39 protein-coding genes, 1 tRNA gene and 4 pseudogenes are annotated in these 47,620 nt (G+C 53.6%); 11 read left to right on the top strand and 33 right to left on the bottom strand.

The features are described from left to right. Positions 1 to 155: 155 nt before the first annotated feature. The 19 genes from tilS to rpsB form a co-directional block, all read right to left on the bottom strand. Entirely contained in the window at positions 156 to 1,484 is a 1,329-nt protein-coding gene (tilS, locus tag ACTBDZ_RS00685; RefSeq protein ID WP_438813831.1) for a tRNA lysidine(34) synthetase TilS, read from the bottom strand. After that, the gene (locus ACTBDZ_RS00680; protein WP_438813830.1) at positions 1,474 to 1,863 is read right to left on the bottom strand and encodes a VOC family protein; all 390 of its coding nucleotides are present in this window, start codon (positions 1,861 to 1,863) and stop codon (positions 1,474 to 1,476) included. Before ACTBDZ_RS00680 ends, tilS begins: the two co-directional genes overlap by 11 nt. A gap of 104 nt (positions 1,864 to 1,967) precedes the next feature. After that, complete coding sequence (gene accA, locus ACTBDZ_RS00675; protein WP_438813829.1) at positions 1,968 to 2,927, bottom strand: acetyl-CoA carboxylase carboxyl transferase subunit alpha; 960 nt, start codon at positions 2,925 to 2,927, stop codon at positions 1,968 to 1,970. Between the two features lie 12 nt (positions 2,928 to 2,939). After that, positions 2,940 to 6,422, bottom strand: a complete 3,483-nt coding sequence (gene dnaE, locus ACTBDZ_RS00670; RefSeq protein WP_438813828.1) for a DNA polymerase III subunit alpha — start codon at positions 6,420 to 6,422, stop codon at positions 2,940 to 2,942. An 82-nt stretch (positions 6,423 to 6,504) separates the two neighbouring features. Continuing rightward, positions 6,505 to 7,101 carry a ribonuclease HII gene (rnhB, locus tag ACTBDZ_RS00665; RefSeq protein ID WP_438813827.1) on the bottom strand — a complete coding sequence of 199 codons (597 nt, stop codon included), beginning with the start codon at positions 7,099 to 7,101 and terminating at the stop codon, positions 6,505 to 6,507. Further along, entirely contained in the window at positions 7,094 to 8,257 is a 1,164-nt protein-coding gene (gene lpxB / locus ACTBDZ_RS00660) for a lipid-A-disaccharide synthase (RefSeq protein WP_438813826.1), read from the bottom strand. Before lpxB ends, rnhB begins: the two co-directional genes overlap by 8 nt. Before the next feature lie 3 nt (positions 8,258 to 8,260). After that, positions 8,261 to 9,049 (bottom strand): acyl-ACP--UDP-N-acetylglucosamine O-acyltransferase, encoded by a 789-nt coding sequence (gene lpxA / locus ACTBDZ_RS00655; RefSeq protein WP_438813825.1) that lies wholly within the window; start codon positions 9,047 to 9,049, stop codon positions 8,261 to 8,263. Between the two features lie 4 nt (positions 9,050 to 9,053). After that, positions 9,054 to 9,509 (bottom strand): 3-hydroxyacyl-ACP dehydratase FabZ, encoded by a 456-nt coding sequence (fabZ, locus tag ACTBDZ_RS00650; RefSeq protein ID WP_195315614.1) that lies wholly within the window; start codon positions 9,507 to 9,509, stop codon positions 9,054 to 9,056. Between the two features lie 190 nt (positions 9,510 to 9,699). Continuing rightward, positions 9,700 to 10,722: a UDP-3-O-(3-hydroxymyristoyl)glucosamine N-acyltransferase gene (lpxD, locus tag ACTBDZ_RS00645; RefSeq protein WP_438813824.1), complete on the bottom strand. Its 1,023-nt coding sequence runs from the start codon at positions 10,720 to 10,722 to the stop codon at positions 9,700 to 9,702. 3 nt (positions 10,723 to 10,725) lie between these two features. Then, a complete protein-coding gene (gene skp, locus ACTBDZ_RS00640) occupies positions 10,726 to 11,223 on the bottom strand; it encodes a molecular chaperone Skp (RefSeq protein ID WP_438813823.1) in 498 nt (165 codons plus the stop codon). Between the two features lie 123 nt (positions 11,224 to 11,346). Further along, positions 11,347 to 13,773, bottom strand: a complete 2,427-nt coding sequence (bamA, locus tag ACTBDZ_RS00635; RefSeq protein ID WP_438813822.1) for an outer membrane protein assembly factor BamA — start codon at positions 13,771 to 13,773, stop codon at positions 11,347 to 11,349. 35 nt (positions 13,774 to 13,808) lie between these two features. Continuing rightward, positions 13,809 to 15,161 (bottom strand): sigma E protease regulator RseP, encoded by a 1,353-nt coding sequence (rseP, locus tag ACTBDZ_RS00630; RefSeq protein ID WP_438813821.1) that lies wholly within the window; start codon positions 15,159 to 15,161, stop codon positions 13,809 to 13,811. 13 nt (positions 15,162 to 15,174) lie between these two features. Continuing rightward, positions 15,175 to 16,032, bottom strand: a complete 858-nt coding sequence (cdsA, locus tag ACTBDZ_RS00625; RefSeq protein WP_438813820.1) for a phosphatidate cytidylyltransferase — start codon at positions 16,030 to 16,032, stop codon at positions 15,175 to 15,177. 9 nt (positions 16,033 to 16,041) lie between these two features. After that, on the bottom strand, positions 16,042 to 16,803 hold the full coding sequence (gene ispU, locus ACTBDZ_RS00620) for a (2E,6E)-farnesyl-diphosphate-specific ditrans,polycis-undecaprenyl-diphosphate synthase (RefSeq protein ID WP_438813819.1): 762 nt from the start codon (positions 16,801 to 16,803) through the stop codon (positions 16,042 to 16,044). A 204-nt stretch (positions 16,804 to 17,007) separates the two neighbouring features. Beyond that, positions 17,008 to 18,201, bottom strand: a complete 1,194-nt coding sequence (gene ispC, locus ACTBDZ_RS00615; RefSeq protein WP_438813818.1) for a 1-deoxy-D-xylulose-5-phosphate reductoisomerase — start codon at positions 18,199 to 18,201, stop codon at positions 17,008 to 17,010. Between the two features lie 69 nt (positions 18,202 to 18,270). Beyond that, positions 18,271 to 18,828, bottom strand: a complete 558-nt coding sequence (gene frr, locus ACTBDZ_RS00610) for a ribosome recycling factor (protein ID WP_438813817.1) — start codon at positions 18,826 to 18,828, stop codon at positions 18,271 to 18,273. A 223-nt stretch (positions 18,829 to 19,051) separates the two neighbouring features. After that, entirely contained in the window at positions 19,052 to 19,777 is a 726-nt protein-coding gene (gene pyrH, locus ACTBDZ_RS00605; RefSeq protein ID WP_438813816.1) for a UMP kinase, read from the bottom strand. Positions 19,778 to 20,087: 310 nt separating this feature from the next. Next, positions 20,088 to 20,945 (bottom strand): translation elongation factor Ts, encoded by an 858-nt coding sequence (gene tsf, locus ACTBDZ_RS00600; protein WP_438813815.1) that lies wholly within the window; start codon positions 20,943 to 20,945, stop codon positions 20,088 to 20,090. A gap of 109 nt (positions 20,946 to 21,054) precedes the next feature. Then, positions 21,055 to 21,780: a 30S ribosomal protein S2 gene (gene rpsB / locus ACTBDZ_RS00595; protein WP_438813814.1), complete on the bottom strand. Its 726-nt coding sequence runs from the start codon at positions 21,778 to 21,780 to the stop codon at positions 21,055 to 21,057. Between the two features lie 373 nt (positions 21,781 to 22,153). On the opposite strand from rpsB, the gene map reads away from it, so the two are divergent. The 4 genes and pseudogenes from map (at position 22,154) to ACTBDZ_RS00575 (ending at position 27,040) form a co-directional block, all read left to right on the top strand. Then, the gene (gene map / locus ACTBDZ_RS00590; protein WP_430361106.1) at positions 22,154 to 22,948 is read left to right on the top strand and encodes a type I methionyl aminopeptidase; all 795 of its coding nucleotides are present in this window, start codon (positions 22,154 to 22,156) and stop codon (positions 22,946 to 22,948) included. Between the two features lie 109 nt (positions 22,949 to 23,057). Further along, positions 23,058 to 25,748: pseudogene (glnD, locus tag ACTBDZ_RS00585) on the top strand (bifunctional uridylyltransferase/uridylyl-removing protein GlnD). A 21-nt stretch (positions 25,749 to 25,769) separates the two neighbouring features. Further along, positions 25,770 to 26,594, top strand: a complete 825-nt coding sequence (gene dapD, locus ACTBDZ_RS00580) for a 2,3,4,5-tetrahydropyridine-2,6-dicarboxylate N-succinyltransferase (RefSeq protein ID WP_438813813.1) — start codon at positions 25,770 to 25,772, stop codon at positions 26,592 to 26,594. A 56-nt stretch (positions 26,595 to 26,650) separates the two neighbouring features. Beyond that, positions 26,651 to 27,040, top strand: a complete 390-nt coding sequence (locus ACTBDZ_RS00575) for a DUF3461 family protein (protein ID WP_438813812.1) — start codon at positions 26,651 to 26,653, stop codon at positions 27,038 to 27,040. A gap of 101 nt (positions 27,041 to 27,141) precedes the next feature. Here the strand turns inward: ACTBDZ_RS00575 and ACTBDZ_RS00570 are convergent, their stop codons facing one another. From ACTBDZ_RS00570 to syd, 6 genes and pseudogenes are all read right to left on the bottom strand, one after another. Further along, on the bottom strand, positions 27,142 to 27,558 hold the full coding sequence (locus ACTBDZ_RS00570; protein ID WP_438813811.1) for a type II toxin-antitoxin system VapC family toxin: 417 nt from the start codon (positions 27,556 to 27,558) through the stop codon (positions 27,142 to 27,144). Continuing rightward, positions 27,555 to 27,785, bottom strand: a complete 231-nt coding sequence (vapB, locus tag ACTBDZ_RS00565; protein WP_438813810.1) for a type II toxin-antitoxin system VapB family antitoxin — start codon at positions 27,783 to 27,785, stop codon at positions 27,555 to 27,557. Before vapB ends, ACTBDZ_RS00570 begins: the two co-directional genes overlap by 4 nt. Positions 27,786 to 27,880: 95 nt before the next feature. Further along, a complete protein-coding gene (locus tag ACTBDZ_RS00560) occupies positions 27,881 to 28,336 on the bottom strand; it encodes a flavodoxin (protein ID WP_438813809.1) in 456 nt (151 codons plus the stop codon). 55 nt (positions 28,337 to 28,391) lie between these two features. Further along, positions 28,392 to 29,184 (bottom strand): annotated as a pseudogene (truC, locus tag ACTBDZ_RS00555) (tRNA pseudouridine(65) synthase TruC). Next, a complete protein-coding gene (locus tag ACTBDZ_RS00550) occupies positions 29,177 to 29,524 on the bottom strand; it encodes a YqcC family protein (RefSeq protein ID WP_438813808.1) in 348 nt (115 codons plus the stop codon). Before ACTBDZ_RS00550 ends, truC begins: the two are co-directional and overlap by 8 nt. A 649-nt stretch (positions 29,525 to 30,173) precedes the next feature. Further along, positions 30,174 to 30,722, bottom strand: a complete 549-nt coding sequence (syd, locus tag ACTBDZ_RS00545; protein ID WP_438813807.1) for a SecY-interacting protein — start codon at positions 30,720 to 30,722, stop codon at positions 30,174 to 30,176. Positions 30,723 to 30,791: 69 nt separating this feature from the next. On the opposite strand from syd, the gene queF reads away from it, so the two are divergent. The 3 genes from queF (at position 30,792) to xni (ending at position 34,010) form a co-directional block, all read left to right on the top strand. Beyond that, entirely contained in the window at positions 30,792 to 31,643 is an 852-nt protein-coding gene (queF, locus tag ACTBDZ_RS00540; RefSeq protein ID WP_438813806.1) for an NADPH-dependent 7-cyano-7-deazaguanine reductase QueF, read from the top strand. A 174-nt stretch (positions 31,644 to 31,817) separates the two neighbouring features. Next, complete coding sequence (gene ppnN / locus ACTBDZ_RS00535) at positions 31,818 to 33,182, top strand: nucleotide 5'-monophosphate nucleosidase PpnN (RefSeq protein ID WP_438813805.1); 1,365 nt, start codon at positions 31,818 to 31,820, stop codon at positions 33,180 to 33,182. Positions 33,183 to 33,248: 66 nt separating this feature from the next. Beyond that, positions 33,249 to 34,010 carry a flap endonuclease Xni gene (xni, locus tag ACTBDZ_RS00530; protein WP_438813804.1) on the top strand — a complete coding sequence of 254 codons (762 nt, stop codon included), beginning with the start codon at positions 33,249 to 33,251 and terminating at the stop codon, positions 34,008 to 34,010. 157 nt (positions 34,011 to 34,167) lie between these two features. Here the strand turns inward: xni and rlmM are convergent, their stop codons facing one another. The 4 genes from rlmM to ACTBDZ_RS00510 all read right to left on the bottom strand — a co-directional run bounded on the left by rlmM (position 34,168) and on the right by ACTBDZ_RS00510 (position 37,306). Then, positions 34,168 to 35,268 carry a 23S rRNA (cytidine(2498)-2'-O)-methyltransferase RlmM gene (gene rlmM, locus ACTBDZ_RS00525; RefSeq protein WP_438813803.1) on the bottom strand — a complete coding sequence of 367 codons (1,101 nt, stop codon included), beginning with the start codon at positions 35,266 to 35,268 and terminating at the stop codon, positions 34,168 to 34,170. Next, the gene (locus ACTBDZ_RS00520) at positions 35,261 to 35,656 is read right to left on the bottom strand and encodes a DUF423 domain-containing protein (RefSeq protein WP_222158406.1); all 396 of its coding nucleotides are present in this window, start codon (positions 35,654 to 35,656) and stop codon (positions 35,261 to 35,263) included. The genes rlmM and ACTBDZ_RS00520 overlap by 8 nt, the downstream gene beginning before the upstream one ends. Positions 35,657 to 35,703: 47 nt before the next feature. Further along, entirely contained in the window at positions 35,704 to 36,627 is a 924-nt protein-coding gene (locus ACTBDZ_RS00515; protein WP_438813802.1) for a transcriptional regulator GcvA, read from the bottom strand. Between the two features lie 457 nt (positions 36,628 to 37,084). Beyond that, the gene (locus tag ACTBDZ_RS00510) at positions 37,085 to 37,306 is read right to left on the bottom strand and encodes a YgdI/YgdR family lipoprotein (RefSeq protein ID WP_438813801.1); all 222 of its coding nucleotides are present in this window, start codon (positions 37,304 to 37,306) and stop codon (positions 37,085 to 37,087) included. A gap of 173 nt (positions 37,307 to 37,479) precedes the next feature. Between ACTBDZ_RS00510 and csdA the strand changes: the two genes are divergently transcribed. Both csdA and csdE read left to right on the top strand, forming a co-directional pair. Then, entirely contained in the window at positions 37,480 to 38,685 is a 1,206-nt protein-coding gene (csdA, locus tag ACTBDZ_RS00505; RefSeq protein WP_438813800.1) for a cysteine desulfurase CsdA, read from the top strand. A 28-nt stretch (positions 38,686 to 38,713) separates the two neighbouring features. Beyond that, the gene (csdE, locus tag ACTBDZ_RS00500) at positions 38,714 to 39,151 is read left to right on the top strand and encodes a cysteine desulfurase sulfur acceptor subunit CsdE (protein ID WP_438813799.1); all 438 of its coding nucleotides are present in this window, start codon (positions 38,714 to 38,716) and stop codon (positions 39,149 to 39,151) included. A 445-nt stretch (positions 39,152 to 39,596) separates the two neighbouring features. Here csdE and tcdA read toward each other — a convergent pair whose 3' ends face one another. The 3 genes and pseudogenes from tcdA to mltA all read right to left on the bottom strand — a co-directional run bounded on the left by tcdA (position 39,597) and on the right by mltA (position 44,089). Then, the gene (gene tcdA / locus ACTBDZ_RS00495; protein ID WP_438813798.1) at positions 39,597 to 40,418 is read right to left on the bottom strand and encodes a tRNA cyclic N6-threonylcarbamoyladenosine(37) synthase TcdA; all 822 of its coding nucleotides are present in this window, start codon (positions 40,416 to 40,418) and stop codon (positions 39,597 to 39,599) included. A 91-nt stretch (positions 40,419 to 40,509) separates the two neighbouring features. Continuing rightward, positions 40,510 to 42,738, bottom strand: a pseudogene (locus ACTBDZ_RS00490) (molybdopterin-dependent oxidoreductase). A 220-nt stretch (positions 42,739 to 42,958) separates the two neighbouring features. After that, positions 42,959 to 44,089, bottom strand: coding sequence for a murein transglycosylase A (gene mltA, locus ACTBDZ_RS00485; RefSeq protein ID WP_438813797.1), 1,131 nt, complete (start codon positions 44,087 to 44,089; stop codon positions 42,959 to 42,961). Between the two features lie 215 nt (positions 44,090 to 44,304). On the opposite strand from mltA, the gene ACTBDZ_RS00480 reads away from it, so the two are divergent. Next, a tRNA-Met gene (locus ACTBDZ_RS00480) sits at positions 44,305 to 44,381 on the top strand. Between the two features lie 83 nt (positions 44,382 to 44,464). On the opposite strand, the gene amiC is transcribed toward ACTBDZ_RS00480, so the two are convergent. Then, positions 44,465 to 45,709, bottom strand: coding sequence for an N-acetylmuramoyl-L-alanine amidase AmiC (amiC, locus tag ACTBDZ_RS00475; protein ID WP_438813796.1), 1,245 nt, complete (start codon positions 45,707 to 45,709; stop codon positions 44,465 to 44,467). Between the two features lie 400 nt (positions 45,710 to 46,109). Here amiC and argA point away from each other — a divergent pair. Next, positions 46,110 to 47,428 (top strand): annotated as a pseudogene (gene argA, locus ACTBDZ_RS00470) (amino-acid N-acetyltransferase). Positions 47,429 to 47,620: the final 192 nt, after the last annotated feature.

The raw sequence follows: 47,620 nt of genomic DNA, 5'->3' as shown, positions 1-47,620 counted from the left end.
CTTGTTATAGGAGGGCCAGTTAGTGATTTTAAAATTTTGTTTTGCCATGGAGACCTGATTTTGAAACAACTATGGTGATCTGATCCGATGATTACCCAAACTTTCTATTTATTCAACAAAGCCCCTGAATAGCGCTGATAGATTCTGTATCGACGCTACGCCATCCGCCACACTATCTGCCATGCGGTATCATCTGCTGGCGTTTCTCCTTCCTGCATCACAAAGACGCCAACGGCTGCGATAGGGTATTCGTTGTAATACAGAATAGGAATTTGTTCACGCATCCAGGGAGGAATCGCATATTCCTGCCACAGTTTTTTCGCAGATCGTCCGCCACTGCGCCCAACAATATGCAGTTTCCCTTTCAGGCCAAAACGCACGCTCACTTGCTCATCAGGATGCGGGCGTCGGATACTCATACCTTGTTCGTCCAAGGACAGATAACCTAACCGGTGCGGAAGCATTAGTTTGCCCTGCTCAGGTTGCCAGGGTAACACCAGGTCGACGACGTTTACGCACTCGGCAATACAGTATAAACGCTGACGAAAGCGTCGAATCTGTACGGTGCCCAATTGTAACAACGGTTCTGCATCCTGGCGGCTGAGAGCAACATCCTGCCACAAATGCAGTAATTGTTCGCGTGAAGGCATCGCCACCTCGTGCACTCTCAGCCAACGCCGCAACAGCGCAAAACGGTGCGGTTCGCTCAGGGGGAGCAAAGCATCAATCGCCAACGCGCCTTTCGCGTCACAGGCCGACTGAAGCGATGGCGCCAACAATTCATCCAACAGTTGTTCCTGCTCGGCACACAGTCGCGCGCTGCGCGCCACTGCTTCTGGAAATGACGGCCAGCGCTGTTTTAGTTGCGGTAATACCTGCAAACGGAGAAAGTTGCGATCGTAACGCGCGTCGCAATTGCTCTCGTCTTCCACCCACGTGAGTCGATAATGATGGGCATAATCTTCAAGTTGCGCTCGCGCTACGCCCAGCAATGGGCGTAGCAAGCGATTCGCGCCCAGCTGCCCCGTAGCCCCCATCGCTGAAAGCCCGGCAGGCCCGCTGCCACGCTTGAGCGCCAACAGGAACGTTTCGCTCTGATCGTCGAGATGCTGTGCGGTAAGCAACACTTCTTCAGGTAACAGATGTTGGCGCAGTGCCTGGTAACGCGCTTCGCGCGCTGCCGCTTCAACACCACGCTCACGCGCATCCACAGTGACAGGCAGCACCGTGCAGGGAATATCCCATTGCTGGCAGGTCAGCATGCAGTGCTGCGCCCAACGCTCCGCGTGTGCACTTAGCCCATGATGCACATAGGCGGCACGCACAACAATATCCGAACGCTGCGGCATCAATTGATACAGCATATGCAGCAGCACGCTGGAATCCAGCCCGCCACTATAAGCCACCAGAACACGCTGACAGCCAGAGAGCTGCACCGCTACGTTTTCCAGTAGCGCAGCCACGTCGGTCCGCTCACTGCTCATAAAGCTCCAACGGTAATCCATCCGGATCGCGTAAGAAGGTGAAACGACGCTGGGTAAATTCATCCACCCGCACCGGTTCACAGGCGACGCCTGCGCGTTGCAGTGTATCGCACGCCTCGTCAATGTCGACTACTGCAAAAGCAAGATGGCGCAGGCCACAGGATTCAGGCTGAGTGGGCCGTGGCGGTGGAGAGGGAAACGAGAACAATTCGATAACGTAACGCCCCTTTAACGCCAGATCGCCTTTCCATGAGTCGCGCTCTGCCCGATAGGTTTCCGCCAACAGATCAAACCCAAGGACATCGCAATAAAATGCCTTACTGCGCCGGTAGTCAGAGGCAATAATGGCAATATGGTGAATGGCCGTTAACGCCAGCATGCGTACTCCTTGTTGTGGCAAGGTGATGATAGAATAGCCGCATAATAGCAAAAAGTCCGCCTCCTTGCGGAAAGCGGACTTTATTCAGCGCGATAGGTCTGGGATCAGCAGTAACCGTAGTTCATCAAACGGTGGTAACGGCGATCGAGCAGCGCCTCTTTATCCAATTCATCCAGCTCACGCAAGTCTGACAGCAGTTGTGCTTTCAGCGACGCCGCCATGGTTTCCACATCACGGTGCGCAGAACCGAGCGGTTCAGGAATGATAGCATCAATCAGATTCAGCTCTTTGAGACGCGGGGCGATGATTCCCATCGCTTCCGCCGCCAGTGGCGCTTTATCGGCGCTTTTCCACAGGATAGAGGCACAGCCTTCTGGTGAAATCACAGAATAGGTGCTGTATTGCAGCATGTTGACCTTGTCACCCACACCAATCGCCAATGCACCACCGGAACCCCCCTCTCCAATCACCGTACAGATAATCGGTACGCTCAGGCCGGACATCTCACGCAGGTTGCGCGCAATGGCTTCCGACTGGCCGCGCTCTTCAGCACCAACGCCTGGGTACGCGCCCGGCGTGTCGATAAAGGTGATAATCGGCAGGTTAAAACGCTCTGCCATCTCCATCAGGCGCAGCGCTTTACGGTAGCCTTCAGGTGCAGGCATACCGAAATTGCGGCGAATTTTCTCTTTGGTTTCGCGCCCTTTCTGATGACCAATGATCATCACCGGACGCCCATCCAAACGCGCAATGCCGCCTACAATCGCTTTGTCATCGGCATAGGCGCGATCGCCCGCCAACTCATCAAAGTCGGTGAAAATATGGCTGACATAGTCCAGCGTGTAGGGACGCTGCGGATGACGAGCCAATTGCGCAATCTGCCAGGCACCCAGATCGGCAAAAATCTTGCACGTCAGTTCAACGCTTTTTTCCCGCAGCCGCTGGATCTCTTCGTCCAGATTAATATCCAATTTTTCATCTTGACGGCTGACTGAGGTCAGCGAGTCAATTTTCGCTTCCAACTCTGCAATCGGCTGCTCAAAATCAAGAAAATTCAGACTCATAGTATTCCTATTTTAGTCAAATTCCAGTTCCACCTGGGTGTTCCCCAGCAGTGTGCGCAGGTCATTAAGCAGCACATCGGTTGGCGTCACACGCCATGCCGCGCCAAAACGTAACCGGGCGCAGGCATCCTCTCGCTGGTAGTAAAGGTGTACCGGGATCGTCCCCGATCGATGAGGTTCCAACGATTGGCGGAGACGGTTTAATAGCTGGTCATCAATTTGCCTGTCAGTCAGCGAGATAGCAAGCCCGCGCGCATATTTTTCACGCGCTTCACTGATATCCATGACCTCTCGGGCCATCATTTTAAGGCCCCCGCTAAAGTCATCAAAGCTGACCTGTCCACTGACGATCAGAATTCGGTCTTTTTCAAGCAGATGCTGATACTTATCTAACGCTTCAGTAAACAACATCACTTCCAAACGGCCGGAACGATCGTCCAGTGTACACACGCCAATGCGATTACCTCGCTTGGTGACCATTACGCGGGCAGCCAGCACCAGGCCGACCGCCGTTGTTACTTTGCCCCGATCCGTCGGGTGCATGTCCTTCAAACGCAAGCCGGCAGCATAGCGTTCAATTTCCTTGAGATACTGCGTGATCGGATGGCCCGTCAGATAAAGCCCTAAGGTTTCCCGCTCACCGTCCAACACCACCTGCTCCGGCCAGGGAGCTACCGTGCTGTAGGACTGTTCTACCTGCTCCGGCGCTTCCGCCAGAACACCAAACATATCTGCCTGACCAATAGCTTCGGCCTTGGCATGCTGATCGGCAGCCTTCAACGCATCGTTGAGCGAATTCATCAACGCCGCGCGATGCGGCCCCAGCCGGTCAAACGCACCGGACATGATCAGCTTTTCCAGCACGCGGCGATTCAGTTTCTTGATATCAGTACGGGCACAGAGATCGAACAGCTCGCGGAAATATCCGCCCTGATTTCGCGCGTCGATGATAGCTTCTATCGGCCCTTCACCGACGCCCTTGATCGCGCCGATGCCATAAACAATTTCCCCGTCATTATTAACGTGAAAATGGTACAGCCCGCTGTTGATATCCGGCGGCAGGATTTTTAGCCCCATACGCCAGCACTCATCCACCAGCCCCACCACTTTATCCGTGTTATCCATATCCGCCGTCATCACAGCGGCCATGAATTCGGCAGGATAATGCGCCTTGAGCCACAGCGTTTGATACGACACCAGTGCGTAAGCAGCTGAGTGCGATTTGTTAAACCCATACCCGGCAAATTTTTCCACCAGGTCAAAGATCTTCATCGACAATTCGCCGTCGACGCCCATCTTCTTCGCGCCGTCCTCAAACACGGAGCGCTGCTTGGCCATTTCTTCGGGTTTTTTCTTACCCATAGCACGGCGCAACATGTCCGCGCCGCCCAGCGTATAGCCGGAAAGCACCTGGGCTATCTGCATCACCTGTTCCTGATACAGGATGATACCATAGGTCGGCTCCAGCACCGGCTTCAGCGATTCGTGCTGCCACTGTATATCAGGATAGGAGATTTCTTCACGTCCGTGCTTACGGTCGATAAAGTTATCCACCATCCCTGACTGCAAAGGCCCCGGACGGAACAACGCCACCAGAGCGATCATGTCTTCAAAGCAGTCCGGCTTCAAACGTTTGATCAAGTCTTTCATGCCGCGCGATTCAAGCTGGAACACCGCCGTGGTTTCCGAACGTTGCAGCATGTCGAAACTTTTTTTATCGTCGAGCGGGATGGCCGCGATATCAATCGGCTCCAACCCCTGCCTGGCACGACGGGCGTTAATAATCTCCAGCGCCCAGTCGATGATAGTCAACGTGCGCAACCCCAGGAAGTCAAACTTCACCAACCCGGCATATTCCACGTCGTTCTTGTCAAACTGGGTAACCGGATGATTCCCTTCCGAATCGCAATAGAGCGGTGCGAAATCGGTGATTTTGGTCGGCGATATTACCACCCCACCGGCGTGTTTACCCGCGTTGCGCGTCACCCCTTCCAGTTTGCGCGCCATATCGATAAGCGCTTTGACTTCTTCGTCGGCGTCGTAAATTTCCTGTAGCTGCGGTTCAGCAGCAAAGGCTTTTTCCAGCGTCATGCCCGGATCGGGTGGCACCAGCTTGGAGATGCGGTCGACAAACCCGTAAGGGTGTCCGAGCACGCGACCTACGTCGCGAATAACCGCTTTGGCCGCCATGGTACCAAAGGTAATGATCTGCGATACCGCATCGCGCCCGTACATTTCAGCAACGTGATCGATAACCCGGTCACGCTTTTCCATACAGAAGTCGACGTCGAAGTCAGGCATCGATACACGTTCCGGGTTAAGGAAACGTTCGAACAGCAGGTCAAATTCAAGCGGATCGAGATCGGTGATTTTCAGTGAGTAGGCCACCAGCGAGCCGGCACCCGAACCGCGCCCCGGACCTACCGGAACATCGTTGTCTTTTGACCACTGGATAAACTCCATCACGATCAGGAAGTAGCTAGGGAACCCCATCTGGTTGATAACGTTGAGTTCGATTTCCAAACGCTCGTCGTATTCCGGGCGACGCTGCTTACGCACCTCTTCGTCAGGGAACAGGAACGCGAGACGCTCTTCCAGCCCTTCACGGGCCTGTTTAACCAGAAAATCTTCGGTGGACATATCACCGGTCGGAAATTGGGGCAGGAAATACTCCCCCAGACGGATGGTGACATTACAGCGTTTGGCTATCTCGACGCTGTTCACCAGCGCTTCCGGGATGTCGGCAAACAGCTCACACATCTCGTTTTCGCTGCGCATATATTGCTGCGCGCTGTAGTTACGCGGACGCTTTGCGTCATCGAGCGTATAGCCATCGTGGATAGCAACGCGAATCTCATGGGCATCGAACTCATCGGCGTTGATGAATCGAACATCGTTGGTCGCCACCACCGGCAGATGGTGCTTCATGGCTAATTCAATTGCCGCGTGAAGATAGCTCTCTTCATCCGGGCGACCGGTGCGAATCAGTTCCAGATAATAGCGGCCCGGAAAGTGCTCTTGATAAAAGGCCAGGCTTTGCTCGACCAACGCCTGATTGCCGCGCAGGATAAATTTGCCGACGTCGCCCTGCCGGGCACCCGAAATCAGCAGTAAACCTTTACCGTATTCGATCAACCAGTCGCGTTCGATGGTGGGGCCTTCGGCACCGTAGCCGCGCTGATAAGCGTGGGAGATCAGCAGGGTGAGGTTTTGATACCCCTCGTTGTCCATGGCGAGCAGAGTGAGCTGTGCAAGTTCATCGCCCAGCACATCGCTGCTTACCAGAACATCCGCGCCGACAATGGGTTTAACGCCCGCACCGTGTGCGCCACCGTAAAATTTCACTAACCCGCACAGGTTGGTGAAATCCGTGATCGCCAGGGCTGGCACGCCCAGCGCGGCCGCCTTTTTTACCAGCGGCCCGACTTTTGCCAACCCATCGATCATGGAATAGTCACTGTGCACACGCAAATGGACAAAACGTGGTTCGGCCATATCCAGATCCTAGACGTTGTCGAAAACAGCCCCGCATTACGAGCAGGGCACCGATATTACCTGATTGCACGTGGTTGACGGGCTATGCCAACCCCAATACGCGTTTTACGGGGGCGAAACTGCGCCGATGGTACTCAGTAGCACCTAACAGAGCGAGTTTTTCAAGGTGATAAGCCGTCGGGTAACCCTTGTGCTGCGCAAAGCCATATTCAGGGAAACGGGCATCCAACTCGACCATTTCCCGGTCTCGCGTCACTTTGGCGAGAATCGATGCGGCACTGATCTCGGCAACACGGCTGTCGCCCTTCACCACCGCCAATGCAGGCATGGGCAATAGCGGGCAGCGATTGCCGTCTATCAGCACATAATCGGGTGCCAGATGCAACCCTGCAACGGCACGCTGCATCGCCAGCATCGTGGCATGCAGGATATTCAATTGGTCAATCTCTTCGGGCTCGGCGCGCCCCAAACTCCATGACAGCGCTTTGTCTTTGATTTCATCATAAAGCGCCAGACGGCGTTTTTCACTGAGCTGTTTTGAATCAGCCAATCCAGCGATTGGACGCTGCGGATCGAGAATCACCGCAGCGGTGACAACCGCCCCCACCAACGGGCCGCGCCCCACTTCATCTACACCAGCTATGCGCGTTGCATCCGGATAGACAAAAACATCATACATGGTTCACTTCACCTCGGGCCAATTCCATTACAGCCTGTGCCGCCTGCGTATCCGCATCACAACGAATCTGTTGGTGCAGCGCCAAAAAGGTCTCGTGCAGTTGTTTCACGTCTTCCCCGCCTTCCAGCCAGGGAAGCAACGCCGCCGCCAGCTTGTCTGGAGTGCACTCCTCTTGCAGCAACTCTTTTACCAATTCGCGCCCTGCCAACAAATTCGGTAACGACACCCAGGGGGTTTTTACCAAGCGCTTTGCCAGCCAGAACGTAAAAGGCTTCATGCGGTAGCCTACGACCATCGGGCATTTTGCCAGCATGCACTCCAACGCTGCCGTGCCGGACGCCAGCAGCGCCGCATCGCTGGCGATCATCGCTTCACGCGCCTGACCATCCAACAAACGCACGTCCAGCTCGGGGGCCGTTTCTTGCTTGATGCGTTCAAATTGTTCACGCCGCTTGGCATTCACCAACGGCACCAACACGGCTAAATCAGGATAGCGTTGGCGTAATAACTGTGCGCTGCGTAAAAAATCGGCGCTCAGCATCTCCACCTCAGCCCCGCGACTGCCCGGCAGCAGCGCCAGACAATGCCGCTCAGGCGCGATGCCTAAATGTGCGCGCGCCGCCAGTTTGTCCGGCTGTAACGGCATGGCATCGGCCATGGTGTGGCCGATAAAGCGGCAAGGCACGTTGAATTTGTCGTAAAACGCTTTTTCAAAGGGAAGAAACGCCAACACCAGATCGGTGGCACGCCCAATTTTGAAAACGCGTTTCTGGCGCCAGGCCCACACGGAGGGGCTGACGTAATGAATGGTGCGGATACCGCGCGCTTTGAGGCGGCCTTCGAGCGTGATATTAAAATCGGGCGCATCAATGCCAACAAAAACGTCGGGCGCAAGCTCGGTGAAACGCTGCGTAAGGTCACTGCGGATCGACAGCAGGCGCGGCAAACGCCCTAACACCTCGACAATCCCCATCACTGCGAGCTCTTCCATCTCATACCAGGTTTCACACCCGGCTTCCTGCATGCGTGGCCCGGCTACGCCGACAAAGCGAGCGTCAGGCATCTGGCTTTTCAGCGCTCGGATCAGGCCCGCACCAAGAATGTCGCCGGAGGTTTCTCCGGCGACGATACCAATCACAAGGGGACGCGTTGACATGAATTACCGGATAATGCCGCGGGTAGAACGTGCAAAGAAATCGATAAACGCTTGAACCGCAGGATGATCTTTCGCCAGCGCTTCGATTTCCGGTTTCACCTCTTCCAACGTTCTCCCACTGCGATACAGCAGCTTGTAGGCGTTACGAATCGCCTGCTGGGTCTCTTTTTCGAACCCGCGGCGTTTCAGCCCTTCAATGTTGAGGCCAAACGGCGTCGCATGGTTACCTTGAGCAATGACGTATGGCGGCACATCTTGCGCCACGCCGGAACAGCCGCCGACCATAACGTGTGCACCGATGACACAGAACTGGTGCACCGCTGTCATGCCGCCGATGATAGCAAAATCATCGACTTCTACGTGTCCACCCAGCGTGGCATTGTTCGCCAGAATGCAGCAGTTACCAATGACGCAGTCATGGGCGATATGCGTGTTGATCATCAGCAGATTATCGCTACCGACTTTAGTCAATCCACCACCTTGTTCCGTACCACGATGAATCGTGACACTTTCACGAATACGGTTACGATCGCCGATCTCTACGCGAGTAGGTTCACCCGCGTATTTCAGATCCTGATTTACCTCACCAATGGAGGAAAATTGGTAGATCTCATTATCACGGCCAATTTTAGTGATCCCATTTACCACAACATGGGATTTTAATACCGTGCCTTCGCCGATCTCAACGTGAGAACCGACATAGCAGAACGGGCCAATGTGTACACGTGCACCAATAATGGCACCGTCTTCAACAATAGCGCTGGGATGAATAAAGGCGGTTTGATCAATCACGTTATCAGGCCTCCCGACGACGAGCACACATCATGGACGCTTCACAAGCCACTTCGCCATCCACTTTGGCGACGCCTTTGAAACGTGCAACACCACGGCGCTCTTTAATGAATTCAACTTCAAGAATCATCTGATCCCCTGGCTGCACCGGACGTTTGAAACGCGCTTCGTCCACAGCCGCGAAGTAGTAAAGTTCACCCGGTTCCAGTTTACCCACGCTTTTAAATGCCAGAATGCCCGTGGCCTGGGCCATGGCTTCCAGAATCAGCACGCCGGGGAAAATGGGCTTACCGGGGAAATGTCCCTGAAAGAAGGGTTCGTTGAAAGAGACGTTTTTCACCGCACGCAGGAATTTCCCTTCTTCAAAATCCAATACGCGGTCCACCAGCAAAAAGGGGAAGCGGTGCGGTAGTAGTTCTAAAATCTCTTCAATATGCAGAGTATGAGTGTTAGTAGTCAAAATACTCTTCCTGTCCGTAAAACTGATGCCATCAACAACACGGCCTGCGAGATCCCAAAAGGAGGATCATCTGGCAGGCCGCAAATAAGGATTTTTACGTCGGCCTAAGCAGGTAATCCACAACAACCAACGCGTATAAACCCGTCTCCATCAAGCCGCCGCCACTGCTTTGGCGAGGCTGGCACAGAGATCAATCCTGGTTGACTTTACGCTCAACGGCTTTCAGCCGTTTGCTCATATCATCAATACTCATCACCAGCGCTGTGGTTTTACGCCACGTTTTGTTTGGCTGTAACGGAATTCCCGATGAGTATACGCCGGGTTCGGTGATAGGTCTCATGACCATCCCCATGCCCGTAACCGTGACCTTATCGCAAATTTCCATATGACCATTGATCACACTGGCACCGCCAATCATGCAGTAACGGCCAATTTTCAGGCTGCCAGCCATGATAACGCCACCAGCGACTGCTGTATTGTCGCCAATCACGACGTTGTGTGCAATCTGGCATTGGTTATCAATGATAACGCCGTCACCAATAATGGTGTCGTCCAATGCACCGCGGTCAATGGTGGTGTTAGCACCAATTTCAACGCGATCGCCGATGCGTACCGTTCCTAACTGCGGGATCTTGACCCAATTGCCACGCTCGTTGGCATAGCCAAAACCATCGGAACCAATCACAGCACCAGATTGAATCAGACATTGCGCCCCTAACTCAACCCGATGATAAACCGTCACATTGGCCCACAGACGAGAACCTGCGCCAATCCTGGCGTGTTTCCCGACAAAACAACCGGCACCGATCACCACACCATCGCCTAACTCTACGCCTGACTCGATAACCGCATTCGCACCGATGGCAACATTGCGCCCCAGCACGACATCATCAGCAATCACCGCACTGGGTGCGATATCCTGCGCAGGTTGCGGCGTAGTATCCATCAATTGCGCCATACGCGCATAAGTCAGATACGGGTTTTTCACCACCAACGCGGCTGCCTTGCTGTAGGGCAGATCAGCTTCTGTCACCACCACGGCTGATGCCTGTGTCGTGCTCAGTTGCTCACGGTAGCGGCTGTCTGAAAGAAAGGTGATTTGTCCAGAGCGTGCCGAATGCATAGAAGCAACACCGGTGATGACGATATCGCCATCACCGTGTAATTGCGCATCCAACTGTGCTGCCAAGGCGTCCAGTCGAATTGAAACCATGAGTTATTTGACCTGTTTCAGCACATGAGCCGTGATGTCTTTCGCGTTACCGACATAGGCAACCGCGTTGGCATCAATCACGATATCGTAGCCATCTTTGCTGGCAACGCTTTTGATGGCATCCTGAATACGACTCAGGATCTTGTTACGTTCTTCCATCTGGCGACGGCAATTGTCTTGTTCAAACGCCTGAGCCTTGTTAGAGAACTGCTCACGCTGCGCCATCAGATCGTTTTCAGATTTGCTGCGGTCGCTGGCTTTCATGGTAGAACCATCACGCTGCAATTTTTGCATTTTGGTTTGCAGATCGCTTTCCATTTTCTGCAATTCAGATGCACGACCTTTAAACTCGTTTTCCAACTGCTTGGCAACGGTTTCACGCTGCGGCAACTGCTGGAAAATGCTGGCAACGTTGACAACGGCAATTTTGTCGGCCGCTTGAACGCTGGCAGACGCTGCCAGAACTAAACCGAGACCTGCGGCACACAACCACTTTTTCACGTTATTACTCCTCAACCTGATCTTTTTTATCACACATTAACGTGCACAAAGCTCTGGGTCAGCGCACGTGGCGCGTTACCAGAGCCCTATACTTCATTTAGAGACGACGTGTTTGTCGTGACACTACCACGTTTTACCAATGTTAAACTGGAACTGTTCCGACTTGTCTCCGTCAATTTTCTTGACCGGCTGGGCATAGGAGAACACCAATGGCCCAAGCGGTGACATCCACTGCACGGCAAGACCTGTGGACACACGGATATTGCCCGGTTCGCTGTAGTCAGGCACACCCGCCGCCAGGGTTTTGTCCGTGTTCTTCCAGTTGGTATCCCAAACCGTACCTGCATCCACAAACAACGAGGTGCGCAGCGAACTGGCATACTTATCGCTAGCAAACGGTGTCGGCAGAATCAGTTCCGCACTGGCAACCGCCATAGCGTTACCGCCCACAGCATCATCCGAATTATCCACACGGCAAGCCGAGTAACTGTTTGGCAACGGCTTTTCACACCGGTAGTAAGCCGCTTTAGGACCAATGGTATTCGACTGGAAGCCGCGTACCGTGCTCGAACCACCGGCATAGAAGTTGTCGTAGAACGGCACATCTTTGCTGCCAATACCATCCGCATAACCGGCACGCGCACGGCCCATCAACACCCAGTGGTGGTTTTCACTCAACGGATAGTAGGTCGCTGAATCAAAGGTCAGCTTATAGTATTCGTTGTCGAAACCCGGCACCGTCACTTTAGCGTTGAAGCTGGCACGGCTCCCTTCCGTCGGGAAGAAGCCACGGTCCAGACTATTGTAGACCCATCCGGCGTTGAGGAAGAAATCGTTGGCGTTAAAATCGGCGCTGGAGTGGTTACCCGATTCTACAACCGGCGGGTTAACACCCACCGAATTAAGATAACGCCACATCGCCACCTGCGGTGACATATCTGACACATCGTTATGTACGTAGTCCAGACCCAGACGCAATGAGTTGTTCTCGTTGATCGGGAAACCTAACGTTGTGCCTACGCCATAGCTGCGGTTGGTATAGTCAGAAAGTTCAGCATAGTAGGCTTTAAAGTCGTTATAGAAAATACGACCGCCGAGGCTGACGCCGTCTACCGTAAAGTAGGGGTTGGTCATCGACAGCTCGACATAGGTCTGGTAGCTGTTTTTGGTCCCGCTGATGCCCACAGAGTTACCGGTGCCCAGCCAGTTGTCTTGCTGAACCCCAGCCTGGAAGCTGACACCACTCTCCGTACCGAAGCCGACGCCGAAGTTCAACGTACCGGTGTTACGCTCTTTCACCTTGTAGGTGACGTCAACCTGATCGGCGGTGCCCGGCACGCGCTGAGTTTCGACGTCAACGCTTTCAAAGTAGCCGAGACGGTTGAGGCGCTCTTTACCCTGCTCAACAAGATCGTTACCCAACCATGCCCCTTCCATCTGGCGCATTTCGCGACGCAGCACGGAATCTTTGGAGGTATCGTTACCCTCGAAGCGCACACGGCGCACCGAGAAGCGGTTACCGGCATCAACGTTGATGTTGAGCTTGACGGTTTTGTCCCCGTCGCTGATTTCAGGCTGTGTCACCACGCGCGGATAAGCGTAGCCATAACGGCCCAGCAGCTTTTTGATATCCTCTTCCATGCGTGTCACTTTGGCGCCGTTATACAGCTCGCCCGGATTCACTTTCGTCAGCCCTTCAATCTCAGCAGAGTGACCCGCCAGATTACCGCGCACCGTCACCCCGGACAGCTTGTACTGATCGCCTTCCGTGATGTTGATGGTGATGTAGATACCCTTTTTGTCAGGCGTCAGGCTCACCTGAGTGGAGTCAATCGTGAAACGTGCGTAGCCGCGATCGAGATAGAAGCTGCGCAGCGTCTCCAGGTCGCCAGAGAGTTTCTGTTTCTGGTATTTACGATCGCCCATGACGTTCCACCACGGCACGTCATCGCGCAGTTGGAATTGGGCAATCAATTCATCAGAGGTGAAGGCTTTGTTGCCAACGATATTGATCTGCTGGATTTGCGCGGAAACCCCTTCGGTAAACACCAGTTTGAGGTCAACACGGTTGCGCGGCAACGGTGTCACCACCGCCTTCACGGAGGCGCTGTATTTACCGACGCTGTAGTAGAAATCCTCCAGCCCCTTCTCGATAGAAGAGAGGGTCGTGCGGTCTAACGCTTCGCCGACACGCACACTGGACGCTTCCATGTTTTCTTTCAGCATCTCATCCTTGACCGCTTTATTGCCGGAGAATGTGATGCTGGCGATGGTAGGCCGTTCTTTCACCTGCACAATCAAGGTTTCACCGTCACGCAGTACCCGGACATCCTCGAAGTTTCCGGTCGCGAACAGAGCACGAATGGTATTCCCGATATCGTCATCACTGACGGTATCACCCACACGGACAGGCATGCTGAGTAGTGCCGCACCGACAGCAACACGCTGCAAGCCCTCGAAATGAATATCCTTCACTACGAATCCGTCTGCACCGTATACGGTGGCGCTGCTGAACAGCAGCGACGCTATGAGCAACTTTTTCATCGCCATCGTTGTTATGCGTTTTTCCTAACCTACTCCCCCGCCTAAAGGCGAGAGAAATCATTAAAAAGTGCGAGCCCCATTAACAGCATCAACACCACCGTGCCGATACGATAACAAAAGTCTTGCACACGCTCAGAAACCGGCCTGCCTTTCAGTTTTTCAACCAGCAGAAAGAGCAGGTGTCCACCATCCAAAACCGGTAGCGGGAACAAATTGATAATGCCCAGATTTACACTGATCAATGCCAAAAACATCAGGTAGTAAATCAGCCCATAGTCGGCCGACATGCCGGCCCCCTGAGCGATAGAGATTGGCCCGCTCAGGTTATTGAGCTTAACATCGCCTGTTATCAGTTTTCCCAGCATACTGACGGTTAACCGCATCAGCTGCCAGGTTTTATCCGCAGCTTGATAAATCGCACTGAACGGCCCGTATTGCCGCACCGTCCTGTACTCCTCGGGCAGCGGGATGACTTTTGGCACCACCCCAGCAAACCCTTCTAACCTGCCACTGGTCGTTTTGCTGTCCGGCGTCAAGATTAGAGAGCGGGTCTCACCGTTTCGTTCAATGTCCAGCGCAATATCTGCATCCGGCTTGTCACGCACCGTACTGGCAAACTGCGACCAGCGCGTCAGCGGTTGCCCATCGACTTTAACGATCCTGTCCCCGACTTGCAAACCGGCTTTTTGCGCTGCCGACCCATCCTGTACCTGCGTCAGCACCGCATCGATTTGCGGCATACGCGGCACCATGCCCAATGAGGCGGCGGGATCCTGCCTTTCAGGATTGAACTGCCAGTCACGCAAATCCAGAGTTTTACGCACCACGGACGAAGAACCAAGCGGCGCAACATCAAGCGTTACCTCGTTATCGCCAATCTTGCCGATCAGCGTTAAACGCGCCGTGTCCCAGTCAGGCGTTTCGATACCATCTACCGCTTTTAGTTCCATCCCCGGCGACATCTGCGCCATAGCAGCAATGGAGTTGGGCACTATTTCGCCAACCACGGGCCGTACACCCGGCACGCCAATAATAAACACCAGCCAGTAGGCGGCAATCGCAAACAGGAAATTGGCAATCGGACCCGCACTCACGATGGCAGCACGTTGCCACACGGTTTTACGGTTAAAAGAGAGATGATGCTGTTCCGGCGAGACTGTATCCACACGCTCGTCGAGCATTTTGACATAGCCGCCCAGTGGAATTAAGGCAATGACAAACTCAGTCCCCCGCCGATCGCGCCAACGCCATAGCGCCTTGCCAAATCCAACAGAAAAACGCTCAACCTTAACCCCACAGCGACGAGCAACCCAGAAGTGGCCAAATTCATGCACCGTAATCAATACGCCCAGTGCAACAACAAATGCAGCCAAACTCCAAAGGACATTCATCATCTGTCAGGTCATCCTAAACCGTTTTAAACACTAAAAACATCAGGCAGGCAAATACCGTGATCGCCGCCGTCAGGCTATCGATGCGGTCAAGCACGCCGCCATGACCGGGAATCAGGTGGCTGCTGTCTTTAATACCAGCTTCCCGTTTAAACATGCTTTCGGTCAAATCGCCCAGTACCGATGCCAACGCTGCGATCACCGAACAGATGAGCAGCGTAAACGGCGCAACGCCCAAAGGCGCATAAACACTAAACAGCAGGGAGATAATCGCGGACGTGGCTAACCCAACGACAAAGCCCTCCCAGGTTTTACCCGGAGACACTTTGGGTGCCAGTTTATGCTTGCCAAACAGTTTACCAAACATGTACGCGCCACTGTCTGCGCCCCACACCAGCAACATCACGTAGAGCAGCCACCAGGCACCGAAGAAGGGATCGCTATCATAATGGTGCTGGCGCAACGCCACCATACCCCAGAAGAAAGGCACGATGGTCAACACGCCAAACAGCAGGCGCAACGCTTTGGAACCGCGCCAAAATCCCGCAGAACCGGGGTACGAGAGCACCAACAGCAGTGCGGCACACCACCACACCAGTGATACCCATAGCGAAACGCGAATAGGCAGCAGATGAACCGAATAGTGATAGTTGGGCAAGGATAGCGTCATCAACGCCAGCAGTGCGCCGCACATAAAGGCAAGAGACAAACGCTGGGCAGAAGATCCTAATCCGGCGAATTGCCCCCACTCCCAGGCGGCCAGCATGCAAACGCCGAGCGTTACTAGTGCAAATCCCTTCGGTGGCAGCAGAAACAATACTGCAATGACCAACGGGATTAAAATCAAGGCAGTTATCAATCGATACTTCAGCACACCTTCCCCCTATGATGCGTCAGCATCGGAAGGTGCAGTTCCACCGAAACGCCGTTCGCGTTGCGCAAATGCATTCATCGCACCTTCAAAATCGTGTTCATCGAAATCAGGCCAAAGGACATCGGTAAAGTAAAGCTCAGCATAAGCAATCTGCCACAGCAAAAAATTACTGATGCGGTGTTCTCCCCCCGTCCTGATGACCAAATCGACCGGCGTTTGATCGCTCAAACACAGGGCGTGGGATAAGGTATCTTCGTCGATCGTGTCCGGGCGGAGCGTGCCTTCCTGCACCTGCTCAGCCAATTGTCTGACGCCCTGAATAATATCCCAACGTCCGCCATAATTCGCGGCAATATTCAGTATTAACCCTGGATTATTTTTTGTCAGTGCTTCAGAGCGGCGAATGCGCTCTTGTAGACGTGGGCTGAAACGGCTGATATCACCGATAATACGCAACTGAACGCCATGTTTATGCAGGCTTTTGACCTCGCTGTCCAGCGCTCGAACAAACAGTTCCATCAGCGCTTTCACTTCTTGCGCCGGACGGTTCCAGTTTTCGCTACTAAAGGCATATAAGGTCAAGGCATCGAGCCGATGGCTTACCCCAAAGCTCACCGCACAGCGCACCGCCTTCACACCAGCCTGATGGCCAAAAACGCGCAGCTTGCCACGGTTTTTCGCCCAACGGCCATTACCATCCATGATGATTGCGACATGCCTTGGCCCGCTTTCGGGTGGCGTAATGGGTGTTTGTTGATTATCAGACGGCATAACGCGAACTTAATTTCCTCAAGTAAGAAAACAATCCATCCCTAACATCAGACCCGTTAGCACAAAAAAGCCGTGAACGAGCACGGCTGTACGTCCTTCGCCAGCGTTTTCGCACTGACCTCGACGCGAATGGCGCAGACTATATCACCTTGATCCCGCATGAACAAATTGTGCCGCGAAGATCGCGTCCGCAAGCACACGTTGTCAGTGGAAACCGCGTAACGCCTCCAGGCCTTTCTCGCGAGCCCAACGGTCAATAGCCAGGACATCGTCAACGGACTCTGGCTCGGCGCAGGAAAGTTGCTCCATGACGCGCTGATTCAACGACGCAATATCGGTAAAGCGAATCACACCGTGCAAAAAGGCGTCGACAGCAACTTCATTAGCCCCATTCAGCGCGGTCGTTGCCGCCTGGCCCTGATTGCACGCAGCGATCGCTAACTGCAAGCAGGGATAACGCGTCATGTCCGGCTCGCTGAACGTGAGTGGGCCAAGACGCATAAAATCCAGCGGTGCCACGTTCGACACCACGCGCTGCGGATAGGCCATTGCATGCGCGATCGGCGTGCGCATATCCGGTGTGCCAAGTTGTGCCAAAACGCTGCCATCCCGATAGCGCACCATGGAGTGAATAACGGACTGCGGATGGATGATCACTTCCATCTGCGCCGCAGACGCATTAAACAACCAACGCGCCTCGATGTACTCCAGCCCCTTGTTCATCATGGTGGCGGAGTCCACGGAAATCTTGCGCCCCATGGACCAGTTGGGGTGAGCACATGCCTGATCGGGCGTCATCGCCGCCAATGCGGCCAGCGGTGTTTCTCGAAATGGGCCACCCGAACCGGTCAGAACAATACGTTCCACCCCATGTTCCGTTAATGAAGCGTAACCCAATTGGCGTTGAATGTGCTCAGGTAAACTCTGAAAAATGGCGTTGTGTTCACTGTCTATCGGCAGCAGTTGCGCACCATATTGTGCAACAGCGTTCATAAACAGTCGGCCACAGGTGACCAAAGATTCTTTATTCGCCAACAGTACTTGCTTGCCGGCCTTGATGGCCGCGAGCGTTGGCAATAATCCTGCGGCCCCCACGATTGCCGCCATCACCTGATCGACACCATCGAGCGCAGCCAACTCACACGCAGCCTGCTCACCCGCCAGCACTTCGGTACGGCAGCCTGCGGCCATCAGCCGTCCACGTAACAGTGTCGCAGCCTGGGGATCGGACATGGAGGCATAGGCGGGTTGGAATTGCAGGCATTGCGCCAGCATCACATCAACGTTTCGCCCAGCGGCCAGAGCAGTAACGGCGAATTTATCCGGATTGGCTTTCACTACAGCCAGCGTACTAACGCCAATCGAACCGGTTGAACCGAGGATCGTCAGTTGCTTCATGAAATTGCTCTAAAAAAATAAAGCGCCGCCAGTGGGTGTACTGGCTGGCGCTTTTATTTTGGAAGCCGATTAAAACTCCATCAGCTCATTTTCTTTTTCTGCCAGCGCGACATCAACTTTCTTGATATAGGCGTCAGTCAGTTTTTGCACCTCATCCTGCGCGCAGCGTTCTTCATCTTCACTGATCGCTTTATCTTTCAGCAGCGCTTTCAGCTTGTCGTTCGCATCACGGCGCACGTTACGCACGGAGACACGCCCTTGTTCCGCTTCACCGCGCACCACTTTGGTCAAATCTTTGCGGCGCTCTTCCGTCAACGGAGGCAATGGGACACGGATTACCGAGCCCGCAGAAGACGGGTTTAACCCCAGATCGGAGGCCATGATCGCTTTTTCAACGGCCGGGCCCAAGGTGCGGTCAAACACCGTGATCGCCAGAGTGCGCGTGTCTTCAACCACAATGTTTGCCACCTGGCGCAGCGGCGTAGCAGAACCGTAATATTCTACCTGGATGCCATCCAGTAGGCTCGGTGAAGCGCGGCCAGTACGAACTCTGCTAATTTGGTGCTTAAACGCTTCCACACATTTTTCCATGCGTGTATCAGCATCTTTTCTGATGTCATTAATCACGTTGCGGACCCTTGAATACTGGTTGCCGGACAGGTTATTTCCCTACGCTTTATCATGAAACCAACGCGCATGATAAGAGCAGACAGGGATGCATACAGCAAACCCGGTAAATCATTGATGCTTGCGCCGGGATGCCGACGCAGCGCGTTATCTATTGGTATTACGAAAATAAAGCAGTACCACCAAGATCAGGATAGTACCTTATTTTTCAGTACACCCGTTATTACTTCGTGATCAAGGTGCCCTCTTTTTCACCCATGACCACGCGGCGCAATGCACCGGGTTTGTTCATGTTGAATACGCGGATCGGTAAATTATGATCGCGAGCCAGCGTAAAGGCGGCCAAATCCATCACTTTCAGCTCCCGTTCGAGAACATCCTGATAGGTTAGCGTTTCATGAAGCGTCGCGGTAGGATCTTTCACCGGATCCGCAGAAAAAACGCCATCCACTTTGGTGGCTTTTAGCACCACGTCAGCTTCAATCTCGATACCGCGCAGACAAGCGGCAGAATCGGTAGTGAAGAAGGGATTGCCGGTACCCGCGGAGAAAATCACCACGCGGTTGTTGCGCAGCAGGCTGATAGCTTCGGCCCAGCTGTAATTGTCGCACACGCCGTTGAGCAGAATGGCTGACATCAAGCGCGCGTTGACATAGGCACGGTGCAGCGCATCGCGCATTGCCAGGCCGTTCATGACAGTGGCCAACATCCCCATGTGATCGCCCACCACGCGATTCATACCAGCCTGTGCCAGACCGGCACCGCGGAACAGGTTGCCACCACCGATAACGACGCCGACCTGAATGCCCAGCTCAACCAGTTCTTTAATTTCCTGAGCCATGCGGTCCAGAATGCTCGCATCGATACCAAAACCTTCGGCTCCTTGTAATGCTTCGCCACTCAGCTTAAGCAGGATACGTTGATATACGGGTTTTGCGTTGGTTGCCATGGTGTTATTGTCCTAACGGGCTATCATCATAATGGGAATGTGATTACTGTCACGCCTTAGTGCCCCATACCGCGCGCGTCATTGAACCGACGCATAAATGCGCAGTGGCAGTAAAACGTGTTGAAAATTTTGGCTGGATACACCCGGCTTCATGTCACTTTCCCATGGGTACGCCCAGTGGGTATTCCCCGTGGATAGTGTGCGTCAGTTTACTCGGAAATGCGCCGAGTGAACCTCACCAACACCGCTGTACATGAAGTATGACGGGTATAAAAAGGAACCGCCAACTGGCGGCTCCTTTTTTTGCATCTTAAGACTGCTTGCTCATCGCGGCGACTTCAGCAGCGAAGTCAACTTCCGCTTTCTCAATGCCTTCACCCACTTCGAAACGGATGAAGCTGATGACGTCAGCTTTGTGCTCTTTCAGCAGATCGCCAACAGTTTTGTTGGGATCCATCACGAAGTGTTGACCGGTCAGAGAGATTTCGCCGGTGAATTTACGCATACGGCCTTCGACCATTTTTTCTGCGATTTCACGCGGTTTGCCAGATTGCATGGCAATGTCCAACTGGATCTGGTGCTCACGTGCAACCACATCTGCCGGAACGTCTTCAGCTTTCACGTACTCAGGTTTGCTGGCAGCAATGTGCATAGCAACGTGCTTAACCAGTTCTTCGTCAGCGCCGGTAGCGGCAACCAGTACGCCAATGCGTGCGCCGTGCAGGTATTCACCCAGCACGTCACCTTCCTGAATAGCGATACGACGAATATTGATGTTTTCACCAATTTTCGCGACCAGCGTAGTACGCTGCTCTTCGAATTTCGCTTTCAGAACGTCAACGTCAGTGATGCGTTCGTTCAGCGCAGCCGTTGCAACTTCTTCACCGAAAGCTTTGAAGCCAGCATCTTTAGCAACGAAGTCAGTTTCGCAGTTCAGCTCAACGATAACGCCATATTTGCCGTCAGCCGCGATCTTGGTCAGAATCACACCTTCAGCAGCAACACGGCCTGCTTTTTTCGCAGCTTTAGCCTGGCCAGACTTACGCATGTTATCGATAGCAAGTTCGATATCACCGTTAGCTTCGACCAGCGCTTTCTTGCATTCCATCATGCCAGCGCCAGTACGCTCGCGCAGTTCTTTTACCAGGGCAGCGGTAATTTCAGCCATTATCTTTTCCTCGGTTATCTCGTGGGAGATAAGTAAAAGGGGGCCATTAAGGCCCCCTAACCAACATATTCAATACCTGGTTAATAAGGGCTCGACGGAGCCAGTCTTATTATTCAGCTTCTACCAAGCCTTCTTCCGCTTGAACAGCCAGATCTTGAGAACGGCCTTCACGGACAGCGGTAGCAACAGCGCTCAGGTACAGGGTTACTGCACGGATGGCGTCGTCGTTGCCAGGGATGATGAAGTCAACGCCATCCGGATCGGAGTTGGTATCAACCACAGCAAATACCGGGATACCCAGGTTGTTTGCTTCTTTGATGGCGATGTGTTCATGGTCAGCGTCAACCACAAACAGAGCATCTGGCAGGCCGCCCATATCTTTGATACCGCCCAGGCTGTTTTCCAGCTTGTCCAGTTCACGAGTACGCATCAGAGCTTCTTTTTTGGTCAGCTTGTCGAAGGTACCGTCTTGAGATTGGGTTTCCAGATCTTTCAAACGGTTGATGGACTGACGAACGGTTTTCCAGTTAGTCAGCATACCGCCCAACCAGCGATGGTTCACGAAGAACTGGTCGCAGTTGTTTGCAGCGTCTTTTACCGCTTCGCTTGCAGCGCGTTTCGTACCAACGAACAGGATTTTGCCTTTGCGAGAAGAGATTTTGCTCAGCTCAGCCAGTGCATCGTTGAACATCGGAACGGTTTTTTCAAGGTTGATGATGTGAACTTTGTTACGCGCACCAAAAATGAAAGGTTTCATTTTCGGGTTCCAGTAACGGGTCTGGTGACCGAAGTGTACGCCAGCCTTGAGCATATCGCGCATGGAAACAGTTGCCATGATTACCTCTATAAATTGAGTATGGGGTTAAGCCTCCACATGTCCCATTACACCGACCCCTCAGCCACGTCATAAGACATTGACCTTCGAGCACCCCGGTGAACGTGTCGACATGTGTGTGTTATTTACACATATGAGTTTAGTGAATTCCGCTGAACCTGTTAGCCAGACCCAGTCAGATCACCGGCGCGCTTTATACCATAAAGTCCCCACCGACACCAACTTTTGTTGCACCCTTTACCCGATTTTCTCCTGACGCACCGCCATTGAATCCAAATGGGGATTTGGCACCATCCGTCAGGGCTGATAACATAAGTGGTTAGTGAGTAACCTTAAATTCGTCGACTACTTCGACACCTGCGGACAATTTTGCATGGCTATATCAATAAAAACCCCTGAAGACATCGAGAAAATGCGCGTCGCTGGCCGCCTTGCGGCGGAAGTGCTGGAAATCATCGAACCGTATGTGGTTCCCGGTGTCAGCACTGGCGAACTCGATCGCATCTGCCACGACCATATTACCAACAAGCAGCAGGCCATTTCTGCCAGCCTCGGTTATCACGGCTTCCCGAAATCGGTGTGTATCTCTATCAACGAAGTGGTATGCCACGGCATTCCCAGCGATGAGCGTCTGCTGAAAGACGGTGATATCGTCAATATCGACGTCACGGTCATCAAAGACGGCTTCCACGGTGACACCTCCAAGATGTTCATCGCCGGTAAACCCACCATTCTGGGCGAACGTCTGTGCCGTATCACGCAGGAAAGTCTCTATCTGGCGCTGAAAATGGTCAAGCCGGGCATCCGGCTGCGTGCCCTGGGTAAAGCCATCCAGGTATTCGCGGAAAGCAATGATTTCTCCGTGGTGCGTGAATATTGCGGCCACGGCATTGGTCGCGGTTTCCATGAGGAACCTCAGGTGCTGCATTACGATGCCGATGACGGCGGCGTAGTGCTGCAAGCGGGCATGGCATTCACCATTGAGCCGATGCTTAACGCGGGCGATTTCCGTATCCGCACCATGAAAGACGGTTGGACGGTAAAAACCAAAGATCGCAGCTTGTCGGCGCAATACGAGCATACTATTGTGGTAACCGAAAACGGTTGCGAAATTATGACGCTGAGGAAAGACGACACCATCCCCAACATCATTTCGCACCCGGCATAATGGTGCGCCAGCCCGACGGTTATCTTTCGGCGGCGGCCAGGGATACCGTTAACAGGGCTGGCGTCTCTTTTATGGCGTTTGCCAGGCAACGCTTAAGGGCTGTGAATTTATGAATGACAACAACGCTTCTCACTCCGCCGACGTGTTCACCGCTGACATACAGCCCCCCGCCTCCCCATTAACCTACAGCGACAGCGAATTGGATTGCTCAGCGCTCAAACTGTCCATGGAGCGTTTTCAGACGTGGTTAGGCGCTGAATTTCGCGCCGGAGTAGCAGCCGAAACGCTGATTACCGCCAGAACTTTTTTTATCGACCATCTGCTGCAACGTCTGTGGGCGTTTTACGGTTTCGAATCTGCCGCACAAACGGCGCTGGTGGCCGTTGGTGGATACGGGCGCGGTGAGCTGCACCCGCTGTCGGATATTGATGTGCTGGTTCTCAGCGGGCAGTCGCTCAGCGCCCATCAATCTCAACAGGTGGGCGCGTTTATCACGCTGCTGTGGGATCTCAAGCTTGAAGTCGGTCATAGCGTGCGCACGCTGGATGAGTACCTGCAAGAAGGCAGAGCGGATATTTCCGTGGCGACAAATCTTATCGAATCACGCCTGATCTGCGGCGATGTCGCACTGTTTCTCTCCTTACAAAAACAGATTCTTAGCGAAGATTTTTGGCCCTCCTCCGCCTTTTTCCCGGCCAAAATCACCGAACAGCAAGAACGACATCAGCGCTACCACAGCACCAGCTACAATCTTGAACCGGATATAAAAAGTAGCCCCGGTGGGCTGCGAGATATTCATACCTTGCTCTGGGTTGCCCGGCGCCATTTTGGTACCACGTCGCTCAACGAAATGGTCGGATTTGGTTTTCTCACCGAAGCCGAACGCAACGAGCTCAATGAATGTCAGAGCTTTCTGTGGCGCATTCGCTTTGCCTTGCACCTGATTCTGTCGCGTTATGACAACCGCCTGCTGTTTGACCGCCAGCTCAACGTGGCACAGTTGCTGAATTACCGTGGCGAGGGTAATGCACCAGTTGAGCATATGATGAAAGATTTCTATCGCGCGACGCGCCGCGTCAGCGAGCTTAATCATATGCTGCTGCAACTGTTCGATGAGGCCATTCTGGCACTGGATGCCAGTGAAAAACCACGCGCGATAGATGACGAATTCCAACTGCGTGGCAACCTGATCGATCTGCGTGATGAAACCCTGTTCATGCACAAGCCGGAAGCCATTATGCGCATGTTTAGCACCATGGTGCGCAACTATGAGATCACCGGTATCTATCCCACCACGCTGCGCCAATTACGCCATGCGCGCCGCCATCTGGCCCAACCGCTGTGCGCTATTCCTGAAGCGCGTCACCTTTTTATGGCTATTCTGCGCCATCCACACACGGTAAACCGTGCCCTGCTGCCGATGCATCGTCATAGCGTGTTGGAGGCATATACGCCACCGTGGAGCAATATCGTCGGGCAGATGCAGTTCGATCTGTTTCATGCCTATACCGTGGATGAGCACACGCTGCGCGTGCTGCTCAAACTGGAAAGTTTTGCCGACGAAGAAACGCGCGCCCAACATCCACTGTGCGTGGAGCTGTATCCGCGCCTGCCGCAGCCGGAATTGCTGCTGCTTGCGGCGCTGTTTCATGACATTGCCAAAGGACGCGGCGGCGATCACTCTGAGTTGGGGGCGCAAGATGTCGTTGAGTTTGCCGCGCTGCACCAGCTTAATTCACGCGAAACGCAACTGGTTGCCTGGTTGGTGCGCTGCCACCTGCTAATGTCGGTTACCGCGCAACGTCGCGACATTCAGGATCCGGCGGTTATCCAGCAATTCGCCGCTGAAGTGAAAAGCGAAACCCGCCTGCGCTACCTGGTCAGCCTCACGGTTGCCGATATCTGCGCGACCAACGAAACCTTGTGGAACAGTTGGAAACAGAGCCTGCTGCGCGAACTCTATTTCGCCACCGAGAAACAGCTGCGCCGCGGGATGCAAAATACACCGGATGTGCGCGATCGCGTGCGCCATCATCGCCTTCAGGCCTTGGCGCTGCTGCGCATGGACAATATCGATGAAGAAGCGCTGCACCCTATCTGGAGCCGCTGCCGCGCAGATTATTTTTTGCGTCATTCGCCGAATCAGCTTGCCTAGCACGCACGCCATCTGGTTGAGCATGATTTACATCAGCCGCTGGTGCTTATCAGCCACCAAGCCAGCCGCGGCGGCACAGAAATTTTCATCTGGAGCCCAGACCGCCCTTGTCTGTTCGCCGCCGTGGCAGGCGAACTCGACCGTCGCAACCTGAGCGTGCATGATGCGCAAATTTTCACCAGCCGCGATGGCATGGCGATGGACACCTTTATCGTACTGGAACCCGACGGCAGCCCGGTCGCACCCGATCGCCACGAATTTATTCGCCAGGCGCTGGTTCAGGCACTCACACAGCGCGATTATCAACATCCTCGCCCGCGCCGCGCTTCCTCCAAATTGCGCCATTTCAGTGTGCCCACGGAAATCAGCTTCCTGCCGACACATACGGACAGACGCAGCTACATGGAGTTGAGCGCACTCGATCAACCGGGTCTGCTGGCGCGCCTGGGTAAAGTGTTCGCCGATCTCAACGTGTCGTTACACGGTGCGCGCATTTCCACGATTGGCGAGCGGGTAGAAGACCTTTTTATCCTTACAGACAAAGACAGACGCGCATTATCTCCGGAATTGCGCCTTATCTTGCAACAACGGTTGACAGAAGCCCTCGACCCAAACGATAAAGTAACCGAATTAACCATTGACTGACAGCACAGAAAGAGAAACAGGATGCATCAATTACAAAACGTTATCGAAACCGCCTTTGAACGCCGTGCCGACATTACGCCGACCTCCGTGGACAGCGTAACCCGTGAAGCCGTTAATCAGGTAATTGGCTTATTGGACAGCGGCGCACTGCGCGTAGCGGAAAAAATCAATGGCGAGTGGGTAACGCACCAATGGTTGAAAAAAGCGGTGCTGCTCTCTTTCCGCATCAATGACAACCAACTGATGGAAGGTACGGAAACCCGCTACTACGACAAAATACCGATGAAATTCACCGGTTACGATGAAGCGCGCTTCCAACGCGAAGGTTTCCGCGTAGTGCCCCCTGCCAGCGTGCGTCAGGGCGCATTTATCGCCCGCAACACAGTACTGATGCCGTCTTATGTCAACATCGGTGCTTACGTTGACGAAGGCACCATGGTTGATACCTGGGCGACCGTCGGCTCGTGCGCACAGATCGGGAAAAACGTTCACCTGTCCGGCGGTGTCGGCATCGGTGGCGTACTGGAACCGTTGCAGGCTAACCCTACCATCATCGAAGACAACTGCTTTATCGGTGCCCGCTCTGAAGTGGTAGAAGGCGTGATCGTGGAAGAAGGCTCCGTCATCTCCATGGGCGTGTTTATCGGCCAAAGCACTAAAATCTACGATCGCGGAACCGGCGAAGTGCATTACGGTCGTGTACCGGCAGGCTCAGTCGTCGTTTCCGGCAACCTGCCGTCGAAGGATGGCAGCTACAGCCTGTACTGTGCCGTAATCGTGAAAAAAGTGGATGCGAAAACCCGCGGTAAAGTGGGTATCAATGAGTTGCTTCGTGCCATCGACTAAACTGAACAAGGCGGGTTTACCCGCCTTTTCTTTATCACTCCCCAAAAGGTCGCGCCATGTATGGCAATCTAAAAAGCCTGGGTATCTCCCATCCCGATGAAATTGATCGCTATAGCCTGCGCCAGGAGGCCAGCAACGACATCCTGAAAATCTATTTTCGTAAGGATAAAGGGGAGTTTTTCGCCAAAAGCGTAAAATTTAAATATCCGCGCCAGCGTAAAACCATCGTTGCGGATAACAGCGGACAAGGCTTTAAAGAGATCAATGAGATCAGCCCCAACCTGCGTTATGTCATTGATGAGCTGGACCAGATTTGCCAATGCGATCAGGTGGAAGTCGATCTGAAACGCAAAATCCTTGATGATTTGCGTCATCTGGAAAGCGTGGTGGCGAACAAGATTAATGAGATCGAATCCGATCTGGAGAAGCTGACCAAAGGGCGTTAATACGCTGCACGTCTACTTCTTTTATTGCTGCTGACAAACCCCATGCGTTGCCGTGGGGTTTTGTTTTTACTGTGACAGATCTCTACGTCACTGACGTGGCATCAGTGTACCCAATCTTCCAGCATCAACGCGGGTACGCGTTCAAATTCCCGCACATTGTTGGTGACCAGAATCGCGCCCGCTGCCACGGCATGACCGGCGATCGCAGTATCATTTGGCCCGATGGGCGTTCCCGCTGCCGCCATCGCCACCTTAATGTCGGTCGTCGCATCAACGGCAGCCTTATCCCAAGGCAATATGGCATCAAGGCGAAGACAAAACGCATCAACCAACGAGATATGACGTGGGGAGGCTTTCTTACCAATGGCGCCGAAACGCATTTCGGCATAAGTGATCGCCGACACCACAACACGGTGGCGGCGTAAAACAGCCTGTTCCAGACGACGAATCACCGTCTCAGGATGCTCTCGCATGATGAAAGAGCAGATATTGGTGTCCAGCATGTACAGGTTGCTCATAGCTGAAAGCGGCCCTCATCGCAGACAACGTTTTCGCGTTCTGTCAGAAAATCTGCATCCGCCTTTGTTTCTTGCAGAAAGGAACCCCAGCTGGGTTTGACCGGGCGTAGGATCAGCGTATCGCCTTCTCGCACGATCTCCAGTTCAGTGACGCCTTCAAAATCCATATCGCGAGGCAGGCGGATAGCCCGGTTATTGCCATTTTTGAAGACAGAAACAATACGCATGGTTATACCTCACTGGCCGTTCGGCCGTTATGCTTGCAAATGCATATCCCAAGTATATGCAGATGCGTGGCATATGTATAGTCCATGCGCGGTTATCAGCCTGCTTCCACCAACCCCGCCCACTGCTCTACCCATGGGCAGGAAAGCACTTCCGGCTCCGGGCATTCTGTCGCGTCAATCTGAAGCACATCTCCCACACGCTGAGCGCCCATCTCTTGCAACAACGCATCAAACTGCTGGCCCGCTCCGCAAAAATGGGGGTAGCTGCTGTCGCCCAGTGCAATGACGCCATAGCGTAGCGCTGGCTGATGGCCGCCTTTTTCACGCAGCGCAGCAAACAACGGGGCGATGGAATCCGGCAGATCCCCCTGCCCTGTAGTTGACGTTACCACCAACACATACTGCTCGCGATACGCCAGCCAGGATGACAGGTCAGCATCTTCAAACACCTTAACCTGATGGCCGCGCTCACTCAGCAGATTCTCCGCCTCTTCTGCAACCAGCAATGCGTTTCCATAAACCGTGCCAACAAAAATACCAATTTGCGCCATGATGATGACTCCACGTGTAATGTATCGCTGCGTGCCCGATAACGCCGTATCTGCGCTATTCGGCAATACTGAAAAGGCCGTTATCCTGCCCCGAGTCAGGCGGAAACTCAACCCTTTCAACATCAGGGAGACTGCCTAGCCAGCCAAATTGCGTCATTACGCGCATCCAGGCCATATCCAACCCGGCACGTAATACCAAGGGCTCCCCAGTTACAGGATGGCACAGCGTTAGCTGGCTGGCATGCAACATCAAGCGTCCACAACCAAAATGCGCGGCCATTGCGCGATTCTGACGCAAATCACCGTGCTTTGAGTCACCCAAAATAGGATGCCGCAAATGCACCATATGACGGCGCAACTGATGTTTGCGTCCCGTCTGCGGCATCAGCTCAACCAGACTGTATCGGGCGGTAGGATAGCGCCCTACTGCTATCGGTTGCTCCACCTGTGCCAGAGAACGGTAGTGGGTGATGGCAGTCTGAGGTTGTTTATCGCGCTGGGCGAGCTTGTCAGCCACTTTGTCCAGCTCTTCAGTCAGCGCATAGTCGATGGTATCGCTGCCGGAAAGGTAACCACGCACAACCGCATGGTAGGTTTTCTGAATCTGGTGCTGTTCGAACTGCTGCGAAAGCAGGCGCGCAATGTCGCTGGAAAGCCCCAGCAGCAGCACGCCTGACGTTGGCCGGTCCAGACGATGGACCGTGCAAACATGTTGACCAATCTGATCGCGTAACGTCTGCATGATCACCACTTTATTCTTTGCGATCCAGCCAACTGCGGTGAACCAACCACCCAGCCGGTTTATTAATGGCAATCAGATGCTCATCCTGATACAGAATTTCAAGCATCCAGATCTCCCTGCGCATCGGCAGGCACAAACAGTGCATCCAACGCGCGCAGTTGTTCCAACAGCGGCGCGATGTCGTTGATATCCCCGGTCAGGGCCTCTTCAAAATAGGGGGTAACCGCGAGCGCCAGAGGCAAGGGAACGTCGCCATCCAGCATCGCATGCAATCGCGGCAACAGTACCCATTGCAACCACTGTTCGGCGCTCATGGTGTCAATGCAGAAAAGTTCTGTGCTGGTAAACGCACTGGCCTGCGGCGGGGCGGATTGCCAAAACACACTGTCGCGTAGCGTGCGTTCAATTTCCCATAAGGCGTGTCGAATTTGGTCTTGGTGCGTCATGCTTTTCTCTAACCGGCTGCGTGGACGGCAAAGCATATCATTGAAGCAAGGGGAGCCCAACAGGCGCAGGGCTGCGGTGGCAGCGCAATAGAGGGCCGCGTCTGCAAAGCGTTAACGGATACTCTGCGACAAAAAAGTTGGGGGCACTGATATTCAGTGCCCCCAGTTCGTTTTATAGCTTTCCCGCTACACCACTGCGTCCCTGCTCATCCGTGAAAACTTTTCCTTTGCGGTTATCCTAACCAGCTCTCCGTGCAAGCGTCCAACTTTCGTCCTGACCGTTCTTCCTGCATCTTCCGTGAAGATATTCCCTTTAGGCTCCTGCCCCACCGCCACTCCGTAACGGCTCTCAATCTCCTTCCTGGAGGTGTCCTTGGTTTCATCCTGAAGCCGTTATCCTTCTTCACCACATTTAGCGATAAAGTGATACATCCTGTACGGTAACTAAGATGTATTAAAAGGGGACGAACAGCAAGACCCTGATCAGATTTTTTCTTATATTTACGCTGAACCCCTTAATGCAAAGAAAAATATAATCCATTAATTAAAAAGAAAAAAAAGTGCATAAAACGAGGAAAGCACAGAGATATCTCACAATAAATGTAAGATATCTCTTACACGCATATCCGCCAGTTAACGCAGGTAACCATCATCTTACTCTCGGTTGCAACTGTTGCAGGAACACAGACAAAGAGGGAGCCAACACCCGATGTTCACGTGTACCAAAGGTTTCAAGCCATACTTCACCGCTGACATTGGATAACGAAATTAGCGCCATTTCTGATTCCGTCGTGGCTAAAAACAGCGTCGGCGGCAATTTAAGTCGCTTTTGCGTCAGCAAATGCCCGATCAGATTTTCCTGCATACGCACAAAATCATCCTCGCTCCACGATTGCAGCAGCAGGCAATCGATATCAGCAAAACGCGCTTCCATATCCCCGGCATACTGCGTGGTAAAAAAAGCTTCAGCGTCAGGATGCAGCGCAATAGTCAGCGCACGCGACACGCCGTCGAGCGTCGCGCCCTCGGCCACAGGCTGAGGTGTCCAAAATACCCGCTCACCGTCATTTTCCATCACGCAGGGTGAAGCAACGCCGTACAACGCCTCACTGGCGGGCAAATGGTCATAGGCTTGCTGCCAGGCCGCCATATAGCACTGGGTAAACCCCTGGAGCGCGTGCTGCACATTGTCATCCATACTTTTTTCTCTTCACTGGGCGAGTCGGTTACACTACTGCATATCGTTTTTACTTTGCAAAGGCATGTTATGTCCACTTTTGACAAACAGGATGCGCTCAGTGCGTTATCGTTGGGAAAACCGACATCTTACCACGACAGCTACGATGCAGGCTTATTACAAGCGGTTCCACGCAGTTTAAACCGCGACCCTTTGGGCATTGATGCCGCGCATTTGCCGTTTCACGGTGAAGATATCTGGACATTATACGAACTCTCCTGGCTTGCGCCCAACGGAGTGCCGCAGGTTGTCGTAGGCGAAATGCATTTGCAGGCCGATAGCCCAAACCTTATCGAATCCAAAAGCTTCAAACTCTACCTGAACAGCTTCAATCAGACGGTATTTGAAAATTGGCAACGGGTACAAGAGACGCTAACGCGCGATCTGGCCGCCTGTGCGCAGGGTAAGGTTAGCGTGGCGCTGTTTTCGCTGGATGCCTTTCAGGGACAGACTCTAGGCCAATTCCAAGGGGAATGTATTGACGGACTGGATATTCAGATCACGGATTATGCGTTCAATGCCGACTATCTCACCAGCGCCTGCGACGCGCAGAGCCCTGTTGTTGAAGAAACATTGGTGAGCCATGTGCTTAAATCCAGCTGCCTGATCACTCACCAGCCGGACTGGGGCTCGGTACAAATTCACTACCGGGGTAAACGTATCGACAGAGAAGCCCTGCTGCGCTACATCGTCTCCTTTCGCCACCACAATGAGTTCCATGAGCAGTGCGTGGAACGTATCTTCAATGACCTGATGCGTTTTTGCCAACCAGAAGCACTGACCGTTTACGCGCGCTATACGCGCCGTGGCGGGCTGGACATCAATCCCTGGCGTAGCAACACCGACTTTATTGCAAACACCGCTCGCTTACCCCGGCAATAGTGCGGGATACGATACAATATCGTCATTCAGAAACGGCATTATTGGAAAAACTGATACCATCAGGTTAAGGTGGAGCAATACATAAAATCAGTGTTATGCATCTTGCCACCCCGGCGGCGACAAGGGATAGCCTGGAAATTTTGTTGTTATACACTGCGTTCTCAAGGAGTAAAATTGATTACACATATCAGCCCGTTAGGGTCTATGGATTTGTTATCGCAGTTGGAAGTGGACATGTTGAAAAGCACGGCCAGCAGCGATCTTTACCGTTTATTCCGCAACTGTTCGCTTGCCGTGCTGAATTCCGGCAGCCAAACCGATAACAGCAAAGAGCTGCTATCCCGCTACGAAGATTTCGATATCAATGTGTTGCGCCGTGAACGCGGCGTGAAGCTGGAGCTGGTCAATCCTCCGGAAGACGCTTTCGTCGATGGAGACATTATCCGGTCATTGCAGGCCAACCTGTTCGCTGTACTGCGCGACATTCTGTTTGTTAACGGGCAAATCACCTCGGCAGAGCGCTATCAGAACCTGAATCTGGAAAACAGTGCCCACATTACCAATCTGGTATTTTCCATTTTGCGCAATGCGCGTGCGCTGCACGTCGGGGAAGAGCCCAATATGGTGGTGTGCTGGGGAGGCCACTCCATTAATGAAACCGAATATCTCTATGGACGAAAAGTAGGTAGCCAATTAGGGCTGCGTGAACTGAACATCTGCACCGGCTGCGGCCCCGGTGCCATGGAAGCACCGATGAAAGGTGCCGCCGTCGGCCACGCGCAGCAGCGCTATAAAGAAGGCCGCTTTATTGGCATGACAGAACCGTCCATCATCGCCGCCGAGCCGCCAAACCCGCTGGTGAATGAACTTATCATCATGCCAGATATCGAAAAACGCCTCGAAGCCTTCGTGCGCATCGGGCACGGTATCATTATTTTCCCCGGCGGGGTTGGTACGGCGGAAGAGTTCCTCTACCTGCTGAGCATCATGATGAATCCGGAAAACAGTGAACAGGTGCTGCCTATCATCCTGACCGGGCCGGAGGAAAGCGCCGACTATTTCCATGTTCTGGATGAATTTATCATCACCACCCTGGGCCGTCAGGCACGCCGTTACTACTCCATCATCATTAATGATGCGGCGGAAGTGGCGCGGCAGATGAAGGAAGCGATGCCGCAGGTGAAGGAACATCGCCGCCATACCGGTGATGCCTACAGCTTTAACTGGTCATTGCGCATCGCACCCGATCTGCAATTGCCGTTTGAGCCCACTCACGAGAATATGGCAAACCTCAATCTGCACCCCAATCAAGCCCCAGAAGCACTGGCCTCTGCGCTGCGCAAGGCGTTTTCTGGCATTGTGGCGGGCAACGTCAAAGAGGTTGGCATTCAGGCGATTGAAGAACACGGCCCGTACAAGATCCACGGCGATGCACAACTGATGCAAAGCATGGATAAACTGCTGCAAGGGTTCGTGGCGCAGCAAAGGATGAAGCTGCCGGGCAGCGCCTACATCCCTTGCTATGAAATCTGTACCTGATGCCATACTGGCGGGAAAACCGGATTTTCCCGCCACCTTCACCACGCTGCACGCCGGGACCGCCTGATGCCTGTACATTTGCTGATTATCGATGCATTAAACCTGATTCGTCGTATCCATGCCGTGCAGGGGTCACCCTGTGTGTCGGCCTGTCAGCACGCGGTTACCCAACTGCTACAGCATAGTCAGCCGACGCACGCCGTCGCGGTGTTTGATGATGAACAGCGCACTGACAGTTGGCGACACCAGTTATTGCCTGATTATAAAGCGGGCCGCCCTCCTATGCCTGAGAATCTGGCGCTTGAACTGCCGCAAATACGGCAAGCGCTGGTATCAATGGGCATCCCCTGCTGGCATACGCCAGGCAATGAAGCCGATGATTTGGCGGCAACGCTCGCCACAAAAGTCGCCTACGCCGGTCATCAGGCGACGATTGTCTCAACCGACAAGGGCTACTGCCAGCTACTGGCCCCCACCATTCAGATTCGCGATTATTTTCAAAAGCGCTGGCTGGATGTGCCTTTTATCGCACAGGAGTTTGGCGTTTCACCGCAGCAACTGCCTGATTTTTGGGGGTTGGCAGGCATCAGCAGCAGCAAAATACCTGGGGTGGTGGGCATTGGACCTAAAAGCGCCAGTCAGCTGCTTGCCCAAGTCGGAACCTTGGAACAGCTCTACCAGCAATTGGATGCGGTGCCAGAAAAATGGCGACGCAAACTGGAATCGCAGCGCGAAATGGCCTTTGTCAGCCGTCAGCTAGCGACGTTACGCACGGATTTGGCACTGGAAGGGAATTTACAGCAGTTACGGCTGACAGCGGGGAAATAAACGCGACGTTCTTCCCGAACGACGCGTGAGATTGCTGACGATCCCACTAGAACAGCCATTCCCGCGAAAGCGGGAATCTCTTGCAGATGTAACGCGTTTCTTCTGGCAGAGATCCTCGGCTTTCGCAGAGGATCACGAATATAAAAGCGCGTTGCGCTTAACGCTCGTCTCGCCGCCCGGGCACCACGCCCCATATACGCCGCGCGTGTACCGTAACCTCTTCGCGATCGTGGTACAGTTGGCGAGCACGGAGTTCGTAGTTGATGCCATTCTCACTCAAGCGCTCGCTCAGCAACGCCAGATTTTGCGTCACTTCCTCATAGCGTTTTTTCATCGGCAACTTGAGGTTGAATATCACTTCCCGGCACCAGCCCTTCACCAGCCAATCGGCCATCAGGTTAGCCACCCGCGCTGGTTTCTCCACCATATCGCACACCAACCAGGTGATATTGTTGCGCGGTGGCTCAAAACGGAAACCATCAGCGGCATGGTGTGTCACCTGACCGGTATCCATCAGGCTTTGCGCCATGGTGCCGTTGTCCACGGCATGCACCATCATGCTGCGCTTCACCAGTTGATAGGTCCAACCGCCGAGGCACGCCCCCAAATCCACCGCGTACATGCCGCTTGCCAAACGCTCATCCCACTCATCAGCCGGAATGAATACGTGGAACGCCTCTTCCAGTTTTAATGTAGAACGGCTTGGCGCATCAGAAGGGAATTTCAGACGCGGAATACCCATGTAAAACGGCGAGTGGTTATTGCTGTAGGAATAGCCCACATAGCAATGCCCCGGGGCAATAAACAACACATGGATAACCGGACGAGATGCCTTTTCATACGGCAGCAGAATGCCGTTTTCCTTCAGGGCAGCGCGCAAAGGCACGGTGAACTTGCGGCAAAACTTCAGCAGTTCTTTGCTTTCATTGGTGTCCGGTACTTCAACGCGCAGTTCTCCAGCCCGTTCAATCGCACCAGTCAGCATGCCGACGATCGTGGTAATGCGATCTTCCGGCGGCAAATCGCGCAACAGCTCACCGCACACGAACCATTGACGGGCAAAAACCAGCGTATCAAACGGCAATGTTTTGATTAAGCGATCGGCATCTTCATGCTGATAGCATTCATACATCACATAGCCACAGTTTTCTTTAACCCGGGCGAAGCCAAAAACCTCATGTGCGGTGGCTTTTTCCGTTATCTCTGCAGCACACTCTTTTTCGAAACCGGGGCGGCAATATAAAATTACCTTATTCATTACTTTTCGCCTTTCTTGTCTGGCGCAGCACGCCAATCAACATCAAAACCCATCCGGTCAGGAAGAAAAGACCGCCAACCGGCGTGACAAACGCCCAAAACCGCAGGTGCGACAGCGCCAGACAATAAAGACTGCCGCTAAACAGCACGGTGCCAAGCGCCAACGCAATGCTGCTCCAATAAAACCACAGATTACGGCGCTGGCGCATCAATACCGACAGCGCCAGAATCGCCAGCGTATGAAACGCCTGATATTCAAGCCCGGTTTTTAGCCAGGCCATTTCGGCTGCGCCCAGCGATTTGCTGAGCACATGCGCACCAAAGGCACCCAACGCAACAAACACAAACCCGCTGATCGCGGAAAACATCAGCATAAAACGACTGTTCATCATATTTTCCACAGTAAATCGATCAAATACCACCCGAGCGCCACACGTCAACGTGCGGCGTTGTCATAACGGAAACGAAACTTCTCCTGCTCGCTTGCCGCACGCGCCAAAATCCAGTGGCGAAAGGCGGCTATTTTACCCAGTTCAGCCTGACTGTCATGACAAACCAGATAAAAAGCATTTTTACTGACCAATACGTCGTTAAACGGGCACACTAACCGACCCGCTTCAATCTCGGTCTGGGCCATAACGTTATTTGCCAAAGCGACCCCCTGTCCGTGGATCGCCGCCTGCAACACCATGGCACTGTGACTGAATATCGGCCCTTGCTGAACGTTGATCTGCACACCAAGCTGCCGGGTGTAGGCCAACCAGTCGCGGCGAGACACATCATGCAACAGAGTATGCCCTACCAGATCCTGTGGGGTTTTAAGCGGATGCTTGCCCGTTAGCAATACTGGAGAACAGACAGGCAACAGATACTCAGCATAGAGCTTTTCAACGCGCAACCCATGCCAGTTGCCGCGCCCGTAAAAAATCGCCACATCCACATCATCTGACAGGCGATCTTCCTGGCAATCTACCGCCTGAATTCGCACATCAATCCCCGGAAACTCCGCATTGAAACTCGATAATCGCGGTACCAGCCAATGGATGGCGAAGCTGGGCAACAGGCTGACCGTCAATGCCCCTTTGGCACTGCGTGACTGTAACTTGCGCGTCGCCTCATTGAGTGAAGAGAAGATCTCTTTAATATCAATATAGTAGCTTTGTCCCTCTTCCGTAAGCAGCAAAGAGCGATTGCGGCGACGAAACAGCTTGAGCCCCAAAAAATCTTCTAATGACTTGATTTGATGACTGACAGCAGCCTGTGTGACAAACAGTTCCTCCGCCGCTTTGGTGAAGCTGAGGTGGCGGGCGGCAGAATCAAATACACGCAACGCATTGAGCGGAGGGAGTCGCTTTGACATAGGGTAATGTTCTTCTTTTTCCTAAGAGGTGCACGGAGGCAGCACCGTTCCAGCCATTAGTTTTTTTTATCCGAGACATTATAATTTGTCCGTTGAGGATGCACCAGCAAATACCTATATTAGCGCCACTTCCTTGAGCCGGAACGAAAGGTGCGGCAGGCGTTTCCTGAAGTGCTTTTGGCTTGTGGTTGTGATGTTGTATTTGCTATTTATTGTCTGCTTTTCAGACATGGCAGCCAAGGCTACCTTTCACTTCCTGTACATTTACCCTGTCTGTCCATAGTGATTTTTATGTGGCACCGCTTTTTAGCGGTGCTTTTTTTTGCCTGACAGGCGGCGAATCTCCGTGTGCCAGAAATGACAATTCCCGCGCTGACATTTCAGACTCGCCTTACCGAATGGGTAAGCAACGAAATGGCAGTGCGGGAATCGAGACACAGGTTACACCCGAGGAAAACTATTTGGCTTCCATCATTTCCTTCAGGTTATCACGGTTGATCTGCTGCTCGTGGCCGTAGGCATCGACATAGCTTATCATTCCGGTATCCTCATCCACTTTCGGTTTCCCTTCAGCGACAATGGTGCGCCCGTCGTTGGTATGCAGCACATAATTACTCGAACAGGCAGTCAAAGAGAGTGCAGCCATCGCAATGGCAATAATTGCTATTTTATTCTTCATAGTGTACTCCAAGTAAATTTTTAGGTTACTTATTTCGCTACTACCGAACGATAGTTCGGTTTATCAACAGTGTTAAGACTAGCAAAATCATTTCAATATGCGTTTAAGGATCGTCCTAAAACTTGTTTCCCCGTAAAAAATGCGACAGGATCGTCTGCCAGAAGAGGAACACCATGACAGCATTCAATCCCGCAACCTTTCGTAATGATTTCCCCGCACTCGCGCAATCCGGCATTTACCTGGACAGCGCGGCGACGGCGCTCAAACCCCAGCCGGTCATTGATGCCATCTCGCAGTATTACACCGCCGAGACCGGCAATGTGCACCGCAGCCAACATGCTCACGCACAGCAGGCGACGGCGCGATTCGAGCAGGTTCGATGCGCGGTAGCCGCCCGGCTTAACGCCGACGACCCGCGTTGCATCGTGTGGACTCGCGGAACGACAGAAGCCATTAATCTGGTGGCGCAAAGCTATGCACGCCCTCGTTTGCAACCGGGTGATGAAATCATCGTCAGCGAAGCGGAGCACCACGCCAACCTCATTCCCTGGCTGATGGTGGCACAGCAAACCGGTGCGCGCGTCGCCAAGCTGCCGATTGGCGCGGATGCGCGGCCTGAACTGGAAGCATTAGCCGACCTGATCACCCCACGCACGCGCTTGCTGGCACTGGGCCAGATGTCTAATGTGACAGGGGGCCAACCCGATCTGGCGAAAGCTATCGCGCTGGCACATCAGGCAGGTGCCGTAGTGATGATCGACGGCGCGCAAGGCATTGTACATAGCGCACCGGATGTACAGGCGCTGGATATCGATTTTTACGCCTTCTCCGGCCACAAACTTTTTGGCCCGACCGGTATTGGCGTGTTGTACGGCAAGGCCGACCTGCTGGAATCCATGCCGCCTTGGCACGGTGGAGGGAAAATGATGAGCGCGGTCTCTTTTGATGGGTTTACATCGCAGGCCATTCCTCAGCGATTTGAAGCGGGCACCCCCGCTATTGCCGAAGTGCTCGGGTTAGGGGCTGCGCTGACATGGATGCAAGGCTATGACTGGCGCGCTGCGGAGCAATATAGCCAAGGGTTGGCCCAGTTGGCTGAACAGCAGTTGGCGCGTTTCCCTGGTTTTCGCTCACTGCGCAGTCCCAATGCAACCATCCTGTCGTTTACCCTGACCGATGTACATCCGAACGATCTGGCAACGCTTCTTGCAGAGCAACAGATTGCCGTTCGCGCCGGACACCATTGCGCTCAACCGTTATTCGCGGCACTTGGATTCGATGGCGCAGTACGCGCCTCTTTCGCGTCGTATAATAACGAACATGATGTCACCGCGCTGGTGACAGCGGTTGGCAATGCGTTGGATTTGCTGCGAGATTGATTGACGAACAATGGAACTGGCTTACACCATGACAGAGCACACCGCTCACCCTTTTGGCAGTGCCATCACAGCAGAGACCTTACAGCACACCTTTGATGCCTGCCGCTCGTGGGAAGAGCGTTATCGGCAATTGATCCTGCTGGCTAAACAGCTTCCTGCTCTGCCGGACGCGTTGAAAAACGACACCATCGCCCTGCCCGGCTGTGAAAATCGCGTCTGGTTGGGCTATGAGAAACAGCAGGATGGTCGATTGCACTTTTACGGTGACAGCGACGGGCGTATCGTGCGCGGTTTGTTAACGGTGTTGCTCACAGCGGTAGAAGGCAAACAGGCTGCCGATTTGCTCGGGCAAGATCCGTTGTCCCTGTTTGACCTACTTGGCCTGCGCGCACAGCTCAGCGCCTCACGCGCCAGCGGGTTGTCCGCGCTGGCACAACGTATTCAATCCATAGCCGCACAGGTCTAGCCTATTATCCTCTGAGAAAGAGCGTAAAACGGCATTATTTTTAATTCTTTGAATTAGTTGACGTTATAACGCGTAAAAAATAACGCTGAGGGGAACGAGACCACAGGGTGAGCGGCGTGAGGTTGCTGACAAGCCGCCCTACTTCCACCGTCATTCCCGCGAAGGCGGGAATCTCTTGCCGAAGAAACGCGTTTATCCTCACAGAGATCCCCGGCTTCCGCCGAGGATGACGAGGGGTAAAGTGACTTTGTCATCAGTCTGACGCTGCGAAAAGCCAGGGGCCACGGGGCGAGGGCGATTGAGCGCCCCGTGTCGGGCGCGTGCGATGTACGGTGCAAATAACCGCGTGGGTTAACGCGCACGAAACACTCACTGCACCAACAAAAAGGCTGGGCCTAAACGTTTGGGAACTTCCCCGACACCTACGCAGAGATTATCGTACTGCTCAGGAACCAACCTGCTGTGCTTCGCGCGCCGCCTTCGCCATCATTTTCTTTAACGCGTGGGATACCGCAACAAAACCAAAGGTCGCGGTCACCATGGTGGCAGCCCCAAAGCTGGAGGCGCAATCCATACGTTTTACCCCTTCCGCCGTGCTGCGCGATGCGCACACCGAATCATCTGCCTGCGGGTACACCAACGGCTCATCGGAAAACACGCAGTCGATGCCTAAGCGACCTTTGCTGTTCTTGACCACATTGAAATCATGTTTAAGCCGCTCGCGCAGCTTGGCCGCCAGCGGGTCCTGAATGGTTTTGGCGAGATCCACCACGCTGATGCGTGTCGGATCGATTTGCCCACCCGCCCCGCCAGTCGTCACCACCGGAATTTTATAACGGCGGCAATACTCCAGCAGCGCCGCTTTCGGGCGCACGCTGTCAATCGCATCAATCACATAGCTAAAGCCGTGGTTGAGATACTCCGCCACGTTATCCACCGTGACGAAATCATCCACGCAGGTGACCTGACATTCAGGGTTAATGGCACGGATACGCTCCGCCATCACTTCCGTTTTGGCCTGCCCGGTATGTTCGCGCAGCGCGTGAATCTGCCGGTTGGTGTTACTGACACAGACGTCATCCATATCAATCAGCGTAATCGCACCAATACCGGTACGCGCCAGCGCCTCTGCGGCCCAGGAACCCACGCCGCCAATGCCGATAACGCACACGTGCGCCTGTGCGAACAGCGCCAGCGCCTGCTGACCGTATAACCGCGCTGTGCCGCCGAAGCGTTGCAGATAGGCTTCGGATAACGTACCACTCATGACCACCAACCCTTAACTCTGATAACCGCTGTAAAAAAACAGGCCCGATCATAAAGCGATCGGGCCTGTTACGCTACTGGTGTGATGAAAATCAGGCTGCCGCTACGTCCACCAGGCAGCTCATGGCATTAGGCCCCTGCGTAAGCGGTGAGGTGCCAATATCCAGCGTCAGCACGTTGGCATTGCCGGACTGCTCCACCGCGTGCCACTCTTTCTGACCGAAACCCGGCTCGAACCAGGCACTGGTAGACATGATCACCACGCCAGGAGCCACCCCTTCGGTCACGCGGACACCGGCATAAATGCGACCACGCGCGTTAAAGACTTCCACCTGCTGCTCATCAACAATGCCGCGCGCGTTGGCATCTTGCGGGTGCATGTAGAGCGTCTCTTTTCCTGCGGTTTTGTTCGCCGCCACCTGCGGCGTCGCGGCCAGTTGGCTGTGCAAACGATCGGATGGCTGAATGGAAATAAAATGCAGCGGCCAGCGTTCTGCGGTTTCGGCGCCAAGCCACTCGACGGGCGGACGCCATTCTGGATGCGGGGCGAAATCCTCATAGCCGTAACGGGCGATAGTATCGCTGTACAGTTCGATCTTGCCGCTCGGCGTTTGCAGCGGATGCTATTCAGGGCTATTGCGGAACGCATCAAAGAACACAAACGGTTTCTCACCTTGCGGCACATCCAGATGACCGCGCTGCCAAAACTGGTTGAACTCAGGCCATTCCACACCTCGCTGACGCCCACGGCACTCTTCATACAGCGCTTCCAGCCATGCCTGCTCATCACGCCCTTGAGTAAAGGCATCGCCATAACCCAGTCGTTCCGCCAGTTCGCTGAAAATATCATAGCCATTGCGCGCCTGATGTTGCGGCGCAATCGCCTGATGCATGGCAAACAGATGACGATCGCGCGACGAGCCGCCCAGATCGTTACGTTCAAGCGTGGTGGTCACAGGCAGCACGATGTCAGCCATCTGCGCGGCGGGCGTCCAGACGATATCCTGTACGATAACCGTCTCGGGCCTGCGCCAGCCTTCAACCAGACGGTTAAGCTGCTGGTGATGGTGAAACGGGTTGCCACCGGCCCAGTGAATCAGATGGATCTCAGGGTAGCGATGGGTTTCGCCCTTGAAGGTATAGGGTTGACCGGGATTCAGCAGCATATCGGCAATACGCGCCACCGGAATGGCACGCCCAGGGTTCTTCACCGAGGGGGATTCTGGTGCGGGCGTAGCGATACGCTCATTACCGACGCCGTTCATGGAACCGTGACCAAAGGAGAAACCACCACCCGGCAGGCCAATTTGACCCAGCATGGCCGACAGCGCGATCATCATCCAATATGGCTGCTCTCCGCGATGGGCGCGCTGCACCGAATAGGCACAGGTGATAAAACTGCGCACGCCAATCAGTTGCCGCGCCAGACGACGAATGCGCTCGGCGGGAATGCCGGTGATGGCGCTGGCCCACTCCGGCGTCTTCGGCGTGCCATCGCGCTCACCGGTCAGATAGTGGCGTAGCGCATCATAGCCCACGCAATAACGCCGCAGAAAATCGGTGTCATCTGCGCCCAGCCGTTGAATTTCGTAACCGAGCGCCAGCATCAACGCCACATCGGTATTTGGACGAATCGGGATCCACTCGGCACCGAGAAAGGCCGGACAGTCGTCACGCATCGAACTGATGTTGATAACCGGGATCTTTTTCTCAGCCAGTTGACGCAATGCCGGTTCCAGACTGTGATATCCCGCCCCACCGGAAGCCACCTGCGCGTTTTTCAGCGCCAATCCGCCAAACGCGAGGAAAATATTGCAGTGCTCTAGCACGCTGCGCCACTCCGTCACCTTGCCGGTTAGCGGCTGAAAAGTGCCGATAACGTAGGGTAGAAAGAATTGCGCCGCACCCCAACTGTAGTTGCCTTGTTGATCAATGGCACCTCCGCCGGAGAAATAGAAACGTCGCACCTGCGAACGCGCATGGTGAAAGCGCCCCGCAGAAGACCAACCGTAGGATCCGGCGAACAGGCCATCCGCACCGTAACGATCGCGTACGCGCTGGTTCTCCTGCGCCACCAGATCGAACGCGACATCCCAATCTACCTCAACAAAATCTTCTTTGCCGCGCAGAGCGCCATCGCTGTTTTCACGCTTTTGTAACCAGGAACGGCGCACGGCCGGGCGGCGAATACGCTTGTCGGAATAGACCAGCGGCACGATAGAATCAAGCATCGCGGAAGGGGCAGGATCGCTGGCAAACGGCTCGCAGCGGATCAGTTTTCCGTCCTCCACGACGGCGGTAAAAGCGCCCCAATGCGCCAGATGTGGTCACGTATTCAATGTGTTGCTCCGCAATAAAAATAGTATTCATGCTCTATGTTCTCTTCATGCATTCAGGCTGGTTTTAAACACCTTTTTTGCATGCCAGACTATGTAGCAATACACTCATTGAATACGTGACCAAGCAGTAATAATAAAATAAACCGCTGCTCAATAAAAATGTCGGAAAAGTTATTTTTTCCCGACATCGATAAAGGATGCGTTAACGCGCTGCGCTTTGCATTAATAAAGGTGTAGTGCTGAAGGGAGACGATGCATTATTTTTCAGCACCCAGACACGGCCATAATGGTTGTAATACCCGGCAGCATGACCAGCCTCATGCCCGATCCCCTGATAGATATCAAAATGCTGGCCTTTGATGGCTCCCCCCACGTCAAGCGCTACCATCATGCGCATCTCGTAACGGCCGGTGAATTTCCCTTCGTTGTTAAGCAACGGGACTTCTGCCAGCAAGGCCGTGCCCGGTGGGAGCAGCGAGCGATCGGACGCTACAGAGGCTTTGGCAATCAACGGCACTGCGCTTGCGCCCTTCACTGGCGCGGATGACATCGGTTTAAAGAAAACAAAAGAAGGATTCTGCTCCAGCAGTTCACGCACAGCATACTCGGAGTGTGTCTCGCCCCAATGGCGGATCGCCTGCATCGACATCTCTTCTTTAGGCACTTCGCCTCTGTCGATCAACACTTTGCCAATACTGCGATAGGCATGCCCATTCTTGCCACCATAGGCAAAGAAGGTCAGCGGTCGGCCATCACCGAAATCCACATAGCCGCTCCCCTGCACTTCCATCAAAAAGTTGTCCATCAGCGAGTTGGTCCAGGCAAGGACATTGCGTTCGCCCAGCGCACCGGCATAAATACCCGCGCGATCGGGTAAGCGACGACTCTTTTTGTTGGGGGCTGGCATACCATAAAGCGGGTGTTGGAATTCGCCCTGACGGGTGTAACGCGCCTGCACGACCGGCGTGTAATACCCGGTAAACTGCACGTTACCAAAATTATCCACGCCCTCCATTTGCCAGGCATTAAGCCCAAACTGGCTCAGGTTACGCGTGTCGGCACCGGCCTGCATCCAACGTTGAATAGCCTGAAAGATGTCCTGATTACGGGCATACAGCGCGGGGGAGGCGTTCTTAATCTCTGTCACCTGGTTAACGAAATCGCCTGCATTAACCGGCTTTCCGGTGGCGTTAGGTTCATTAACGAGCGCAAGCGGCTGCTCAAGTCGCCCATCTTTATACTGCTGCCCACGGTCGGTCGGCCTGGACTGACACCCGGCCAGAATGGCGATCACCACCCCGGTCAGCACATATTTACCCCAACATCCTCTCATTTTATCTTTCGCTCTCATTACAGCCTGCCAAATCAGTGACTGCACAATAACAAAGGCACATCTATAAGAAAACGCGCCAATCTTCATAAGTGAATGAAGGTGAATAAAAATCAATCAAAGTGCAGATAAAACCGTCAGACGTGCAGGTAACTGCCACTTTTTTTCAAATAGGGGTTGCATACCCGGCAATGGAGAGTATAGTGCGCATCCACGGACGCGGGGTGGAGCAGCCTGGTAGCTCGTCGGGCTCATAACCCGAAGGTCGTCGGTTCAAATCCGGCCCCCGCAACCAACTTCTTGAATCAAGAAGCTTACCAACAATAAACACCCTGACGGGTGTTTTTTTGTTTTTAGCCAATCAATACCGTAAGCGCCTCACTTACGATTGCCCACGCTGGCAAAGTACGCCTTGATCCCCGCCAGAATAGATTCCGCAATTTGCTGCTGAAAGTGGCTGGTGCGCAATTTACGCTCTTCTTCCAGATTGCTGATAAACGCCGTTTCTACCAGAATCGAGGGAATATCAGGCGCTTTTAACACCGCAAACCCGGCCTGATCGACTTTGTTCTTGTGCAACTTATTCACTTTGCCAAGCCGCTTAAGGATTTCGCCGCCAAATTTCAGACTATCGCTGATGGTCGCGGTCTGCACCAAATCAAACAGCGTATGGTCGAGATAACGATCGCCACTCATGCTCACGCCACCAATCAGATCGGATTCGTTTTGCGTTTCCGCCAAAAAACGCGCTGCGGTGCTGGTTGCACCTTTCTTTGACAGCGCAAACACCGAAGAACCGCGCGCCGCACGGTTAGTGAAGGCATCCGCGTGAATCGAAACAAACAGATCGGCACGCTGCTTACGTGCTTTCGCCACCCGCACGCGCAAAGGGATAAACACATCCTCATTGCGCGTCATATACGCCTTCATATTGGGTTCACGCTCAATCAGGCTGCGTAACCGCCGCGCAATCTGTAACACAATATCTTTCTCGCGCGTGCGGTTTTTACCGATGGCTCCAGGATCTTCACCGCCATGCCCGGGATCGAGCATGATAACCAACGGACGATCGCGCCCCGCTTTACCCGCCAACGGCGCTTCCGGCGGTAATTTACTCTCCAGATCGCCCTTGTTGTAATCTTCCAACAGCGCCAGCAGCGGATCGTCGGCATTGTCATAGCGCCCTACCGCTGGGTAGAGATCCAACACCAGGCGGTGTTTAAACTCTGCAATAGGGTCGAGGGTAAAGACTTTCGGATTGGTGGCTTGCTTCAGCTCTAAAACCAGACGCACCGTTTTGGGATCAAACTGCCCAATGCGTGCTTCTTTGATCAGCGGATCGTCAGACTGAAACTGCTGCGAAACCGTTTTCAACACACTGTTGAGTTGGATATCTTCGATATCCACAACCAGCCTGTCGGGATTGGTTAGCATAAACTGCTTGTATTTTAGCGTGCGGTTAGACTCTAACGTGACGCGGGTATAGGCTGAAGAAGGCCAGACGCGAACGGCGATCACCTGGGCGGCAGCAGCCCATCCGGCGCCGCTGACGCTCAATAACCAGGTTGCCGCCGCGCCTTGCAAGAGGCGGCGGCGAGTCTGATTGTGATTCGAATAAGACATGCCACTCCAATTCGTTATGCTGTCGTTATTGTGGTGCTGTAGTCATTGTGATGCTGTCGCAAGCAGGCACTGGCGCGAGTGCTCAAACGGTGATATAAGGCAGAAAAAACACAGACCAACAGGTAATTTGCCGCGATATTACGCGAAAAAGATAAAGTCAGTATTAACAATGTGAAAACTTTAACGAATCTTCCCACCTCTGTCATGTAAAAATCATCGTATCGGCGTATAAACGGCCGGAGAGCAAGTCAGTCATTCAAAACGGAAATCAGCACAGCACAGAGAAAGAGGGTAATAACGCTGAACACGACCGAATTGTGAGACTTACTCCTTGCCTTTTCGTTCAATTAGAATAAAAATACACAAATTACGAATAAAAATTCACTAAGAGAGGCTCGCAGTGAAGGAACGTAGTACAGAACTGGTCCAAGGCTTCCGCCATTCGGTTCCTTTAATATCAACGCGCATCGCGGCAAAACCTTTGTCATCATGCTGGGCGGTGAAGCTATTGAACATGAAAACTTCGCCAACATCGTCAACGATATTGGTCTGCTGCATAGCCTCGGCATCAAGCTGGTGGTGGTCTATAGTGCCCGCCCGCAGATTGACGCCAGCCTGACCACACACCATTTCGAGCCGCGTTATCATAAACATACCCTTGTCACCGACAGTAACACGCTGGATCTGGTGAAACAGGCCGCAGGCATGTTGCAACTGGATATCACCGCGCGTCTTTCCATGAGCTTGAATAACACGCCGCTACAGGGCGCGCACATCAACGTGGTAAGCGGTAACTTTATTATCGCCCAACCGTTAGGGGTCGATGATGGCGTGGACTACTGCCACAGCGGTCGCATCCGGCGTATCGATGAAACGGCGATACATCGCCAGTTAGACAGCGGCGCCATTGTGCTGCTCGGCCCGGTAGCCGTATCAGTCACGGGCGAGAGTTTCAATCTGACGTCTGAAGAAGTGGCTACCCAGTTGGCTATTAAACTGAAAGCCGAGAAAATGATTGGCTTCTGTTCGTCTCAAGGGGTTACCACGCAGGATGGCACCATCATTTCTGAACTGTTTCCCGACGATGCCCAGCGCTGTATTGAAGAGAGTGAAGCCGATGGCGATTATAACTCGGGAACCGTGCGCTTCCTGCGTGGTGCCGTGCGCGCATGCCGGAGCGGCGTGCGCCGTAGTCACCTGATCAGCTATCAGGAAGACGGGGTATTGGTGCAAGAACTGTTTTCTCGTGACGGTATCGGTACGCAGATCGTCATGGAGAGCGCGAAGCAAGTGCGCCGTGCCACCATTAACGATATTGGCGGCATTCTCGAGCTGATCCGCCCGCTGGAGCAACAGGGGATTCTGGTGCGCCGCTCGCGTGAGCAGTTGGAAATGGAGATCGATAAGTTTACCGTGGTAGTCCGCGATAACCTGACCATCGCCTGCGTTGCGCTGTATCCGTTCCCTGAAGAGAGCATCGGAGAAATGGCCTGCGTCGCGGTACATCCTGACTATCGCAGTTCCTCGCGCGGAGACATGTTGCTGCAACGCGTTACGGCACAGGCACGTCAGCAGGGGCTGAAGAAACTGTTCGTTCTCACCACGCACAGCATCCATTGGTTCCAGGAGCGCGGCTTTCAGCCCGCCGAGGTGGAGATGCTGCCCAAACGCAAGCAGGAACTGTATAACTATCAGAGAAGGTCTAAAGTGCTAACCTAAGAATTATTAGATACTTAGACCAAATCTTCGCTCAAAAAATAGGCGAAAAAACACAACAAAGTACGACAATACACGACATTTTTATCAATAACTTACCGTCCATTTCGACTTGCCGACTCCCTTCCTTAGGCGTGACAAATCACATTCACTAAGGGCCTGAAATCCCGATGACACCCCGTCACTTTGCACGGT

The organism is Symbiopectobacterium sp., from assembly GCF_051710365.1.
Lineage (GTDB): Bacteria > Pseudomonadota > Gammaproteobacteria > Enterobacterales > Enterobacteriaceae > Symbiopectobacterium.
This window is presented reverse-complemented; position numbering and strand designations above follow the sequence as displayed.

Excerpts from the sequence above, each read along its gene's own strand:
- bamA (WP_438813822.1), bottom strand. The coding sequence starts at position 13,773 with ATGGCGATGAAAAAGTTGCTCATAGCGTCGCTGCTGTTCAGCAGCGCC.
- ispU (WP_438813819.1), bottom strand. The coding sequence starts at position 16,803 with ATGCCGTCTGATAATCAACAAACACCCATTACGCCACCCGAAAGCGGG.
- rseP (WP_438813821.1), bottom strand. The coding sequence starts at position 15,161 with ATGATGAATGTCCTTTGGAGTTTGGCTGCATTTGTTGTTGCACTGGGC.
- ACTBDZ_RS00680 (WP_438813830.1), bottom strand. The coding sequence starts at position 1,863 with ATGCTGGCGTTAACGGCCATTCACCATATTGCCATTATTGCCTCTGAC.
- pyrH (WP_438813816.1), bottom strand. The coding sequence starts at position 19,777 with ATGGCAACCAACGCAAAACCCGTATATCAACGTATCCTGCTTAAGCTG.
- ACTBDZ_RS00510 (WP_438813801.1), bottom strand. The coding sequence starts at position 37,306 with ATGAAGAATAAAATAGCAATTATTGCCATTGCGATGGCTGCACTCTCT.
- vapB (WP_438813810.1), bottom strand. The coding sequence starts at position 27,785 with ATGCGTATTGTTTCTGTCTTCAAAAATGGCAATAACCGGGCTATCCGC.
- rlmM (WP_438813803.1), bottom strand. The coding sequence starts at position 35,268 with ATGAATAAGGTAATTTTATATTGCCGCCCCGGTTTCGAAAAAGAGTGT.
- ACTBDZ_RS00515 (WP_438813802.1), bottom strand. The coding sequence starts at position 36,627 with ATGTCAAAGCGACTCCCTCCGCTCAATGCGTTGCGTGTATTTGATTCT.
- ACTBDZ_RS00560 (WP_438813809.1), bottom strand. The coding sequence starts at position 28,336 with ATGGCGCAAATTGGTATTTTTGTTGGCACGGTTTATGGAAACGCATTG.
- ACTBDZ_RS00570 (WP_438813811.1), bottom strand. The coding sequence starts at position 27,558 with ATGAGCAACCTGTACATGCTGGACACCAATATCTGCTCTTTCATCATG.
- xni (WP_438813804.1), top strand. The coding sequence starts at position 33,249 with ATGCCTGTACATTTGCTGATTATCGATGCATTAAACCTGATTCGTCGT.
- accA (WP_438813829.1), bottom strand. The coding sequence starts at position 2,927 with ATGAGTCTGAATTTTCTTGATTTTGAGCAGCCGATTGCAGAGTTGGAA.
- syd (WP_438813807.1), bottom strand. The coding sequence starts at position 30,722 with ATGGATGACAATGTGCAGCACGCGCTCCAGGGGTTTACCCAGTGCTAT.
- rnhB (WP_438813827.1), bottom strand. The coding sequence starts at position 7,101 with ATGTATGATGTTTTTGTCTATCCGGATGCAACGCGCATAGCTGGTGTA.
- ACTBDZ_RS00575 (WP_438813812.1), top strand. The coding sequence starts at position 26,651 with ATGTATGGCAATCTAAAAAGCCTGGGTATCTCCCATCCCGATGAAATT.
- tcdA (WP_438813798.1), bottom strand. The coding sequence starts at position 40,418 with ATGAGTGGTACGTTATCCGAAGCCTATCTGCAACGCTTCGGCGGCACA.
- ispC (WP_438813818.1), bottom strand. The coding sequence starts at position 18,201 with ATGAAGCAACTGACGATCCTCGGTTCAACCGGTTCGATTGGCGTTAGT.
- lpxB (WP_438813826.1), bottom strand. The coding sequence starts at position 8,257 with ATGTCAACGCGTCCCCTTGTGATTGGTATCGTCGCCGGAGAAACCTCC.
- queF (WP_438813806.1), top strand. The coding sequence starts at position 30,792 with ATGTCCACTTTTGACAAACAGGATGCGCTCAGTGCGTTATCGTTGGGA.
- dapD (WP_438813813.1), top strand. The coding sequence starts at position 25,770 with ATGCATCAATTACAAAACGTTATCGAAACCGCCTTTGAACGCCGTGCC.
- lpxD (WP_438813824.1), bottom strand. The coding sequence starts at position 10,722 with ATGGTTTCAATTCGACTGGACGCCTTGGCAGCACAGTTGGATGCGCAA.
- tilS (WP_438813831.1), bottom strand. The coding sequence starts at position 1,484 with ATGAGCAGTGAGCGGACCGACGTGGCTGCGCTACTGGAAAACGTAGCG.
- ACTBDZ_RS00550 (WP_438813808.1), bottom strand. The coding sequence starts at position 29,524 with ATGACGCACCAAGACCAAATTCGACACGCCTTATGGGAAATTGAACGC.
- rpsB (WP_438813814.1), bottom strand. The coding sequence starts at position 21,780 with ATGGCAACTGTTTCCATGCGCGATATGCTCAAGGCTGGCGTACACTTC.
- ACTBDZ_RS00520 (WP_222158406.1), bottom strand. The coding sequence starts at position 35,656 with ATGAACAGTCGTTTTATGCTGATGTTTTCCGCGATCAGCGGGTTTGTG.
- amiC (WP_438813796.1), bottom strand. The coding sequence starts at position 45,709 with ATGTCTTATTCGAATCACAATCAGACTCGCCGCCGCCTCTTGCAAGGC.
- mltA (WP_438813797.1), bottom strand. The coding sequence starts at position 44,089 with ATGAGAGGATGTTGGGGTAAATATGTGCTGACCGGGGTGGTGATCGCC.
- tsf (WP_438813815.1), bottom strand. The coding sequence starts at position 20,945 with ATGGCTGAAATTACCGCTGCCCTGGTAAAAGAACTGCGCGAGCGTACT.
- dnaE (WP_438813828.1), bottom strand. The coding sequence starts at position 6,422 with ATGGCCGAACCACGTTTTGTCCATTTGCGTGTGCACAGTGACTATTCC.
- map (WP_430361106.1), top strand. The coding sequence starts at position 22,154 with ATGGCTATATCAATAAAAACCCCTGAAGACATCGAGAAAATGCGCGTC.
- csdA (WP_438813800.1), top strand. The coding sequence starts at position 37,480 with ATGACAGCATTCAATCCCGCAACCTTTCGTAATGATTTCCCCGCACTC.
- csdE (WP_438813799.1), top strand. The coding sequence starts at position 38,714 with ATGACAGAGCACACCGCTCACCCTTTTGGCAGTGCCATCACAGCAGAG.